General features: G+C 59.8%; 53 protein-coding genes (1 of these 53 only partly in view). 42 read left to right on the top strand and 11 right to left on the bottom strand.

All coding sequences use genetic code 11. The annotated features are described in order from the left end of the window. Positions 1-79: 79 nt before the first annotated feature. From LG327_RS03415 to LG327_RS03405, 3 genes are all read right to left on the bottom strand, one after another. Positions 80-349: an acyl-CoA-binding protein gene (locus LG327_RS03415; RefSeq protein WP_404365770.1), complete on the bottom strand. Its 270-nt coding sequence runs from the start codon at positions 347-349 to the stop codon at positions 80-82. A gap of 140 nt (positions 350-489) precedes the next feature. Next, positions 490-2,460 carry a protein kinase gene (locus LG327_RS03410; RefSeq protein WP_404365767.1) on the bottom strand — a complete coding sequence of 657 codons (1,971 nt, stop codon included), beginning with the start codon at positions 2,458-2,460 and terminating at the stop codon, positions 490-492. Positions 2,461-2,584: 124 nt separating this feature from the next. Beyond that, a complete protein-coding gene (locus LG327_RS03405) occupies positions 2,585-2,875 on the bottom strand; it encodes a PAAR domain-containing protein (RefSeq protein WP_404365764.1) in 291 nt (96 codons plus the stop codon). Between the two features lie 247 nt (positions 2,876-3,122). Between LG327_RS03405 and tagH the strand changes: the two genes are divergently transcribed. From tagH to LG327_RS03270, 27 genes are all read left to right on the top strand, one after another. Continuing rightward, positions 3,123-4,298, top strand: a complete 1,176-nt coding sequence (tagH, locus tag LG327_RS03400) for a type VI secretion system-associated FHA domain protein TagH (RefSeq protein WP_404365761.1) — start codon at positions 3,123-3,125, stop codon at positions 4,296-4,298. A 5-nt stretch (positions 4,299-4,303) separates the two neighbouring features. Further along, positions 4,304-4,771 carry a type VI secretion system lipoprotein TssJ gene (gene tssJ, locus LG327_RS03395; RefSeq protein ID WP_404365758.1) on the top strand — a complete coding sequence of 156 codons (468 nt, stop codon included), beginning with the start codon at positions 4,304-4,306 and terminating at the stop codon, positions 4,769-4,771. A 16-nt stretch (positions 4,772-4,787) separates the two neighbouring features. Further along, the gene (gene tssK, locus LG327_RS03390) at positions 4,788-6,110 is read left to right on the top strand and encodes a type VI secretion system baseplate subunit TssK (protein WP_404365755.1); all 1,323 of its coding nucleotides are present in this window, start codon (positions 4,788-4,790) and stop codon (positions 6,108-6,110) included. A gap of 24 nt (positions 6,111-6,134) precedes the next feature. Beyond that, entirely contained in the window at positions 6,135-7,412 is a 1,278-nt protein-coding gene (gene icmH / locus LG327_RS03385) for a type IVB secretion system protein IcmH/DotU (protein ID WP_404365752.1), read from the top strand. Positions 7,413-7,433: 21 nt separating this feature from the next. Further along, positions 7,434-10,946 (top strand): type VI secretion system membrane subunit TssM, encoded by a 3,513-nt coding sequence (gene tssM, locus LG327_RS03380; protein WP_404365749.1) that lies wholly within the window; start codon positions 7,434-7,436, stop codon positions 10,944-10,946. A 16-nt stretch (positions 10,947-10,962) separates the two neighbouring features. Further along, positions 10,963-11,634: a type VI secretion system-associated protein TagF gene (gene tagF / locus LG327_RS03375; RefSeq protein WP_404365746.1), complete on the top strand. Its 672-nt coding sequence runs from the start codon at positions 10,963-10,965 to the stop codon at positions 11,632-11,634. A 4-nt stretch (positions 11,635-11,638) separates the two neighbouring features. After that, positions 11,639-12,424 carry a PP2C family protein-serine/threonine phosphatase gene (locus LG327_RS03370; protein ID WP_404365744.1) on the top strand — a complete coding sequence of 262 codons (786 nt, stop codon included), beginning with the start codon at positions 11,639-11,641 and terminating at the stop codon, positions 12,422-12,424. Between the two features lie 31 nt (positions 12,425-12,455). Next, positions 12,456-13,586: a type VI secretion system protein TssA gene (gene tssA, locus LG327_RS03365; RefSeq protein WP_404365742.1), complete on the top strand. Its 1,131-nt coding sequence runs from the start codon at positions 12,456-12,458 to the stop codon at positions 13,584-13,586. A 42-nt stretch (positions 13,587-13,628) separates the two neighbouring features. Then, the gene (gene tssB / locus LG327_RS03360; protein ID WP_404365739.1) at positions 13,629-14,138 is read left to right on the top strand and encodes a type VI secretion system contractile sheath small subunit; all 510 of its coding nucleotides are present in this window, start codon (positions 13,629-13,631) and stop codon (positions 14,136-14,138) included. Further along, on the top strand, positions 14,135-15,631 hold the full coding sequence (gene tssC, locus LG327_RS03355) for a type VI secretion system contractile sheath large subunit (protein WP_404365736.1): 1,497 nt from the start codon (positions 14,135-14,137) through the stop codon (positions 15,629-15,631). Before tssB ends, tssC (LG327_RS03355) begins: the two co-directional genes overlap by 4 nt. A 109-nt stretch (positions 15,632-15,740) precedes the next feature. Next, entirely contained in the window at positions 15,741-17,249 is a 1,509-nt protein-coding gene (tssC, locus tag LG327_RS03350) for a type VI secretion system contractile sheath large subunit (protein ID WP_404365733.1), read from the top strand. Between the two features lie 78 nt (positions 17,250-17,327). Then, positions 17,328-18,134, top strand: a complete 807-nt coding sequence (locus LG327_RS03345; RefSeq protein WP_404365730.1) for a type VI secretion system accessory protein TagJ — start codon at positions 17,328-17,330, stop codon at positions 18,132-18,134. Continuing rightward, entirely contained in the window at positions 18,124-18,585 is a 462-nt protein-coding gene (gene tssE, locus LG327_RS03340; RefSeq protein ID WP_404365727.1) for a type VI secretion system baseplate subunit TssE, read from the top strand. Before LG327_RS03345 ends, tssE begins: the two co-directional genes overlap by 11 nt. Further along, entirely contained in the window at positions 18,585-20,399 is a 1,815-nt protein-coding gene (gene tssF / locus LG327_RS03335) for a type VI secretion system baseplate subunit TssF (RefSeq protein WP_404365724.1), read from the top strand. The genes tssE and tssF overlap by 1 nt, the downstream gene beginning before the upstream one ends. After that, entirely contained in the window at positions 20,396-21,397 is a 1,002-nt protein-coding gene (tssG, locus tag LG327_RS03330) for a type VI secretion system baseplate subunit TssG (protein WP_404365721.1), read from the top strand. Before tssF ends, tssG begins: the two co-directional genes overlap by 4 nt. Then, positions 21,394-23,973, top strand: a complete 2,580-nt coding sequence (gene tssH / locus LG327_RS03325) for a type VI secretion system ATPase TssH (RefSeq protein WP_404369188.1) — start codon at positions 21,394-21,396, stop codon at positions 23,971-23,973. The genes tssG and tssH overlap by 4 nt, the downstream gene beginning before the upstream one ends. Before the next feature lie 92 nt (positions 23,974-24,065). Beyond that, positions 24,066-24,545 carry an Hcp family type VI secretion system effector gene (locus LG327_RS03320; protein ID WP_404365719.1) on the top strand — a complete coding sequence of 160 codons (480 nt, stop codon included), beginning with the start codon at positions 24,066-24,068 and terminating at the stop codon, positions 24,543-24,545. 84 nt (positions 24,546-24,629) lie between these two features. Next, on the top strand, positions 24,630-26,453 hold the full coding sequence (locus tag LG327_RS03315; protein WP_404365716.1) for a type VI secretion system Vgr family protein: 1,824 nt from the start codon (positions 24,630-24,632) through the stop codon (positions 26,451-26,453). Positions 26,454-26,471: 18 nt separating this feature from the next. Then, positions 26,472-27,053 carry a hypothetical protein gene (locus tag LG327_RS03310; RefSeq protein WP_404365714.1) on the top strand — a complete coding sequence of 194 codons (582 nt, stop codon included), beginning with the start codon at positions 26,472-26,474 and terminating at the stop codon, positions 27,051-27,053. After that, entirely contained in the window at positions 27,043-27,534 is a 492-nt protein-coding gene (locus LG327_RS03305) for a hypothetical protein (RefSeq protein WP_404365711.1), read from the top strand. Before LG327_RS03310 ends, LG327_RS03305 begins: the two co-directional genes overlap by 11 nt. A 42-nt stretch (positions 27,535-27,576) precedes the next feature. Next, complete coding sequence (locus LG327_RS03300) at positions 27,577-27,891, top strand: hypothetical protein (protein WP_404365708.1); 315 nt, start codon at positions 27,577-27,579, stop codon at positions 27,889-27,891. Between the two features lie 55 nt (positions 27,892-27,946). Next, positions 27,947-28,852: a hypothetical protein gene (locus LG327_RS03295; protein WP_404365706.1), complete on the top strand. Its 906-nt coding sequence runs from the start codon at positions 27,947-27,949 to the stop codon at positions 28,850-28,852. Then, positions 28,834-29,643, top strand: coding sequence for a hypothetical protein (locus LG327_RS03290; protein ID WP_404365703.1), 810 nt, complete (start codon positions 28,834-28,836; stop codon positions 29,641-29,643). Before LG327_RS03295 ends, LG327_RS03290 begins: the two co-directional genes overlap by 19 nt. Positions 29,644-29,724: 81 nt before the next feature. Then, a complete protein-coding gene (locus tag LG327_RS03285) occupies positions 29,725-30,591 on the top strand; it encodes a hypothetical protein (protein WP_404365700.1) in 867 nt (288 codons plus the stop codon). Further along, positions 30,584-31,045 (top strand): hypothetical protein, encoded by a 462-nt coding sequence (locus tag LG327_RS03280; RefSeq protein WP_404365697.1) that lies wholly within the window; start codon positions 30,584-30,586, stop codon positions 31,043-31,045. Before LG327_RS03285 ends, LG327_RS03280 begins: the two co-directional genes overlap by 8 nt. A gap of 145 nt (positions 31,046-31,190) precedes the next feature. After that, complete coding sequence (locus LG327_RS03275) at positions 31,191-35,540, top strand: RHS repeat-associated core domain-containing protein (protein WP_404365694.1); 4,350 nt, start codon at positions 31,191-31,193, stop codon at positions 35,538-35,540. A 17-nt stretch (positions 35,541-35,557) separates the two neighbouring features. Beyond that, positions 35,558-35,764 (top strand): hypothetical protein, encoded by a 207-nt coding sequence (locus LG327_RS03270; RefSeq protein ID WP_404365691.1) that lies wholly within the window; start codon positions 35,558-35,560, stop codon positions 35,762-35,764. Positions 35,765-36,337: 573 nt separating this feature from the next. Here LG327_RS03270 and LG327_RS03265 read toward each other — a convergent pair. After that, a complete protein-coding gene (locus LG327_RS03265; RefSeq protein ID WP_404365688.1) occupies positions 36,338-37,312 on the bottom strand; it encodes a transposase in 975 nt (324 codons plus the stop codon). Positions 37,313-37,525: 213 nt separating this feature from the next. Then, positions 37,526-38,083, bottom strand: a complete 558-nt coding sequence (locus LG327_RS03260; protein ID WP_404365685.1) for a hypothetical protein — start codon at positions 38,081-38,083, stop codon at positions 37,526-37,528. A 295-nt stretch (positions 38,084-38,378) separates the two neighbouring features. Here LG327_RS03260 and LG327_RS03255 point away from each other — a divergent pair, with 295 nt between their 5' ends. The 6 genes from LG327_RS03255 to LG327_RS03230 all read left to right on the top strand — a co-directional run bounded on the left by LG327_RS03255 (position 38,379) and on the right by LG327_RS03230 (position 43,790). After that, entirely contained in the window at positions 38,379-38,978 is a 600-nt protein-coding gene (locus LG327_RS03255; protein ID WP_404365682.1) for a paraquat-inducible protein A, read from the top strand. Continuing rightward, positions 38,975-39,592 carry a paraquat-inducible protein A gene (locus tag LG327_RS03250; RefSeq protein ID WP_404365679.1) on the top strand — a complete coding sequence of 206 codons (618 nt, stop codon included), beginning with the start codon at positions 38,975-38,977 and terminating at the stop codon, positions 39,590-39,592. Before LG327_RS03255 ends, LG327_RS03250 begins: the two co-directional genes overlap by 4 nt. After that, complete coding sequence (locus LG327_RS03245; RefSeq protein WP_404365676.1) at positions 39,585-41,258, top strand: intermembrane transport protein PqiB; 1,674 nt, start codon at positions 39,585-39,587, stop codon at positions 41,256-41,258. Before LG327_RS03250 ends, LG327_RS03245 begins: the two co-directional genes overlap by 8 nt. After that, complete coding sequence (locus LG327_RS03240) at positions 41,255-41,878, top strand: membrane integrity-associated transporter subunit PqiC (RefSeq protein WP_404365674.1); 624 nt, start codon at positions 41,255-41,257, stop codon at positions 41,876-41,878. Before LG327_RS03245 ends, LG327_RS03240 begins: the two co-directional genes overlap by 4 nt. Before the next feature lie 89 nt (positions 41,879-41,967). Further along, on the top strand, positions 41,968-43,302 hold the full coding sequence (locus LG327_RS03235; RefSeq protein WP_404365671.1) for an erythromycin esterase family protein: 1,335 nt from the start codon (positions 41,968-41,970) through the stop codon (positions 43,300-43,302). A gap of 56 nt (positions 43,303-43,358) precedes the next feature. Next, positions 43,359-43,790: a hypothetical protein gene (locus LG327_RS03230; protein WP_404365668.1), complete on the top strand. Its 432-nt coding sequence runs from the start codon at positions 43,359-43,361 to the stop codon at positions 43,788-43,790. A 6-nt stretch (positions 43,791-43,796) separates the two neighbouring features. On the opposite strand, the gene LG327_RS03225 is transcribed toward LG327_RS03230, so the two are convergent. From LG327_RS03225 to trxC, 3 genes are all read right to left on the bottom strand, one after another. Further along, positions 43,797-44,003, bottom strand: coding sequence for a DUF2905 domain-containing protein (locus LG327_RS03225; RefSeq protein WP_404365665.1), 207 nt, complete (start codon positions 44,001-44,003; stop codon positions 43,797-43,799). A gap of 52 nt (positions 44,004-44,055) precedes the next feature. Beyond that, entirely contained in the window at positions 44,056-44,754 is a 699-nt protein-coding gene (locus tag LG327_RS03220; protein ID WP_404365662.1) for an SDR family oxidoreductase, read from the bottom strand. Between the two features lie 64 nt (positions 44,755-44,818). Continuing rightward, complete coding sequence (gene trxC, locus LG327_RS03215) at positions 44,819-45,256, bottom strand: thioredoxin TrxC (protein WP_404365659.1); 438 nt, start codon at positions 45,254-45,256, stop codon at positions 44,819-44,821. A 70-nt stretch (positions 45,257-45,326) separates the two neighbouring features. On the opposite strand from trxC, the gene LG327_RS03210 reads away from it, so the two are divergent. Then, entirely contained in the window at positions 45,327-46,064 is a 738-nt protein-coding gene (locus tag LG327_RS03210; RefSeq protein WP_404365656.1) for a spermidine synthase, read from the top strand. Positions 46,065-46,070: 6 nt separating this feature from the next. On the opposite strand, the gene LG327_RS03205 is transcribed toward LG327_RS03210, so the two are convergent. Beyond that, positions 46,071-46,532: a hypothetical protein gene (locus tag LG327_RS03205; protein WP_404365653.1), complete on the bottom strand. Its 462-nt coding sequence runs from the start codon at positions 46,530-46,532 to the stop codon at positions 46,071-46,073. 151 nt (positions 46,533-46,683) lie between these two features. Between LG327_RS03205 and LG327_RS03200 the strand changes: the two genes are divergently transcribed. After that, positions 46,684-47,592: an alpha/beta fold hydrolase gene (locus LG327_RS03200; RefSeq protein WP_404365650.1), complete on the top strand. Its 909-nt coding sequence runs from the start codon at positions 46,684-46,686 to the stop codon at positions 47,590-47,592. A gap of 6 nt (positions 47,593-47,598) precedes the next feature. Next, positions 47,599-48,396, top strand: a complete 798-nt coding sequence (locus tag LG327_RS03195) for an ATP-binding protein (RefSeq protein WP_404365648.1) — start codon at positions 47,599-47,601, stop codon at positions 48,394-48,396. Here the strand turns inward: LG327_RS03195 and LG327_RS03190 are convergent. Next, on the bottom strand, positions 48,393-50,390 hold the full coding sequence (locus tag LG327_RS03190) for an ATP-binding protein (protein WP_404365645.1): 1,998 nt from the start codon (positions 50,388-50,390) through the stop codon (positions 48,393-48,395). The genes LG327_RS03195 and LG327_RS03190 overlap by 4 nt on opposite strands. 3 nt (positions 50,391-50,393) lie before the next feature. Then, positions 50,394-51,095 (bottom strand): proteobacterial dedicated sortase system response regulator, encoded by a 702-nt coding sequence (pdsR, locus tag LG327_RS03185; protein WP_404365642.1) that lies wholly within the window; start codon positions 51,093-51,095, stop codon positions 50,394-50,396. Positions 51,096-51,299: 204 nt separating this feature from the next. Between pdsR and LG327_RS03180 the strand changes: the two genes are divergently transcribed. The 6 genes from LG327_RS03180 to LG327_RS03155 form a co-directional block, all read left to right on the top strand. Then, positions 51,300-53,489, top strand: a complete 2,190-nt coding sequence (locus LG327_RS03180; RefSeq protein WP_404365639.1) for a marine proteobacterial sortase target protein — start codon at positions 51,300-51,302, stop codon at positions 53,487-53,489. Continuing rightward, positions 53,486-54,088, top strand: a complete 603-nt coding sequence (locus tag LG327_RS03175) for a class GN sortase (protein ID WP_404365637.1) — start codon at positions 53,486-53,488, stop codon at positions 54,086-54,088. The genes LG327_RS03180 and LG327_RS03175 overlap by 4 nt, the downstream gene beginning before the upstream one ends. Before the next feature lie 74 nt (positions 54,089-54,162). Next, positions 54,163-54,867 (top strand): lysophospholipid acyltransferase family protein, encoded by a 705-nt coding sequence (locus LG327_RS03170; protein ID WP_404365634.1) that lies wholly within the window; start codon positions 54,163-54,165, stop codon positions 54,865-54,867. Between the two features lie 131 nt (positions 54,868-54,998). Beyond that, complete coding sequence (locus tag LG327_RS03165) at positions 54,999-55,241, top strand: GlsB/YeaQ/YmgE family stress response membrane protein (RefSeq protein ID WP_404365631.1); 243 nt, start codon at positions 54,999-55,001, stop codon at positions 55,239-55,241. A gap of 154 nt (positions 55,242-55,395) precedes the next feature. Beyond that, positions 55,396-55,797, top strand: a complete 402-nt coding sequence (locus LG327_RS03160) for an MAPEG family protein (RefSeq protein ID WP_404365628.1) — start codon at positions 55,396-55,398, stop codon at positions 55,795-55,797. 418 nt (positions 55,798-56,215) lie between these two features. After that, positions 56,216-57,139 carry the 5' portion of a restriction endonuclease gene (locus tag LG327_RS03155; protein ID WP_404365625.1) on the top strand. The gene runs 267 nt beyond the window's last position, so the window shows 924 of its 1,191 coding nt (coding positions 1-924); the start codon lies at positions 56,216-56,218; the stop codon falls past the right edge of the window.

Genomic DNA, 57,139 nt, shown 5'->3' with positions numbered 1-57,139 from the left:
GCGCGCATCTTATGACAATCTGTTGAACCCGGCAAAGCATTAATGCTCTGCCGGGAGCCAGCCCCGCCAAACTACGGATTCACTGGGATTTTTTCATTTCTTCGAGGCGGTCGATGTATTTCTGCATCGCTTCTTCCTGGGACATACCCTTGTTTTTTGCCCATGCGTCATATTTTGCGCGGGCCACAAAGTCCATCATTCCCGGGCGCTTGCCGCTGACATCTCCTTCCGTCGCCTGCTTGTAGAGGCCGTAGAATTCAAGCTTGAGTTCGTTGGACGGCTTGAAGTCCCCTTCCGCATTCTGGATATAGTTTACTGCTTCATCAAAACGGCTTTTCAGGTCACTCATGACTGGATCCTTCTGGGGTTCCCTGGTTAGGTTTTCTTGCAATAGCAATCGCAGCCAGAGTATATCGGGGCCCGAGTGCAGCGTCATTGACCGATCGTTCCTTCTCCGCAGCCCCGGCATCCTCCGCTCGCAGGTTCTGTTCAGGAGTTTCCGGCACTGCGAATCAGGGAGGTGGCACGCTTGAGCAGTGGCTGGGCCTGGGCTGTCCGGTTCTGTTTCAGGAGAGAATCCGCTCTGGCAAGATAGGCGTCAGCAAGGGCCTCCCGAAGACTGCTGAACGGCTTGTAGTCAGAAGGAATCTGGCCCTGGTAGCGAACCATATCCTGATATACGCCATTGAGCTCCCGACTGTTTTTTGCGTTTTCTATCGTGTCGCGCCATTGCTGGAAGCGGCCTCCGTAAAGCTGCTCCGCCGCTGTTACTGGAAACAGCGCCTGCTGCCCGGCCAGAACGGCGGCCTGATACTGTCCGAGCGCCTTGATGGCGGATTCGAGGTTCCGGGCCTCGGTCAGGCTTGCGTTCAGTGCCGGAGTCTTCGCAAGAAACTGGTCTGCCATTTCCAGCAACTGGGCCAGAGTGGCTCCATCGTCACTGGCAAGGGCACTGGCCAGGCGCTGCTGGTAAAGGTTGCCGGCCTTTTCTGACAGCTCAAGGGGCTGGCCGCTGAGGAACATGTAATCCATCGCCAGCTCTCTGAGATCCCCCCAGGCCGCTGGCTCCTGATAGTCCCCCTGGTCCAGGCGCGCCCTGAGTTCATTCGACAGGGCAGACTCCAGAGAGAGCTTGCGCTGATTCAGTTGATCATGCCGGTGCATCAACTGTTCGTCCCGTGGATAGAGGCTTCGCGCTTCACTCAGTACTTCCAGGGCGGCGGGAACATTAGGCAGATTCGGCCGTCCTTCCGACTTCAGGGCGTCATCAATGCGAGACTCAAAGAACCGCAGGAGCCGGTCTTCCTGCAGTTTGAGAAGGCCAGCCCTTTCCATCGGCTCAAGGTTATCGAGGGCTTCAACGAGCTCCGCCGGGGGCTGCTCCCCCAGTGTCATGACCATTTCGGAGCGCTGCTCATGAGCCGTCAGCCTGGCTTCTGCCGCTTCGCTACGTTCTGTGCCGAGGTGCCAGAAGGCAGTGGCCATGAGCGTGCTGGCTGCAATGCCGGCGGGATAGAGGTAGCGCCCCCAGAAAACGGGTTCCAGCGCCCCCTGGAAGGCTGCCAGGTCAACGGGCGTAGCGTCCTCCTTAAGCAGCTTCCGCACGACACGCCACAGGCCATGGGGCATGTTTCCGGGTCTGTTGACCCTGAAGGCAACTTTTTCTTCGGGGGTCAGCTTCCGTCGATCGAATGGATGCCGGGAAGATAGCAGTTCATAGCTGATGCAGGCCAGCGCGTAGAGGTCGTCAGGAACCGTTGGCTCTCCACCATCGATAAGTGAGGGGGTCGCGTAGGCAGGGGTGTAACCGTAAATCGTGGTTTCGTCTTCGCTGCGAGGATTCAGGAAATCCACGTGCTGGTGGGGTTTGAGCGCCTGGGCGACGCCAAAGTCCAGCAGCTTGACCTCGCCATCCCGGGTGAAAAAGATATTGGATGGCTTCAGGTCTGCATGCACTATGCCCTTGCGGTGAGACGCGGCCAGAGCTGAGGCAACCTGCTCAAGAACGGCTTTGCCTCCTTTCCATTTGAGGCCCTGGGGCTTGGCCCTCTGAATGATTCTGGAGAGGGGTTCGCCATCGAGAAGTTCCATGATCATGAACCAGGTGTCGCCATCATGGCCCAGATCGTGAACACGGATAATATTGGGGTGGGACAGCCTCTTGGATTTTGCGGCTTCCCGGCCGAGCAGATTGAGAGCGCCGGCATCCTGGGTCAATTCGCTGCGCAGGATTTTAAGGGCAACGAAACAGTCTTTTGTCCCAGCCTGCTCAAGATGCAGGTCGACAGCCCGGTAGACGTCGCTCATGCCACCGGATGCGATCAGGGATTCAATCCGGTATCTCTGGCTGAGGACCAGACCAAGGCGCCTGTGTCTGCCGGGTGGCGTGGCCGCGCCTTCGGGTTGCGGGCTCTCCGCCGCGGGCGCGCGATCCGATGTCGCTTTCCTGTTACCTTCCATGGTGGTGGCTCCTCATCCGTTAGGAAGCATTCCGTTACTGCGACGGACAGGTCCGGTCCCGAACCTTTTTCAGCGCGGCGATCATAGCGGACTGCTCAAAAGCTGTCCATTTCGAATTCCGGCTTCAGCCGCCGACGAGCACGGTGGGATTTCCCGCCACAATTTTGCCACCGTGGGCGGTGCCGTCTCCGAGTCTGGCGATCGGTTTGCCATTGGCTGTCACCGTGGCTGAACCCGCGACGACGGTATCCGGTGGCCCCACGCAGACCAGTTTGTCGCCGACGCAGCATACTGGCAGCCCGCCGACCGTCACATTGGGGGAGGTTGCAAGCACCGGGCCACCAACATGGGGCACCTTGCCGGTTTTGGCAGGACAGGCGTGATAGGAGCCGAGTACAGCGGCGGGTTTGCCCATAGAACATATCCTTGTCGCAGGAGCAGATGAGGCCGATATACTATGAAGTTGACCTTCCGCGGTCAACGCACAAATCTGAAAATTGCGCGTTGACAAGCCCCTGTCAAGTACATATTCTGCCGCTGCCTGATTCAGGCTCTATTGCAGTAAAGATCGCTCGGACGCGATTTTGGAGTGCCATTGCCCCGGAAACAAATTTTCCCTGGAGGCCGGTACGAAGGAAACAGGTCAAAGGAAGGACACGGCCATGGAACTGGAGCTTGCCATTACAAGCTACCAACGGCTTTCGCCCACGGTTACATCAAGCCGGACTTTCAATTCTTCCCGCCAGTACAGCCTCGGTCGCTCCAGGGAATGTGACTGGTGTCTACCAGATCCGGACAGGGTCATTTCTTCCCGTCACGCCGATGTTTTCTTTGATGGTCAGCAGTTCGTCATCCGTGATACTTCCACCAATGGCGTTTTTATCAATGGTGCGAAAGACCCGCTTGGAAAAGGCGTTGAGGAAACACTCAGGGACGGTGACTGCCTGAGGTTCGGAGACTACGAGTTCCGGCTCCGGGCGGTTGTGCCCGCGGCTCCGGTGCGGCCTGTGGCAACTGACCTGAATTCAGGTCAGTTGGGCATCAGCGAAACTCCCCATGGCAGGCCCACCGTGCCACAGAGCATGCCTTCGTCGTCCCCCGGAGTGGGTGACCTCCCGGTCACGGAAAGCATGGGGGGCAACCCGATGCTGGCATCCGGGCTTGTTGATCAGGCCCTCAGCGACAGCCATGTCGACATCCCGGATATTGCCATTCCCACCGTGTGGAAGTGGGGGGAGGCCGATGGCAGGCCGGAGGATGAGCCCTTGTCAACGGCTCCAGCGGGTAGCTCACTGCAAGCGGCGCTGTTCAATGGGCTGGGAATGCCACAGCTGGCTGACCAGCTGGCTTCACCGGATCAGATGCACGCTCTGGGTGACCTTACCCGCATTCTTCTCGACCGTCTTCTGGAACTTCTTCATGCCCGCGCAGAGCAGAAGCAGAAGCTTCGGGTCCAGCAGACCCTGTTCCAGCGGACGGAAAACAACCCGCTGAAATTCTCCGCCACGGCACAGGATGCCATCGAGGCTCTGCTGGTTCGGCGTCACGGTTCGTTTCTTGGCCCCCAGGACGCCGTGGTTTCCGCCTTTTCCGACATCATGAGTCATGAGCGGGCTCTTATGGTGGGGGTTGAACGGGTCATCAGTGAGATCCTTCAGGAGCCCGGGGATTCCCCGTCAGGTCGAATGCCTCTCCTGAGGAAAGCCAGAATGTATGACAGCTGGCGCAGGAATCGCGCCCAGCAGCGGGAAGAATTCGGGGATGGTGCCCGTATGCTTCGCAGTGATCTATTTATTGAGGCCTATGAATCGGCCATCCGTGAAGGCGAACAGGAGTAACAGGGATGAGATCCAGCTGGATGCGCGTGGCGCTGCTCGGGATGGTAGTAATGCTGCTGGGAGGCTGCGCGGTAGCGAATGTCGTTGTCGATCCCTGGACGAGGCTTCATTTCAAGCCGACAAATATGATAAATCCTGATATCGGCGGGCGGGCATCACCCCTTGTGGTCAGGGTGTACGAGCTCTCTTCATGGTATGGCTTTCACAACACCGATTTCTTCAACCTCTATGACAATGGTGAGAGCGTCCTTGGAGACGAGCTGATCTCGACAGATGAAATCGTGATTCGCCCGGGTGAAGACCACGAATATTCCCTGACCCTCGATCCCGCTACCCGCTACGTCGGCATTGTGGCCGCCTTCCGCGATATCCAGAACGCCCGCTGGCGGCTGATATCGGAAGTCGAGCCCAGAGGCTATGAAACAATTACCGTCGCAATCGACAGGCTCACCCTGGAACAGTCAGGGAACTGAACACTGGAGTTTTTTCATGGAGAGATTGGCCAAGGTTGCCTGGTCGGAAGGGATGCTGCTTCGGCCCCAGCATTTTCAGCAGCAGGACCGTTTCCTTTATCACATTGCCCGGCTTCGCCATGCACGACTCGCTCCCCATGGCTATGGTGTGACGGATTTTGCGCTGGATGATCAGGCGCTCGCTCTGGGCCAGGTCTGCCTCGTGCGGGCCAGCGGACTATTCCCCGATGGCATGCCCTTCAGCTTTGATCAGAAAGACAGCCTTGCTCTCGAGGTGCCGCCAGACGCCCGGGATGAACTGATCTACCTTGCCTTGCCGATGGAAAAGCAGGCCGGTATCAACATTGCTGCAGCAGATGGGGGGCAGGTGGCGCGTTTTGTACTGCGCAATGTGCCCATGCTGGATGACTCGCTTGACGATGGCGATGAGGAGTCTCTTGGCCTTGCCTATCTCAGCCCCTGCCTGCGACTCGGGCGTGAGGACATGGCAGGCTATGTAGCGCTACCGGTCGCCCGTATCATCGAGGTGATCAACGAAAAGGAAATCAGACTGGACCGCACTTTCATTGCGCCCTGTCTGGACGTCAGCAGGGTCCCGCCGCTGGCATCACTGCTCAGTGAGGCTCTGGCGATGGTCAAACAGCGGGCCGGGGCACTGTCGGTCCGCATGCAAAAAGGGGCAGAGCAGTCCACCACACTGTTTGATGTCCTGATGCTGCAGTCCCTCAATCGCTGGCAACCGGTTCTTGCTCACTTCAAATCCAGTGCCCGGGTTCACCCGGAGCGTTTTTACGAAGCTCTGGTCGGCCTGATTGGTGAGCTGGCCACTTTCACCCGTGCCGAGAAGCGTCCACCGGACCTTCCCGGCTATCGCCATGAAAAGCTGACAGAAACCTTCGGCGATCTGGCAGCAGTGCTGAGCCAGTCTCTGAGTACGGTTCTGGAGCAGACGGCCGTGGCCCTGAAGCTGGAAGAGGCCCAGTTCGGCATCCGAGTTGCACCCATGTCCGACAAGTCGCTGCTGGAATCCTCCCAGCTGGTCCTTGCCGTGCATGCCGACCTGACGACCGAGGATATCCGCAGGCGGTTGCCCGCCCAGATAAAGCTGGGGCCGGTGGAGCACATCCGGGATCTGGTCAACAACCACCTGCCAGGTATCTCCATAAGCGCCCTTCCGGTTGCGCCAAGACAGATTCCCTATCATGCGGGCTATCACTACTTCCTGCTGGACAGTCAGAGTGATCGCTGGCAGCAACTGAAGCAGAGCGGGGGCCTGGCCCTCCATGTTTCCGGAAATTATCCAGGCCTTGCCATAGAGCTGTGGGCCATTCGAGCATAACACTGGGTCAACAGGGACGTTCCCATGAGTGAGAATACAGTCATCAAACCCCGGCCTGGCGCCCGCCAGGCGTCGCCCCGCCGTGAACGGCCATCTGCTGGAGAAGACAGCACAGAGTTCGCACCGGTGGCAGCCAGCCGTCCCCGGGAGCGTTTTCGTCTGCCAGCGACCAATCTTGGCCCCGTCTGTGATCAGGCAAGCAGGCTGCTATCCCTGGCCGATCGCCTGGCCGAGTCGGAATCCGTCGCGGATATTGCCAGCCTCAAGCGCCAGTGCATGGATCTCATCCGGGAATACCGTCAGGCGCTGGGGGCCGCCAATCTGCTTCCGGACACCGTTGAAACGGCTTCCTACTGCGTCTGTGCTCTTCTGGATGAAATTGTACTGAACAGTGAGTGGGGGCAGGCTGGACGGTGGGCGGCGAGCTCATTGCTGTCCGAGTTTCACTCGCAGACCTGGGCTGGTACCCACTTTTTCGAGCTGGTTGACAAGGCGGTGCGGTCTTCCGGCATTCAGCTTCTGACACTGCAGTACCTGTGTCTCTCTCTGGGGTTCAAGGGCAAATTCCGCGTAGAGGAGCATGGTCAGGAACAGCTTGATACCCTCCGGGACAGCCTTTACCAGCAGATCTGTGCTGAGCGCGGGCGCTATGCCACTCCCTTTGATCGCAGCTGGGAACCCCGTGTTGTCACCGGCAATGCGCTGGGCCACAGCATCCCGGTCTGGGTTGTGGGCTCAGTCTGCGGCGTGGTCCTGCTGCTGGTTTACCTTGGCCTGACTCACAGGCTCGGCAACACCTCCGAGCCCCTAAGGGCGCAGATTGCCGGCCTGGGTGTGCCCGAGACCCTGAGCGCGGATCTGGTAACCGGCGAGCCTGCAGATGCACGTTACCTGAGGCAGATACTTCAGACCGAAATGGACCGGGGCTTTCTCGAAGTCACCATGGACGGCAACCGGGTGAAGCTTCTTATTGGTAACGAGGCCCTGTTTTCTTCCGGGCAAGCCGCCGTCCGGGAGGATATGGCACCGGTGCTGAGCAAGATTGCCAGGGCCCTCGAGTCGACCAGCGGCTCCATCATGGTGGCGGGGCACAGCGACAACCGGCCCATCGCAACCGATCGTTATCCTTCGAACTGGCATCTTTCGCTCGCCCGTGCCACAGCCGTATCCGACATGATGTCAGCGACGGTGGACTTCAACGGGCGGCTGTGGCCCGAAGGCCGCGGTGCAACAGAACCGCGTTTCGGAACTGATGCGCCACAGGACCGCAACCGGCGGGTCGAGATCACCCTTATTCCCTGAGTGACAGACAAGAGAGAGATTATGAGTGGCATTGCATGGATGCGCCGTCTGGGCAGTTTTTTAACCCTTCGGGTACTGTTTATGGGTCTTGGCGCTATCGCAGTAGCGCTGATTGTCTGGTTCGGCGGCCCCCTGATTGCCATTGCCGGATGGACACCCCTGTCTTCGGCCGCCGCCCGGATCATTTTTCTTTTGCTGATCGTAGTGTCAGTGCTGGCCAGATACCTGTGGCACGCCAGACGTCAGCGCCGTGACAATGAAATGGTTGTCAGCGAAATGATGGCCAGCAGCGAAAAGGACGATCTGCTCAGGGAAGAAGCCGACACCCAGCGGGACCGCCTCCGGCAGGCCCTGGCCATGGTCAGGAAATGGAAACCGGGCCGTTTCCGTTCCATCTACGAGTTGCCCTGGTACATGATTATCGGAGCGCCAGGTTCAGGCAAGTCGACGGCACTGCTCAACTCCGGGCTAGAGTTTCCCCTCAAGGATGAAATGGGTATTGATTCAGTCAGAGGTGTTGGCGGTACACGCTATTGCGACTGGTGGTTTACCAATCGCGCGGTCATCATCGATACCGCAGGCCGTTATACCACCCAGGAGAGTGCTGATCGACGCGATTCCCGGGGCTGGAACTCTTTTCTTGGCCTTCTGAAAAAATACCGTTCACGACAGCCCATCAATGGCGTCATTCTCTCCATCAGTGTTGCCGATCTTCTCGAGCAGACCCCCACTGAACAGATGCTGCATGCCCGGGCCCTCAAGCAGAGGGTCCAGGAGCTGAAAAACCGCCTTGGCGTGGTCTTCCCGGTCTATGTAGTGCTGACCAAGTTCGACCTGCTTGAGGGCTTCTCCGACACCTTTGGAATGCTCTCGGAGCGTGAGCGGGAAGAGGTCTTTGGCATGACCTTCGACCTGCACAGTGTCACTGATTCCGGAACTCTGCCGGCAACCTTCGACGGGGAGTTTGACCAGCTGCTTGAGCGTCTCAGCCAGTTCCTTCTGCACCGTTTGCAGCAGGAGCGGACGCCGGCAACCCGTCGCCGGATCTATCAGTTCCCCAAACAGACTGCATTGCTGCGCGCTCCGCTGTGGAATCTGATCAAGGAAGTCTTTTCTCCCTCAGCCTATGAGGAAGTCCCTCTTCTGCGGGGTATTTATCTGGTGTCATCAGAGCAGGGCGGACGGACCCTTGACAAGGTTTCCCGGCTCGTGGACGACCAGTTCCGGCTGCAGGTGCCGGAGACCAGAAATCCGGCCAGACCTGCCACCCAGGATGGATTCTTCCTGCGGCACCTGTTTGAGAACATCGTTTTTTCAGAGTCCGGTCTTGCCAGTGCCGATGGCCGTAAGGAACAACAGTTTATCTGGCTTCGCCGTGCCGTATTTGCCGGACTGGGTCTGGTCACGCTTGGCCTGGGGTCAGCATGGGCGATGAGCTACCAGTGGAATACGGATCTGATTGCCCTCTATGAAAGCGAGGTGGAAGAGCTTGGCCAGGCGTTGGCTGAACCGCACCAGGACTGGGTAAAACTTGATGGGATCCTGTCAAAGGCCGCCGGCATTCCTGGGGTGCAGGGCTCGCCAATGCCGGCAGGGAAAGTGACACAGATGGGTCTTTACCAGGGCGACACCCTCGCAGACGATGCGGGGCAGGCCTACGGACGGCTGCTGGCCCTGCACTTTGGCAGCAGGCTGAAAGAAACCCAGGAAGCAGCCATTAACGGGAACCTGGCGAATCTTGAGTATCTTTATGAAACCCTCAAGACCTACCTCATGCTTAACCAGCTCCGTCATCTGGACCGGGATCAGGTTTATGCCTGGTTTGATCTGATGCTTTCCCGGCAGCTGCCGGGGGAGGTCAACCGGCAAAGCCGTGAATCCCTGCTGGCGCACCTCGGGCACTATCTGAACCTTGAAGTCAGTTTTCCACTGGATGAAGAACTGGTCGCGCGTGCCCGCGCTGAACTGACGTCCATGCCGCTGGCTGAACGTGCCTATCAACGGATAAAGATGGATGCCTCCCTGTCGTCACTGCCATCCTTCCGTCTGCCTATGGTGCTTGGCTCGGTGGCCGACCGCGTATTTGAGCGACGGTCCGGAAGGAGTCTTAAGGAAGGTGTTCCCGGGTTCTACACCATTAATGGCTATCAGGGCATTTTTGAACCGGAGAAGAACAAGATCGTCAGCCGTCTTCTGGAAGACTCCTGGGTTTACGGTGAGGAGTCACAGGATTTCCGCAATCTCGACGAGGCGGCCATCAGAACCCAGGTGGCGGATCGTTATTTCCGCGACTACGTCCATGTCTGGGAGGAGTTCCTGGGAGACCTTCGTGTAAGATCTTTTGCCAGCCAGACCGATGGCATGCGTGTTGCGGGAGCTCTGGCCGGTCCGGAAGCACCGATTGGCCGGCTGATGAAAGCGGTCAGGCTCAATACCGAACTGAGCAGGCCAGACGAAACCAGCGCCGGTGCTGACGCCGCCGGAGACGCCGCCAGCAGCCGGCTGGCCCAGCGCAGTCGGGCCCTGAGCGGGCTGATGCAGGCCATGCCTGGGGAGGCGGAAGAGCAGACGACCCTGGTGGATCGGGCATTCAAGCCCATGCACCAGATCGAGGATGAGACCTTCGACCGCCTCCAGGCAGAAGCAAAACTGATTGCCAGGTATTTTGAAGAACAGAGCGGTGGCCGGCCAGCTGCCCTGGCTACCGTCAGCCGCGACCAGTTTGATGAGGCCGTCAGGGGCTTTTTCAGTACCGCCGGCGATAACGGATCTGCACTGTTCACGAACATGTTTCAGGGTTTTGTCAGTGACTCGAGGCGGCAGGTGAAAGTTTCGGTAACCCGCAAGATCAACGAGATCTGGCGAAGCATGGTGTATTCCGACTACCAGCAGGCGATTGCCGGCAATTACCCCTTCACTCGTGAATCGGTTACTGATGTGGCGCTTACGGATTTTGCCAACTTTTTCGGCTACGGAGGCACCCTTGACCAGTTTTTCGAGCGTTATCTGGCCATCCATGTGGATACCAGCCAGTCGCCCTGGCGCCTGAAAAATGACATAGGCATCAGTCGCCGAAGCCTTCAGCTGTTTGAGAATGCTCGCAAAATCCGGGAGGCATTTTTTGAGCGGGGAAGCCGGACACCAGCTGTGGCGTTTGCCCTGAAGCCGGTTTACCTGGATAGTCGCATCACCCAGTTCATGCTGGATATAGACGGCCAGACCCTGGTTTATCGCCACGGGCCCGCCAGAACCGTGGGCTTTAGCTGGCCCGAGCAGGCAGGCGCCCGGCAGACGCGGATATCTTTAACTCCTGGCCGCAGTGAGCAGGAGTCCGCCCAGCAGACCTGGCAGGGTACCTGGGCTGTATTCCGGATGCTACAGGCCGCCGGAGCCATGAACACTTCAAGCCGGACACAGGGGCTGAACATACTCCTTGACGAGTACCTGGCGCGCCTGGAGTTGACCACCGGGTCCGTAAAACACCCATTTGATGCGGCGATGCTGGAAAGCTTCCGTCTGCCATCATCACTCTGAAAGGGGAAAGACAGCCATGACCTGGGGTTATCTGGGTAAGGTCCCGAACCGGGGCGATTTCCTCACTCACAATGTCCAGCCAGCCATGCGGGACCTGTTTTTCGAATGGTGCCAGGCAACCATGGCGGTAAGCCGGGAACAGCTGGGGGACGAGTGGCTTGACGCTTGGCTGACGTCGCCAATCTGGCACTTTGCCGCTGGCCCCGGAGTGCTTGCCGAACACGGCGTGCTGGGAACCATGATTCCCTCGGTGGACCGTGTGGGGCGGCATTTTCCATTTCTTGTGCTGGCGGATTTCGCGGGATCGACTCTTGAGGCATGGCGCCAGCCGGAATGGTCGTCCCAGCTGGAGGACTGCATTCTGGGTGTTCTGGACGACGAATGGGATGAGGCCAGCTGGCAGCATAGGCTGGCTCTGGTGGAACTGCCCCCGGTGTGTCCCGCTCGGCTCAGGTGGCCCAGGGAGGAAGGCAACCTGATGATTCCTGCCGGAGCAGAAGAGGCCGAGTGGTTACGGGCGCTTCTTGAGCGCAATCCGGAACTTGTCATGTGGTGGACCCAGGGGTCGGCCTATGTGGAAGCAACGACACTGATGACCAGCGGCCTACCGAAGGTTGGCCAGTTTGCATCCATGATGGTTGGCCAGTGGCGCAAGCACGGCTGGCAGCAAGCTGCCCTGACGGAGTGAGCGGATGTCCTTCAGAACAGCCAGTTTTACCCATCGTGGGGGGGTGAGAAAACACAACGAAGATGCCCTGCTGGACGCGACGGAGGCAGGTGTCTGGGTGGTGGCTGATGGCATGGGGGGCTATCAGGCCGGCGATGTAGCCAGCCAGCTTGCCTGTGACACGGTTGCCGGGGAGTTGCGGCGAGCCGGCAACCTGATTTCTCCCGCAGACCTGGAGCGCGCACTCTGCGAAGCCAATAGCCGTATCCGGCAGTATGGCCGGGAATCCCTTGATAACCAGACCCTCGGCTCAACCGTTGTGGCGTTGTTTATTGAAGGCGACCGCTATCATCTTTTCTGGGCGGGCGACAGTCGCTGCTATGTCATCAGAAAGCGGGAGGTTGAGCAGATTTCGCGGGATCACAGCCAGGTTGCGGAGATGGTTGACCGGGGGATTCTGCAGGCTTCTGAAGCGGAGCGGCATCCCCTCGCTCACGTGATAACCCGCGCTCTCGGCGTGGATGATACGGTAGCACTTGACTATCGCACCGGACCCGTTGCGCGGGGAGACACTTTTCTTTTGTGCAGTGACGGGGTCAGCAAGGAATTCAGTCATGCGAACCTGGCAGGCTTTCTCAGGGATGGCGAGATAGAAGAAGCGGGCCAGGCGATCATGCATTCGGCACTGGTTAACAAATGCAATGATAATATCAGCTGCATTATTGTTAACGTTGGGGGCCACTGTTATAGTTCGCCCGCTCTGGACAATACCGAGGACATGACGGTCCCAATCCGGTCCCAGACAGTGTGATGGATCACAATCAAGTTGCGCAGGATGCCGCATGTACACCGACGTTGCCCCCATTTTTGACATCGATTCCCTGCTGGCTGATATCTCACCCGACCTTCCCTGTGGTGACGATACCCGTGAGGACGCATCGCCTCACTCTCCCTATTTCAATCTCAAAGATCTGAGAAACCAGGCCCGGGCCCTTGAGCGTCAGATACTTGCCGAAGACGATCTGCCCCAGATCCAGCACTGGAAACAGCTGGCCATGGACATACCACCGGTTCTTGCGGAGCGCAGCAAGGATCTTGAGTTTGTCGCCTGGTATATCGAATCCCTGTGCCGTGAGTACGGTTTTTCCGGCTTGGCGCAGGGTTTTGAGCTTGCCCGCTGCATCATCGAAAACCACTGGGAAAACCTGCATCCGCAGCCGGACGAGGAAGGTCTCTCTACACGGATCGCGCCTCTGGTGGGGCTGAACGGCGTAGATGGTGAAGGCACATTGATTCAGCCGATCCTTTCAATACCCCTCTTCAGCTGCCCATCCCTGGGTTCCTTTGCCACCTGGCACGCCGAGCAGGTCGCAGAAATCAACCGGATGGGCGAGGACAAGGCAAAGCAGCGGATCAGGGCCGGTGCCGCATCGCCGGATGATCTCGTCCAGGCCGTCCGGGAAACCCCCATGGAAAGCCTGCTGGAAATTCACCGTGGTATCACGGGTGCCCAGGCTTCCTTTGTGGCGCTCTCGGATGCCATGGACAGGGTGATGGGCGGCGAGCCGCAGCCCACCACGAATATCCGCAAGGCCCTGGAACGCTGCAAAAGCACACTGATGCACCAGGCCGGTGAGCAGATCGAGCGGGCGCTGGCCAGAAAACCGATTCAGGCGTCAGCGGGCGCAGCTGTTCCGGATGGCCAGGAGTCTTCAGCGAGCGCGTCCGTCTCTGTCCTTGATGCAGTTCAGGTTGCCATCGAGAGTCGCAGCCAGGCCCTTGATCAGTTACGGCAGCTGTCGGATTTTTTCCGCCAGACCGAACCCCATTCGCCGGTTTCCTATGCCATCAGTCAGGCCATTCGCTGGAGCGAATTGTCCCTGCCCGAGTTGATGCAGGAGCTAATTTCCGACAGCGGAGCCAGAGAAGGGTTCTGTCGTGTTACCGGTGTGCCCGCCCCCGAGAAGGGGTAGGTGGTAGCTATCAACCAGTGAAGCGCTAAAGGAGACAGAGACATGGAAAGCATTCACGATAAACTCTCCCGGGTCAGAAAGCCCAGGGTTCATATTACCTATGACGTCGAAACCGAAGGTGCGATGGTCAAGAAAGAGTTGCCCTTTGTTGTCGGAGTCATGGGCGACTTTTCCGGAAACAACGATGACAACCTCAAGCCGCTCAAGGACCGCCGGTTTATCCAGATAGACCGGGACAGCTTTGACGACGTTCTGCGGCGCATGAGCCCAAAGCTCAAGCTCAAGGTGGACAACCGTCTGACGGATGACGGCTCCCAGATGGCAGTGGAGCTGGCCTTCAACTCAATGGACGACTTCCAGCCAGCCTCGATCGTCAATCAGGTGGACCCACTGCGTCAGCTCATGGAAACACGTAACAAGCTGCGGGACCTGATGACCAAGGTAGACCGTTCCGAGGAGCTCGAGGAGCTGCTCGAGCGTGTGCTGAACAACTCTGATGATCTGCAGAAACTCGCCAATGATCTGGGCGACAGGGAAGGAGCCGAACAATGAGCGCTGAAAATCAGGCAGCAGAAGCCCTCGTAGCTGAAGAGATCCAGACCCTCAGTCTGCTGGAGCAGGCTATTGGAGCCACCAAACAGACCGAGAGCGACCGTGCCACGGATTTGATCCGCACGCTGGCAGAAGAAGCCATGAAAGGCACGGTTACCTGGAACAGGAACCTCACGGTGACTTTCACCCAGGCGATTTCGGCACTGGACGGAATGATTTCCCGCCAGCTTTCCGAAATCATGCATCAGGAAGAATTCCAGAAGCTGGAAGGCTCCTGGCGCGGGATGCATCATCTGGTGATGAACTCGGAGACCAGCGCGACCCTGAAGATCCGCGTGCTCAACCTGAGCAAGAAGGATCTGCACAAGGATCTTTCCAAGGCGGTCGAGTTCGACCAGAGCCAGATCTTCAAGAAAATCTACGAGTCCGAATTTGGCACCCCCGGTGGCGAGCCATACGGTGTCATGATTGGTGATTACGAGTTCAGCAATCATCCGTCCGACGTGGAAACCCTTGGCCTCATGTCCAATGTCGCCGCTGCCGGCTTCTGCCCGTTTGTCTCTGCCGCCGGCTCCGGCCTGTTTGGCTTTGACGACTGGACGGAGCTTTCCAAACCCCGCGACCTGGAAAAGGTTTTTGAGTCCCTTGAGTACACCAAGTGGCGTTCCTTCCGGGAAAGCGAAGATTCCCGCTTCGTGACCCTCGCCATGCCCCGTGTGCTGGCCCGTCTGCCCTATGGCGCCAGCACCCGGCCGGTGGAAGAGTTTGGCTTTGAAGAGTTCAGGCTTGATCCGGAGACCGGCATGTCGGTGAACACGGATCACGATGAATACTGCTGGATGAATGCCTCCTATGTTCTGGGCACCAGAATGACCCAGGCCTTCGCCAAATACGGTTTCTGCACGGCTATCCGCGGTGCCGAAGGTGGCGGCAAGGTGGAAGGTCTGCCCACGCACATCTTCAAGAGCGATGACGGCGACCCGGACCTGAAGTGCCCAACCGAGATAGGGATCACTGACCGTCGCGAAGCAGAGCTGAGCAAGCTGGGCTTCCTGCCCCTGTCCCACTACAAGAACACGGATTATGCGGTGTTTTTCGGTGCCCAGAGCTGCCAGAAGCCGAAGATCTATGACAATCCCGATGCCACCGCGAACGCAGCTATCTCTGCGCGTCTGCCCTACATGATGGCCACTTCCCGCTTTGCCCATTACCTCAAGGTCATGGCACGGGACAAGATCGGCTCCTTCATGGAAGCAGAAGACGTCGAAAGCTGGCTGAACCGCTGGATTCTGGGCTACGTCAATGCCTCCGAAGGTGGTGGGCAGGAGATCCGTGCCAAGTTCCCGCTGGCAGATGCCAAGGTTCAGGTACGTGAAATCCCCGGGCGTCCTGGCTCCTACAATGCCATTGCATGGCTGCGCCCCTGGCTGCAGATGGAAGAGCTGACCACGTCCCTGCGACTGGTCGCAAAGATTCCGGAGATGGGCAACTAGGCTTCCATCGAAAGAATGCAAGCGCAATAAGCCGGAAGTTCACGGATGAACCCGACCGGTCAGGTCATGACTCCATGTACATGACCGGTCCTGATTCCAGGGAAGCGATATGAGTGCCGCCATGCAGTTCGTTGGCAGAGACTATCTGGATACGCTGGAAGTGTCCGTCGGGGCGCCAGTCCTGGAGGCGGGTTTTGCGTCCCGTCTGGTGGCCGAAGCCGACGATCTTCAGGCCCTGCTGATGCTGCTTGGGCGGGCAGATCCCGAGAAAGCCTGGACCAGGGGGAGTGTGACAGCCCTGCTCGCCAGGATGCTGACCGAGCTGGACAGGACCATCAACAGCCAGCTGAACGGGATTCTGCATCATCGGGAGTTCCAGGCGCTCGAGGCCAACTGGCGCGGGGTCTGGCTTTTGACGGAGCAGGCAGCCCACAACGACAGCGAAGGTCTGGTAAGGGTAAAGGTGCTGGATCTGGGCTGGCGGGAGCTGGCCCGAGATCTCTCCCGGTCCATCGAATTTGACCAGTCGCGGCTGTTTGCCAAGATCTACTCCCATGAATTTGGCAGCCCGGGCGGCGAGCCCTTTGGCCTGCTGCTGGGTGCCTACAGCGTCAGCCACAGGGCCAATGGTGGGCAGGCAAACCTGGACACCCTGAAGGGCCTGACGCAGATCGCCGCTGCGGCATTTGCGCCGATGATTCTGAACGCAGAACCGGGTTTTTTCGGTGTCGACCGGTTCTCCGAGCTCACCGGTGTGACCGAGCTGAGCAGCCATTTCGCCCAGCCTGAAATGGCCAAGTGGCGCTCCCTTCGCGCCATGGACGACGCGCGCTTTCTGGGACTGGCAGTACCGAGAATGCTCATGCGCCAGCCCTGGCGGGACCTGGGCCAGGGGCCGGAGGGATTTGGTTTCCGGGAGGAGAGGAACAGACCTGATCGCGATTTCCTCTGGGGTCATGCCTGCTTTTCGGTGGGTGTGGTGGCGATTCGGGCGTTCTGCGAATCGGGCTGGTTTGCCCAGATCCGGGGTTTCCGGTCCGGGCGGGTGGCCCATGGCACGGTTGATAATCTGCCGGCCATCCAGGCAATAACGCCTACCGGCGGCTTCTTTTCGACACGAAGCCCGGTGGACTGGCAGGTCACAGACAGGATGGAACGGATTCTGGCAGCAGAAGGCTTCCTGCCACTGATGCCGCTGGCCAATACGGAGATGCTGGTGATCCACGCCGTGCCCTCGGTGCAGGAGCCGGAAGATTTTGATCAGCAGGATGCCCGGGTCAGTGCCCGGCTGGCGGCCATGCTCCATTACACGCTGTGCGTGTCCCGTTTCGCCCACTATCTGAAAGTCATGGGACGGGACCGGGTGGGTGATTACCGCTCACCGGAAGAATGTGAAGCGCAGTTACAGCGCTGGTTACATGGTTACACCATGGCCACGGAAGGCGCCTCGGACGAGCTCCGGGCCAGATTTCCGCTGCGCAACGCCAGTGTGTCAGTGCGGGCCAGGGTGGGAGAGCCGGGTCGCTACTACTCGGTGATCCGGCTGCAGCCGCATTTCCAGCTCGATCAGCTGGTTACGGGAATGAGGCTGATCACGGAGCTGACTCCGGTGCAATAACGGAAGCAGTTCAGCAGAGCCTGAAAAATGGAACCGCCAGGCCCACCAGGGTCTGGCTCAAAGGAAAGGATGCCAGTAATGGACGCAGTCAGGGACTATCTCGCAGCAGGCGAGCTTCAGAAAGCCATCGAACAGGTGCAGAGCCAGGTGCGAAAGAATCCTGCCGCGGCGGATCTGCGGGCCTGCCTGGTGGAGCTGCTATGCCTCGCCGGGGATCTTGAGCGTGCAGACGACGTGCTGAGCGCCCTGGCCAGACATAACCCGGACTGGATACCCGGCGCCGCCAACCTGCGCCAGTTACTGCGTGCCCAGCAGGCACGGCTGGCCCTGCGGAAGGGCAGGCTGGCGGACGATGTGGTGGCAACACCTGGTCCTGCCCTGGAAGCCCTGCTGACCCTGAACCTGCACCTGACCCAGGGTGACCTGGCCCAGGCCGCCGAAGCAGCAGCTCAGCTCGAAGCCAGCCGGGAGCCCTGCCGGGTTCAGGTTGGATACGCCACGGGTGATATCCGGGACTGCGATGACAGCCTCGGTGGCTATGTCGACGGACTGGGCACCGACGGACGTTATTACCTGTGGCAGTGGAGCGAAATCCAGTCGGTGCGCCTCCACCCCCCTTCCTCACCGGTTGAGCTGATCTGGCGCAGGGCAGATTTCGAGCTGGCGGATGGACGCCAGGGCGAGGTGTTTCTGCCTCTGACCTACGCTGGCAGTAGCACGGACTCTCAGCGTCTGGGTCGCGAAACTGACTGGGTGGAACACACAGCGGGACTGGTTACCGGGGTTGGAACCAAAACCTGGCTGGTAGGCGACGTCGCAGTGGTTCTTGATGGCTCCAGTGTCGTGGAGCGCCAGCAGGTGGCAGAGACCAGCGATGCAGTCTGATATTCATGGCCGCCTTCAGCTGAGCCTGCTGGACCGCCTGATGGACGATGGTGTCAGCCGGCCAACGGTTGCGCACATACGACAGTCTGTGCGGCGGGATCTGGAGGCGCTGCTCAATGCCCGACGCTCATGGATTCCCTGCCCGGCTGCCTTTAAAGAGTTGGCCAAATCGGTGCTGGGCTACGGGCTGCCGGATTTTACGGTGATGGAGCTGAGCACCCAGGAAGGCCGTCAGTGGCTCTGCGATGAAGTCGAGCGGACCATTATCCGGTTTGAGCCACGGCTGGCCCGGGTCAGGGTGGAAATGAAGGATACCGCCGTACCGGTGGACCGGATGCTTCGGCTGCGTATCAACGCGGTTCTGCTGATTGATCCTGTGCCACAGCCGGTCGCCTTCGATTCGGAACTGGAGCCGGTCAGTCTGGCGGTTACCCTGCAGGAGTGTGCCTGATGAGTGATGAGCTGCTGCAGTATTACAACCGGGAGCTTGCCTACCTCAGGCGCCAGGGCGCCGAGTTTGCCCAGGCCTACCCCAAGGTTGCCGGCCGCCTGCGAATCAGCGAGGAATCCGTTGAGGATCCCCACGTGTCGCGTCTGCTGGAAGGGGTTGCTTTCATGACAGCCCAGATCCGCCAGCGTCTTGATGGTCATTTCCCGGAACTCACCGACATCCTGATGGGCACCCTGTACCCGGACTATCAGGCGCCGATTCCGTCCATGACGGTATTGCAGCTCGAACCCTCGGCGTCCCAGACCCATTCGGCCCGCCTGAAGGACAACCAGGGCTTCGATACTTCTGTTGAGCGCATGCCCAACTGTGAGTTTCACGCCTCGGGCGAGCACCATCTGGCTCCGATATCCGTCACCGGAGCCAGGTTCGAGAACAGTCCCTTTGACGCACCACGGCCACCAGGAGCAGAGGCTGCCCAGAGTGTTATCCGTATCCGGCTGGAGGGCGCAATCTCCCTGCAGGAAATGGATGTCCCCAATCTCCGTTTCTATCTTCACGGCCAGACCCATCACAGCCACGAGCTCTACGACCTGATTCTGCGCACGGGGCTGGGTTTTGCCGTGGTTCCGGTTGATGACCGAGACCAGTTGCGGTTCTTCCCGGCTGATCAGATCCAGCCGGTCGGGTTCGACTCCGCGGAAGCCCTCGTACCCTACGGTCAGCGCAGCTTTGATGGCTTCCGCCTGCTGGTTGAGCATTTCCTGTTTCCGGAAAAGTTTCTTTTCGCCCAACTGAACGGACTGGAAGGCCAGTGGCCAGATACCAGTCAGGTGGATCTCTACATTTATCTCGGAGAAAGCTCCGCGGAGCAGGAAAAGAGCTTCATCGCTGACCACATGCGGCTCTGGTGTCTGCCGGTGGTTAACCTGTTTGAAACCACCCTGGAACCCATGATCCGGGACGATTCGGAACACGAATATCGCCTGGTGTCCCGATACCAGCGTGCGGATGCCTTTGAGGTGGTGGGGATCCAGAATGTCAGCCTGGTGAATGGCGACAGGATCCGTGAGCTGGCTCCTTTCTATGGACTGGCTCATCCCCGCTGGCAGAATGATCTCGGCGTCTACTGGCATGCTCGCAGGCGGGATGCAGACTGGGCAGGTGGTCAGTACGAACCCGGCTCGGAAACCTGGCTGAGTCTGGTGGACAAACGGTTTGCGGAGCCGGGCGCCAGTGCTCTTCCGGCAGATGAAACCCTGGTGGTGAAGGCCCGCTGTTGCAATCGCAATGTGCCTGAGCGACTTCCTTTCGGCGGCGGCGCTCCGAAGTTTCGACCAATTGCCGAGCCGCTGATCGAACAGGCAACTGCTCTGCTTGCCCCTACCGCCACCGTGCGGCCGCAGCTCGCTGAAGCCAGTCGCTGGCAGTTCATCCGCAACCTCAATCTCGAGCACTTTGCCGGTGACGATGCCTGTGAAAGGCTCAAGGCGGTGCTGCAACTCCATGACTTCCGCCAGACTCCGGAGTCCCAGACACTGATCGAAGGCATAGACTCAGTCACCATCAAGCGGGCAGTGGCGCGTGTGGGTTCCGGGGTGCATCGCGGAGCCTGTCAGGGCAGCGAGATCATTGTCCGGTTTTCCAGGCCCCGCTACGCGGGCACCAGTATCTATCTGTTCTCAGCCATCCTTGATCGCTTCTTTGCCCAGTTCGCCCAGCTCAACAGCTTCACCCGGGTCCGGATCCGGCTCAGCGGCCACAACGAGGACTATCATGTGTGGCCTGCCCGCGCGGGGGAGAGGGAACTGCTGTGAGTCCGGTAACCGGTTCAAAACCTGGCGGCAGCTTTTTCCGGGAAGTCTGGCGCATCGAACGGCAGATTCGAGGCGGACGCTCTCTGTACCAGAGGGTTGGCCACGACGGCTGGCCGGCACAGGAACTGGTGAAGTTCCGCACCAGTCAGCACCTCGGTTTTGCCAGCCAGGATATCGTGGAAAACAGGACCGGTCGCAAACCCGAGGGCACACTGACGGCGGAGCTGTCGGTGGATTTCCTCGGCCTCACCGGCGCCAGGGGAGCGCTGCCCGTGAGCTATACGGAGCAGGTGCTGACACAGCTTAAAGCGAAGGATCCCGCTCTGAGGGACTTCCTGGATCTGTTCAACCACCGGCTGCTGTCTCTCTTTTACCGGAGCTGGGAAAAAACCCAGCCTGCCGTTGCCCAGGAGCGTGGAGAAGAAGACCCATTCACTCGCATTTTGCGGGCGCTGACCGGCAGTGAGGCGGACTGGGAAATCTATTACGGGGCTGCGCTTTCACGTGGCGCCCGTTCGGCCTCGACCCTCGCGTCCGTCCTCGCCGATCTCACCGGCATGCGGGTTGAAGTGCGGTCATTTCAGGGAGGCTGGGAGAGTCTGGCTGAGAGCGACCAGAGCCGGCTACCCAGTCGCCAGAGGCCAAAAGGGCAGTATGCACGGCTGGGCGAAGCCATGCTGGGCAGCCGGGTCTGGCTTGCGGACAAGGGCGCAGAAATTGTCTTCCACCCTGACGACCGTGCCGGGCTGGCAGGACTGCTGCCCCAGGGCATATTCAGTGAGGCTGTCGCCCGGATCAGCCAGCGTCTGGCCAGCGGTGCCTGTCAGTTGCGCTACCGGGTTATCTCTGCTGCCAGCGACCTGCCGGATGTGCGCCTGGGGCAGCAGGGCCGCCTCGGGGCGGACAGTTTCATCAGTGCTCGACGGTCACCTGATCACAGGGTCGAGGTCAGCTTCAAGCCAAGCCAGGGAAGGGAAAAAGCATCATGTCATCAATGACTTTGAAATCGCTCGTGGAAAAAATGAATGACAGCGGCCGGCAGGCCCTGGAGCGGGCAGTAGGTCTGTGTCATCAGCGCAGCCATCACACGGTGGAGGTTGAACACTTCCTGAAAGCCATGATGGCAGAACAGGACGCTGACCTGGCAGCTGTGCTGGCACATTTCGATCTGGACGGCTCGCGGCTGGAAGCCCAGCTGGACACGGCAATTGAGTCTTTCAGAACCGGCAGTGGCGCGACTCCCAGTCTTTCACCACGGCTCGTTGATCTGCTTCGCCAGTGCTGGCTCGATACCTCCATTGAGTTCGGCGAGCCGCTCATGCGCGGTGCAACCTTCCTGTTCAGCCTGCTCAATGATCCAGCCATGGCAGCACTCACCACCCGCTACGCCAGGGAGCTTGAGGGCCTTGACCCCAGCCGTCTGCTGACCGACTGGCCCATATTGAAGGAGAGCCTGGGTTCCGGCCAGGGCAGCCAGCCGGCTACCCGTGCCCGCAGGGAAGAGTGTCTCGACCAGTTCACCATAGATCTTACCACTCAGGCACGGGACGGCCTGCTGGATCCGGTGCTGGGGCGTGACGATGAAATCCGCCAGATGATCGACATTCTGACCCGTCGCCGCCAGAACAACCCGATCCTGACCGGCGAGGCGGGAGTGGGTAAGACCGCCGTAGTCGAGGGTCTGGCCCAGCGCATTGTCGAAGGCACCGTACCTGACTCCCTGAAAAACGCCCGCCTGCTTACCCTGGACCTGGCTCTGTTGCAGGCTGGAGCCGGAGTCAAAGGGGAATTCGAGAACCGGCTGAAAGGGGTCATAGAAGAAGTACACAGTGCTACCCATCCGGTGCTGCTATTTATCGATGAAGCCCACAACATGGTGGGCGCCGGCGGCCAGACCGGACAGAACGACGCAGCCAACCTGCTCAAGCCGGCGCTGGCGCGTGGCGAACTGCGCACCATCGCAGCCACAACCTGGTCAGAGTACAAAAAGTACTTCGAAAAAGACGCTGCCCTGACCCGCCGCTTCCAGGTGGTCAAGGTGGATGAGCCGGACGAGGCCACCGCCGTTCAGATTCTGCGTGGCCTTGCACCAACCCTCGAGAAGCACCATGGGGTGACCATTACGGATGCCGCGGCCCGGGCGGCCGTAAGCCTGTCAATGCGCTATCTGGCTGGCCGGCAGCTGCCTGACAAGGCTGTAGCCCTGCTGGATACCGCCTGCGCCCGTGTCGCCATGAGCCAGGCCAGCCTGCCGTCAGCACTGGAGCGCGCCCGGGCCAGACTGAGTGCACTGCAGACAGAGGCGGACATTCTTGCCCGGGAAAGCCGGATCGGTGCTGATCACGGAGCCCGTCTGGACGACCTGGCGACTCAGGTCCACCTGGCCCGTGGATCAGCCGAGGCTCTGGAACAGGTGTTCGAGGAAGAGAAGTCCCGGGTGGGAGCTGCCCGGGAACTGGGCCGCAAACTCACCGAAGCGGAAGACGCGGAACTGCTGGCGGAGCTCAACGAGCTGCGCAGCCAGCTCGCCGAGCGGGTTGAGCCCATGGTGCACTGGCAGGTGGACGACCAGCTGGTAGCAGAAGTTCTGGCAGACTGGACCGGGATTCCCATGGGTCGCATGCAGGCAGATGAAGTCGCCGGAATCCTGACGCTGGAGACCAGTCTGCAGGCCAGGGTCAAGGGCCAGAACCATGCCCTGGATGACATCGCCCGTACCATCCGCATCGCCCGTGCCGACCTGGCCGATGAGAAAAAACCGCTGGGGGTATTCCTGCTGGTGGGGCCGAGCGGCGTGGGCAAGACCGAGACTGCGCTGGCGCTGGCGGAGCAGGTATATGGCAGTGAAGCCAACATGACCGTCATCAACATGTCGGAATTCAAGGAAGAGCACAAGGTGTCCCAGCTGGTGGGCTCGCCCCCGGGATACGTTGGTTATGGCGAAGGCGGCGTACTGACGGAAGCCGTCCGCCGCAAGCCCTACGGCGTCATCCTTCTGGACGAAATGGAAAAGGCTCATCCCGGCGTTCAGGACATCTTCTATCAGGTGTTTGACAAGGGCATGTTGCGGGACGGCGAAGGCCAGGATGTGGACTTCAAGAATACCGTCATTCTCATGACCTCCAATGCCGGCTCGGAGCTTATCTCCGATCTCTATGCCGACGAGCTCACGGCACCGGAAGATCCTTCCGTGCTGAAAGAGGCGATCTGGGACGAATTACTCAAGATCTTCAAACCTGCCTTCCTGGGGCGGACCACCGTGCTGCCCTATCAGCCGCTGGGCAGGGACCAGCTGATGGAAATCACCCGTCTGCAACTTGAACGTGTGGCCGGTCGGGCCATGCGGCATCACAGGGTGCCTCTGGAGTACACGGATGAGGTGGTCGCCGCCATTGTCGAGCGTTGCACCGAGGCCAGCTCAGGGGCAAGAAACATACAGCAGATCCTGCAGCGTGAAGTGCTGCCGGTGATGTCGCAGCAGGTGCTGGAGTACCTGGCTGCGGAACAGGAATTCAAGCGGATAACTCTGTCGGTATCCGATGGTGCATTGACAGTGGATGTCGACAGGGCTTGAGCACCAGATCCTCGGATCGCCGTGATCAGCGGTGGTCAGGATGACTATGTCCTCGTTACAGGACGTAACTAAAACCAAAGGAGAAGTTGAAAATGCAAGCGAACACCTATCTGGATTACCAGGGCATCAAGGGCGAAACCACGGCTGAGCAGTACAAGGACATGGTCACGGTGCTGTCCATGGATTTCAACGTACACCGCGAGATTTCCTCGTACACCGGTACTTCCATGGACCGTGAAGCATCTGCTACACGCCTGGGCGACATCACCATCACCAAGCTGCAGGACAACTCCTCTCCCGAGTTCTTCAAGGAAGCCACCATTGGTAAGGGCAAGAAGGCCACCTTCTACATCACCAAGCAGGGCGAGAAGATTGAAGAAATCATGAAGATCGAGCTGACCGACGCCATGATCTCCAACTACTCCGTTTCTGTTGCCGGCGATCGTCCGACTGAAAGCCTGACCATCTCCTACACCGAAATGACCATGACCGTGACCCCGACTGATGACAAGAACTCTGTCACAGCTCCGCTGGTTTACGGCTACAGCGGTGCCAAGGGCCAGAAGCTTTAAAAAGCCCAGGGTCTCTGTCTCCGGGAGAGGGCTTCGGCCCTCTCCTTCCCCTTTTGTCTACGTATCAGGATGGCGCAGAAGTTCATGGGCAAGGAACAGCAGCATCACTATCTGAAGATTCACAGCTCTCTCGGTGAAGACGCTCTCGTTCTGGAGCGTGTCAACGTTGAGGAAGGCATGTCCCGGCTGTTCACCATGGAGGTGGTATTCGTTGCAAACCAGCGCATCGCCGACATGAAGGGACAGGTTGGGGAGGAGGTCGCGGTGAGTCTGGCATTGGGTGATAAAGCAGCAGCCAGGGAGCGCTTTTACCATGGCCATATTCTCAGCATCTGCGAGCTCGGGAAGCCTCTTCACAACAGTGAGGGCCAGCGCTACAAAGCCACCGTGGTGCCCAGAGCCTGGTCAGCGGCCAATCGCACCAACTGCAGGATTTTCCAGGACCAGACAGCGCTTGAGATTGTCGAGAAAGTACTGGGAGAACACCAGGTCAGCGTCACCAGGAAGCTGAACAGGTCCCTCTACAGCTATGGCTACTGCGTGCAATACAACGAGACTGACTGGCAGTTTGTCTGCCGCCTGCTGGCGCAGGAAGGCCTTTCATTCTTTTTTGTTCATTCACTGTCCGGCCATGACCTGGTCATCACCGACAATGTAAAAGCCTATGGGAAGGCGGCCGAGAGCGAGGTCATTTTCTGCTCACGTCCACCCGGCGAAGCCTATATCTCCAGCTGGTATACGGATTTTCGAGCCACGGCCAACGCGGCTGTGGAACAGGGGTTTGATTTCACCCGCCCGAACGAAAGGGTAGACGATGCGGTCCGGGACAGCGTGCCCGGGGAAGCTTTTGGCAGCAGAGAGCTTTTCAGTTATCTGGGCGAAGACTCTGCGCTTAACGACGCAAAAAAGCTGGCGGAGCTGCATCTCCAGGGCGTCACGCAGGAAGCCAGGGGTTTCAGTGGTATCTCCGACTACCGGTCCTTTGGTGTCGGACTCGTCTTCTCATTCCAGGAACATGAGGATGAACTGCCCGAGCATAATGAGTTCGTGATTACCCACCTGCGGATGGAAGCCTCGATACCCCTGAATACCGAAGGGGAAGCCGGCGGTGGCGGCCTCAATTACATCAATACCTTCCAGTGTCTGCCAACTTCTACTGTATTCACCCTGGCCCGCCTGCCAAAGCCGGTCATTTCGGGCCTGCAGACCGCGACGGTCACCTGTGCGTCAGGTGAAGAAATCCATGTGGACGAACACGGCCGCATAAAAGTGAAGTTTCACTGGGACCGCGAGGGCAGTAATGATCAGGCCAGCTCCTGCTGGGTAAGGGTTGCCCAGAGCTGGGCAGGGTCCGGTTTCGGCGCCCAGTTTCTGCCCCGCAAGGGTCAGGAAGTGGTGGTCGAGTTCATCAATGGCGACCCGGACCAGCCGCTGATTACCGGCTCGGTCTACAACGGCCGAAACAGAATGCCCTATCCGCCGCTGGACGAGCGTCAGTCTTCCGGCTTCCGCTCCCGTTCTACCACCAAGGGCGGCGCGGCGAATTACAGTGAAGTGCGTTTCGACGACGAGAAGGGCAAAGAGCTGCTGGTCATTCACGCCGAACGGGATCACGAGCTGACGGTCGAAAATGACCAGACCGGCGATGTGGGCAACGACCGCAAGGCCCAGGTGGGCAATGACGATCAGCTGACGGTTGGCAACAACCAGACCGTGGACATTACCGGTGACCAGAAGATCAGCAGCGGCAAGACCATCACCGTGAATGCAGGCCAGAGCATTACCCTGAAAACCGGCGCCGCCAGCATCACCCTGGAGAGCTCCGGTGCCATCTCCATCAAGGGCACCGACATCAGTCTTCAGGGCACTGCCATCAGTCTCAAGGGCGCGGCGATCAGCCTGAACTAAGTGAATGGAAGCACAGGGATGCATACGGACAGGGAACACAGGCTAAGAGACAATCTGGGGCAGACCTTTCTGTACAGCCGCTGGCCCCAGTATGAGGATGACCGCCAGCTCCGCGAGGAAGCCGTTATCCGTCACAGGGTGTTCGCGCGACAACACCTGGATGCCATCAGTGAGTCTGGCACAGACCCTTTTCATTACGGCCTGCTGGATCTCTGGCTGGATGTATACCAGCAGCCCTGGGCCAGACCCCGCACACTGGCGAAGTTCCTCGACGACCTGGCAGAAAAGATCGCGACTGGAGAACTGAGGGTCTATCTGGAGGACAGCCTGATGTGGCGTCACAGGTCTTCAGGAGGTTCTGGGAAGAGGGCAATGGAGGCAGAGGCAGCACCGGAATCGGGTGAGTCACCAAGGGCTCAAACTGTGGCAAATAAAGCGAATGGAGCCGCTCCACCAGCGTTTGTTTGGCCCCTGTCGTCTGCCTCTGGTGGTGACAAAGAAAACTCGGAGGCATCAACTAAGTCAGCTTCTAGTCTGGAGGGTGATGGCAAGCATTATTCAGTTGTGCCAATGAAAGATAGGTACCTGAATGAAAAATAATGAGGCGTCGTTTCTTCGTTGGAATCAACCAAAGGTGGTCACGTACCTGAGCGAGAAAGAAAAGAGTTCATTGGAACTCGATGTGAAAGGTAATCTGATTGTAGTGAAAGAGACTGGCCAGCCGTTCGACACCGGAGAGGCATTGATGGGTCCAGGTGCCATATTTATCATGGAACCCTCTGGCAGGATACTGGCCTCAAACTACAGCAAACCCAGGGAGTTCCATCACTCCAGTTTGAGCGGAGGGCTGCCAGTGGCCTCTGCAGGACATATGGAGGTTGCCGATGGTCATCTGCTGGAGGTCAACAGTTACAGTGGTCACTATGAACCGACTCAGAGGCAGAATAACCTGATATTTCAGGAGCTGGAATCCCGGGGGCTACCGGCCAGCATCACTGACAATGTTATGCAGGGTGGCTGGACTGAAGATGGTGTTTCAACCAAATTTAAGCCGCACAAAAATTTCCGAAATATCCAGTGATGCTGATTTCGAGAAAGCTTTTGATAAATCAGGTAGAAAATAATGAGCATAAATAAGCGTACAGCGCCTCCTTCAGAACTTTCGGGAGTTCTTTATCTTCTACACAGTATGCCCGATGTTTACGATGCCGATAGGTATCAGAAGATCAAGCGTGGATTCGAGGAATTGTATGACTCAAAGGAGCTGCTTGAACTGAAAAACGCTACCGAGTGGGCTTTGGAGAATCCCGAATTTGATTTTAGAGGTTACGCGGATGTCCGGCAAAACCAGGAACAAATAGTGCACTTTCTGGGAGAAATGGATCAGCTCCTCAGAGCGGTTAATCAACTGAAAATGGAAAAAGACAACACGGATTAATGGTTGTTGTTACAGCTTTAGTACTGGGTCCTGAGAATAAGTGCAAAAACCAAAGATGAATGATGACCTAAAGCTGCACCTGGCCCAGCGTGCCATCCTGCTGGCCAGTGATGATGCCACTCTGGCCCAGCTCAGAAGCCATGACCGCAAGCTTCTTGCTGCCATGGAGCAGGGCCTGCTGGATTCTCCCCTGGCCGGCAAAACGCTGGCGGACGAGGATCTGTTCCGGGCGCTGGATAAGGACTTTGCGGGCACCCTGCTGATGCTGGAAGCCCGTGCCCGTCTCTGGCCAGGTGAATTGCTGCGGGTACAGCACAGGCTGGTTGCCTGTACGGAAGACAGCAGCGCAGCCTGGTGGCTGGCGGCTCATTACCCGTCGCTGCCGTGTCCCTATGTGTTTCCGGAGCGTCACGATGCGCAGGTATGGGCAGCCCGGGCACTCCAGAGGCGCGGCCGGACCTCGATGCTGGAGGAGCCCTGGCGTTCGTGGGTCTCGGCCCTTGCTGGCGAGGCCGCCCTGCTGCCCGTTGTACAGGCACTGTGGGACCTGTCGCAGGGGCAGGACTGGGAGCCGTGGCTGGCGCCGCTGATGGTCATTGCTGATCAGAAACAGTCTGCGGCGGTATTGAACTGGCTGTCGATCCAGGGCGATGACAGGCTGGTCATCCAGCTTATGGGATTGAGCTGCCAGAGCCGGTTTTTGCCCTGGCTGGCCAATATGCGCAGGGACGAAGCCCTGTCGGAGACGGTCATGCGGGAGCTCCGTTGGCTTACCGGTGGCCAGACCAGTCGGCATGAGGGCCATCAATGCTGGGGCGAGCCACTCTCTGAGGAGTCACGGGCTGGCCTTTTTCAGCGTCTGCCTCTCGGTTTCAGGGGCCGGCTCTGGCACTGGTTCGGTGACGGAGTGCAGGGCGCAGCGAACTCACTGCAGGGAGGCGAATGGTGCGCTGGCAGCTGAGCCGGGTCGATGGCGCTCTGGGGGCGTGCAGCATCCCTGAGGCGCTGGCGGGAGCGCCGGTTGGAGTGAATGAGAACGGCCAGGCCTGGATGGCGTCATCTGCCGAAAATGAAGGTGTGGATGAGCGGGATCTGATCTGGGCGCGACTTGAGCCGCTTCTGGTAGCGGATCTTCCGAACTGGCTCATACTGCCCCATACCGAGACGACCAGTCGGCAGTGGTGGCAGGACCGCGCCGGGGCGGTAGCGGAGATTGGTTTTGGCCGGGCCTCCATCCCCCTGGCCCTGGGTCAGATGGCCCGGTTGGGGGTTCCCGGGCGTCTCATCGCGGTACACAGGCCACCGGTCGGAAAGCCGGGAATTGAAGCTCTGGTGGTGCTGGAATGGACTCCGGCGGAGGAAGGCATGGAGTTCGAATTCACCTGCATGGATGGCCGGCTGGACGGAAAAACCGATGTGGGCGCTCTGTTGCTGGCCGGCCAGGAAGTGGTGTCTGCTCCCGAAGTGATGGTGTGTCCGGGGACGGGTGGCAATGATCTGGAGCGCCTTCTGCCGTTCATGTCCCAGCTGGGGAGCTGGTCGGGCCCCGACGTCCGCTGGGAGTTCCCTGAGGCAGCAATCGGCAGACTTGGGGTGGCAGGGGGCCTTTACAGCCTTGCCTGGCTGGAGAGCGGGTATCGCCTGGGAGACTTTTCCGGCCCTGCCATACTTCTGGAACTTGATGACAGCCCTCTGGCGGGGCTTGCTGTGGTGAGCTGGCGTGCGTCCCGAATGCCGAATCGGCTTACCTGATAATTAAAAGGGCGAGAAGGGAAGCGGTCAGGCCTTCCCGGCCCACAAACCGGTACCTCCGGGCCCTGAAGGAGCAGACCTATGGAATGGAGACTGCACAGAGACGTCGGCCCCAGCGGCCAGAATCAGCCCGACGACGTCAGGCTGGTGAGAGCATTACTCAATATCGATCGCCGGGCCGTGGGCGATGCGGCCTTGCCCGTTGTCCCCCGCACCGACCCGGAGCTCTTTGCGGCCATTGCGCGCTTCCAGGTGAAACACGGGGTTGCCGTTGCAAGCGGCTCGGTCTCCCCTGGCAGCAGCTCATGGCAGTGGCTGCTGGATGCCCTCGCCGCCTCGCGAACGGTCCAGCCAGTCATTGCGCCATCGGAAGGGCGCCTGACCTGGGATGCAGAAGGTCAGGAAGGCGGCCGCTACCACAGCCGGATTCTGCACGTGCCGACAGCCTCTTCCGGCCTTACTCTCGGGCGTGGTTATGACCTCCGGGACCGAAGTCGGGTGAATGCACAGCAGCAGCTCTCCCATGCCGGCATCAAGGCTTCAACAGCAGGGTTGCTGGCCGGTGCTGTCCGGCTCAGAGGCTCGGCCGCCAAGGCATTCATAGTGAATAGCGACCTGATGGACTTTGAGATAACGCCAGTGGTACAGCGGCGTCTGTTCGATGCGGTTTACGGTGAACTGACCGACGATGTCCGCCGCATCTGCGGCAAACCGGATGTGGTGCAGGCATACGGTGCCACAGACTGGAACGGACTGGATTCACGAATCCGGGATGTGCTGGTGGATCTCCGCTTCCGCGGTGATTACACTGGGCGCTCCCGAAGGCTCATACAGGGAAGTGTCGTCAGGAATGACCTCAAAGCGTTTTCCCGGGCTCTGGCAGATCAGTCGACCTGGCCGGGTGTCCCCGCGGACCGGTTCCAGCGCCGGAACAACTACCTTGTTTAGGCATCTTCGCTCCCTGTTGCTGATTCTGGCGGGCTACAGCTTGCTGTCTGCCTGCGCGACCGTCAGCCATGCGTCACCCGAAGTGGCTCCAAACGCGGTGGAAATCGGGGTGAGCAGAATCGGAGATTCGCTGCTGCGCTATGTGAGGTTCAACACCGAGTCCGATTATCCCTGCCTGCGGTTCGAGACCATCCAGCCAGAGCAGGACTGGCGAGTGGTGCAGCAGCGGGACCTGTGCGGCATCCGGCCTGGCAGGGGCGAAAGAATCAGCTTCCGGACGGATGTGGCGTTTGTTGAGTTTGTCGATATTACACTTGAAGAGACGGGCGCCTCCTTTAGGGTGGTCTATATGCCAGCCGTTGGCCAGGGGGAGCATCAGAGCCTTTGCCGGATTGACATGGACAGAGCTGGGTCTCTTGGCGAGGCGGTGTGCGGTGAAACCGGCCCTCTCTGATGACCGCCGACCCCAGTATCCAGCCGGCGCGGCCAGAGCAACACAGACATTGATGAATTGAAAATGAAGTAAGGCCCGGAGCGGGCCTGGACAGTTCAGCGTGGTATGGAAATACGCTGCCGGATGACAGTTTGCAAGGGATCGCATGAGCCACACTCGACTTGTTGAAATCGTATCTGTGACCGGTGAAGGTTTCGGATTCGGCCCCTCTGGCGCTGAAGGCCCCGGTGAGCCGGTGCGCATGTCTTCCGCCAGTGAGTGGAAGGCCTGGCTGCTGTCCTCATTCAGCCGCCGTTTCCAGGAACAGGCCCAGCACTGGGAAATAGTTCTGGGCAGTGCCGGTTCGCGACAGAGCGCCAGCTCTCCCCGAATTACCTTCCGGCGCATCGCCGAGATGATGGAAGCGGGCACCCTTGAGGCCCGACGACTTCCTCCCCATGTTATCCCCAAAAAAGTCTCCGCGGCCGACAGTGACCCGGCCGAATCCATGCGCTCCCAGCAGAGCGGCAATGGGCCGGTAACCAGTCCCGCCAGCGGTTCGCCAGACCTGAAGGGCGCCGCCACCGATGACCCGGGGCCGGATCCCGACGCCATGCAGTGCAAGGGCGACCCGGTAGCGCCTGCCACGGGGGAAGAAATCCTTTCACTGGATGATTTCACCGTTCCCGCGCCCATGCCCCTCCACTGGCGGCGCCTCTACCGGTCCCGTTTCTGTGACCGTCAGTTTGGTCTCGGGGCAGGCTGGTTCGCCGATGTCCTGAGGATTATCTGGCAGGACGATGAAGCCACCTGGCTGGTTGACCACGAGGCACGGCCAGTCCGCCTGCCTCTACTGGGAAAGGGCGAGCTTGCCTGGCAGGCGGTCAGCGGCCAGCGTCTGGAACGCAAGGCTGACGACCGGATGATGCTTACTGAGAGCGACGGACGGGTCTGGATCTTTGCCCCGGACGGTCTCGGTCAGTGGCGTCCGGTAAGTGTTCAGAACTCCCTGGGCCATCAGTGGCTGTTTTCGTACGACGGCGAGAGGCGCCTGTCGCGGCTGGATCTGGCGCCCGACCGGTGGCTGGAGTTCGGCTATGGCAAAGGGCCCGAACTGCGCCAGATTGATCTGCTGCAGGGCGAGGCCCGAACAACTCTTGCCTTCTACGGCCATGATGCTGACGGTAACCTGACCACTGCCACCACCGCCCGCGGCACCGAACACTATGGCTACCTGGGCCATCTGCTGACCAGCCGGCAACTGGCAACCGGTTACAGCTTTCTCTTTCACTGGGACGGTCACGGGCCGGAAGCCCGCTGTGTGCGCACTCACGGTGAAGATGGCCACTTCGATTTCCGGTTCGACTACGAGCCGGACAGGTTCCTCACGCGGGTGACCGATGCCTTTGGCCAGGTCGAAACCTTCCATTATGACGAAAAGAGCCGGATCACCGCCCGGGAAGACGCGGACGGCGGAGTCCATCAGTGGGCCTGGGATGACCAGGGCCGTCTTGCGGCCAGGCGGCTGCCGGATGGGCGCACCACCCGTTACGGTTACGATGCCCGGGGCCGCCAGGTACTGGAGCAGCTGCCAGATGGCCGGGAACATCGCCGCCGCTACAACGCGCTCGGGTTCTGTATCGCTGAACGCTGGCCCGATGGACGCGCCGCCGCAAGACGCTTTGATCCTCTGGGCCGTGTGCTGGAAGAGCGCCGCCCCGATGGCAGCGAATGGCAGTATCAGTACGACAGCCACGGCTGGCTGAGCGAAGCGGTCAGCAATACCGGAGAGGTACGCCGCACCGGCTTTGGCACCAGGGGGGAACTGCTGGCGGATGAGCAGAAGGGTGCTCTGGCACGTTATGCCTTCGACGCTCAGGGCCGGGTAAAAGGCCGGCTGGTCCAGGACCTGGTCACCGAATACGACTACCTGGGCGAGCAGATAAGCGCCATTCACCAGTACCCGGAACAGGCACCGGACCAGCGCCGGAGCCGGTTCTATCAGTATGACGGCGCCGGCCGGCTGACCCGCTTCACCGCCGCCAGCGGCGAACATCACGGCTTCGACTACGATGGGCTGGCCAGGCCTGTCCGCTACCAGCGGCCAGATGGCCACGCCGTCCATTACCAGTACGACAAGGCCCAGCGCCTCACCCGCGTTATCCGGCCCGATGGTCAGAAGTGGTCTCTGGGATACGACAGCAAAGGTCAGATTAACACCTGCCAGGCACCGGACGGCCGCCGAATCGAATTCCGCTACGATGCCGCCGGTGACATCATCCACCGGGAGCAGGAAGGTGACTGGGTTCAGCACCTGAAGCGGGACGCCGGCGGCCGGGTGCTGCAGCAGACCAGCCAGGGCCGGGGCCGCAGCCCGGTCAGCAGACAGTTTCATTACGACAGGCTGGGCCGGCGCGCCGGCGCCGCCTGTGCCGACCGCCGCCTCGCCTGGGATTATGACTGCCAGGGCCGGGTCACCGAACACCGGCAGGACCAGCACAGCATCCGTTACGGTTATGGCCCAGGGAAGCAGCTGCACAGCATCCAGCTGCCGGATGGCACGGAAATCCAGTACATCCATGATCGCCAGGGCCGCTGGCAGGGCGTCACCGTTAACGGCCAGACCGTCCTGCAGCGCAGCTTCGACGAACAGGGTCGGGAGCAGTCCCGCCAGGCCGGCGAGCATAACCGCCAGACCGAGGTATGGGACCGCCACGACTGCCTGATCAACCGGCGCTGGCAGGGCACCCAGTCCGCCGTCCGCCGCTACACCTGGGATGCCGAATCCCGCCTGGAAGAGCTGACCGACAGCCTGGAAGGCGCCCGCACGTTCAAACGGGACCCCCAGGGCCAGCTGATCGCCGACAACGAACAGACCTTCGACTACGATCATGGCGGCAACCGCAAACCCGCGGACGCCACCCTGCAGCAGGACCGGCTGCTGAAAACCGGTACAGCTATCCGCAAGTACGATGCCCTGGGCGCGGAAACCGAGGTGCGCGCTGGGTACACCGAACACCGTCGCTTCGACGCCGAAGGCCAGCTCACCGAAGTCCGCCGGGACGGCCTGCACGTCCGATACGGCTATGATGCGCTGGGCCGCCGCGCATGGCGCAAGAGCGAAAACGGCACCACCACCTACCTCTGGCACAACGATGTGCTGCTGGGTGAACAGCCCCCCAATGGTCAGTGGCAATGGTACATCCGTGACCCGGAAACCGACGGATCGCTCTTTACCCTCATCAACGGCACGCCCTACCACTACGAACTGGACTGGCGCGGCATGCCCATCCGCCTCTGGGCCGAAGACGGCAGCCTCGCCTGGCAGGCCAACGCCGATGCCTGGGGCAAGTGCCAGCCCGAGGGTGAAGTGCACCAGCCGATTCGTCTTCCGGGGCAGTTTGAGGATGAGCTGACGGGGTTATATAACAACCGGTTTCGGGATTATGATCCGGAGACGGGGCGGTATCTGACGCCGGATCCTTTGGGGGTCAAAGGGGGGCTGAACACTTACCGATATACCAGAAATCCGGTGGATTACGTGGATCCATTGGGGCTGGAGAATGAGCCAGTTGTTACTGCGGCTAATGCCAATCTCGGCGAAGAGGCGGCAGTGCCTGACAACGTGCCACCAGTGAGTGAAGTATCTGCGGTTGACTACGCCGTGGGTGCCACAGAGTTAGTTGTCAAAGGCGCCTGGAACGGTCTGGTGGAAGTAACTGCAGGGCTGGGAGGCTTGGGCACATTATTATTTACCCGAGACGGTGCTGCCGGAGCGGGGGTGGTTGACGGAATTCAGGAGCAATACACTTGGGCACCCACCACCGAGGGTGCTGAGGCCATTGGCGAAGCTGTTGCGCCGGTATTTGAAAAGTATGAGGCGGGCAAGGAACGCCTGGGCGAAGTTGGCACGGAACGGGGCTCGCCAAGCTTGGCGACCGCTTTGTACACTGCTCCCGATGCGGCTATGGCGGTTGCGGGTGGCTTCCTGGGCCGTGGGGTAATCAATTCAGGAAGATCTAAGTCTAGTAATACTAATTCAACTGCAAGAGATCGCATTCAAGGTAATATTGAGCAAAGTCGGGCAGCTAGAGAGTCATCAGGTTTTTCGGCGCAGTCACACAGAGAAAAGGCGCTGAAGATTGAACTGAAAGGCCGTCATGAAGCGCTGAGTAATGCTGAAGTTCGAACATGGTATAATGAAATGGTGGCACCGATTCCCGAGCTTGACAAACAGTGGATTAGGCATGGTATGGGGCCAGAGGCGCGTGCAAGAAACGCTCATGGGATTCGTCATGATGCGCGTGTTAAAGCGCGCACTTTAATGGAGGATCCGGCAGAAGTTGAGATGCTAAGAGCTCGCGATATGGAAGTATATCAAAATCCTGATGGGCCAACTTTTGATTACCTGGTTGAAAAAAATCGTTCAAAAGGGATCTCTGGAGATGATATATATGAAGAGATTGTTGGTAGCTCAAATAGGACCAGTAAAGAGTATAATGAGAAGTTTAAATAAAATAATAGAGGCTTGCTATGAGCTCTGATCTGGAGCGTTTAAAGAAGCAGAAAGTGGCGTGGAGCCTCACTGACAGCGCCGAGTATCCCTTTAAGACTAATATCGGTGGGGTTGAATATAAGATAAGAATTAATGACTTTCCTGATGAGGCCATGTATACCATGCTCGGGGATGGGGAGCCGCTCGGTGATTTTGATGATTGGCCAACTTCGTGGAAGCGATGACAGTAGTTCATCAGTATATATAGCGGCTAAATGGCTACTCATTTCAGTCTCGATAATTTGCATGAGTATGCACTTTAAGTGACAAGTGTAGCACCGCTCATAAAGCAGGGACATGCACTCACGTTTCAAACATAAAGCAGGGACATGCACTCACGTTTTATTCTTACGATTTACGGGGCAGCTAGAACCGACGATAGTTCTGAAAATAAAACTCCCGGGGCAGATTAATGGACACATTTGGGTTGATTGTGTTTCTTGTCGCGACGCGTTTTATTTAGAGCAATTAAGAGAGCAATTAAGAGAGCAATTAAGGACAGGCACTCAAGAAGAGAGCAATTAAGGACAGGCACTCAAGAAGAGCAATTAACAAGAGCAATTAAGGACAGGCACTCAAGAAAGAGATAGCGGTCGAGCGAGTGTTGGGTTCCTGGCCAGTTGGGGAATCCGCCGCAACTCGGAGCTTTTGGTGGCTGATTAATCCGAATCTCGACCAAAATGTCCTTATTGGCTGAATTCCAGGCAGGGGTGATCCCTGGCGATGTATTAGCCAGTCGGTTTATTCGCGTGAAGGGGTTAAGCGGCTTTGGGCGGTGCCCGGTGCGCGCGCCGGGAATGCCTGCGGTGGTATTGCGCCTCAAACTGGTGTGCTTGATTAAGCCAGTCGGCTTCCGTAAAGCCGAGTCGGTCCAGGATCGGCTGGGCTTCTTTGGGTATGGCGCCGCCTTTTCTGGGATCGAGGGCGCGGCCGGTGTAGTCGACGAGTGTCAGGTATTCGGCGTGGTGGAAGGGCAGACCGGTCTGGATGTTATTGGTGATGCTGCCTTCGAAGTGGAGTAGGGGCTTCAGGGCCAGATCAAAGTGGTTCAGGGCCTGGTGTTCGATTTGGCCCTGGATCGCATCCGCTAAGTTGAAGCCCGGCTTGATACGCGCCTGGATGCTGGTGTGGTTGGAGGCTTCCGGTGTCTCCGCTATGCGTGCTCGGATGGGATTCAGGTCCACGTAAGCCATGCAGGACAAGAGAGCCTCTTCAGTCAGTAGAGGTTGGCTCTTAAACCGGGATTCCCAGAAATGGCCGGTAACCTTGTCTTCTTTATTGGCTTGCCGTGCGATGGGCTCGTTCAGGCATTTCATAAACCAGCTCAGGTTGGTCAGGTGTTTGCGGTAGAGGTTGGCGAGATCAGTGACAGCAGTCCGTTCAGCGGAGGAAAGCGTTTCCCCAGCCCGATATTTCTGGATGAGTAAGGGGCCTTTGAACAGAGCCGTCCAGCGGTTGAGTGCCTCATCAACGGACCAGTCTGTGGCCTGTTCCGGACTCAGCTTCACTACTAGATGGTAGTGGTTGGACATGACCGCGTAAGCGCAGACATCGACCGTAAAGATGGACGCCAGCAGTCGGATTCGGTCTTCGATCCACTGCCGTCTATGCTCATAGTTTTTGCCGGTGCGGTGATCCTGGCCGCAGAGGAAGGTGCGGCGGACGCAGCGGCAAATGAGATGATAGTAGGGGGTGTCAGACAGGGATACCTGCTGCCGACGGGGTTGTGTCATGGCAATGTCCTTATTGCGATGGTTTAAGATCGGAAATTAACCAATTTCGCAACTACTGTCAATTTATACAGCACTGACGGGATGGCTGGGTGATGTGCCTGTCCTTGTGGGTGTTTCTGTCCTTGTGGGTGTTCTTGTGGGTGTTCGCGGTGCCACGACCCGGTCATAAAAGCAAAAGGGTTCAATCCTGTTCCCCGACCTTGCCCGTTGTCCCTATCCTTGCCTCCTCTCCCTCAGCATATTGCAGAACCAGGCCCCCTGCTCAATGGCGTCGTCCAGGGCGATATGGGTGTGGGGCAGGTCTTCCAGCCACCGCTCGGGGAGCTTCGCCTTTTTGCAGTCTCTGAAGTCTCTTCCCAGCAATGCCATGGCGTAGCTTTCTATGTCCAGAGCTGACTGGGCGAAAGGGCTCTCGCCGGTAAAGCGGATCAGATACCAGTATACGAACATGAAATCGAAAGCGGCGGGGTAGGCCACGAAAACCGGTTTTCCGGGCAGGGCTCTGAGCCAGTTCAGGTAATCCCGCATCGCCTGCTCCGGAGGCTGGCATTCCTGCCGGCAGGCGTCCCAGGCTTTCGGGTGCTGCCGCCACCAGGCGTCAGTTTTGGGATCCGTGGTGGCGCCGGGCAGGGTCTCGAGATTGACGGAGAATGTCTCGTTCAGTACGCCGTCGGCGGTGTACACGGCCGAGGCGAGGCTGAGCATGGAGTTCGGCCCGGGGATGGGGCCGTCCGCTTCAATATCAGTGCTGACGTAGAGTTCTTCTGTCATGGATCCCTCCGCAATCTAAGCTGGCCCCTTTTGGCTTAGTGTTCCACTTCATCGGCCGGGGCTCAATGGTGGATACCTCACCGCCGAAGCCGGGCCTCCGCCCCCGTTGTCCCATTCCCATGCTCGGGAAATTCAGGCCCGGCGAGATACGAAGTACCAGATGACCGCGAGTTATTTCTGCCAGTGGCCTGCGCAGGGGTAGATCAATGTCCGGAACCTGGCCAGAATCAGGGTCTCAATCCGTCGTCTTTACGGCTTTCAGGGCCCGACTTGAAGGACAGGGAAACCAGACCGGATGAACGAATCCGCCCAACTGATCATCTGTGAATACTGCGATTCGGTGTATGAGCGCCAGGCACTCGGAGCGCATGAGCGGGCTCACTGCCAGCGTTGCGGAGCCCTGCTGGACCGTCGCCCATGGCTTGGAGTTGAGGAACTGCTGGCACTCAGCACCGCAGCGGGCATGCTGCTGGTGTTTATCTGTTTTTATCCCATTCTTCACATCTACACGCGCGAGCAGAGAGGTTCCGCCACCCTGATCGAAGCTGTTCTGGCTCTATTTGACGGGCCTATCAGCCTGATGGGCATGGCATCAGCCTTCGCGCTCATACTGGTGCCTGCCACCCAGGTTGGGCTGCTGGTGTGGCTGCTCGCCTTTGCCCGAAAGCAGCGCCACGCGCCAGGTTTTCGGCCCTGCATGAGGCTGCTCGAGATCCTGCGGCCCTGGAGCATGCTGGAGGTGTTTCTGCTCGGTGCTCTGGTGTCGGTGGTGAAACTGACAGGGCGTATTGATACGGCGCCGGCGGCGGGACTGTTTGCGCTGGGGGTGCTCAGCCTTTTGATGGTGGGCGTGGCGGGGCGGGATGTCCGGATGCTCTGGGACCAGGTGTCATGACGCCATCATCTGCACAACAGCTCAATCTGCGGCTCTGTCACCGCTGCAAATACGCCTCTTCGGTGACAGGCGACCCCCAGCACTGTGACCGCTGCGGGGCTCGCATTCATTACCGCAAGCCGAATGCCATCATCCGCACCTGGGCTCTCACGCTGGCCGCCATGATTCTTTACATTCCTGCCAATGTGCTGCCCATCATGCGGACCAGCGCTATACATCATGACTCCACAACCACAATACTGGGGAGCGTGGTGGATCTCTGGCAGCAGGGGTCCTGGGACATTGCGGTAATCATCTTCACTGCCAGCGTGGGCGTGCCGGTCACCAAGTTTCTGGCGCTGGGCTATCTTCTGGTGAGCGTGCAATGGGGCAGCACCCGCTCCCGGAAGGAGCGTACCCAGCTTTATCGACTCCTTGAGCTAATCGGCTACTGGTCCATGCTGGATGTATTCGTGGCCGGGCTGCTCACGGCTCTGGTCCAGTTTGGGCCACTCGGGGGTATCGAGCCCCGACCCGGTATTCTTTATTTTGGCCTGGTCGTGATACTGACGATGATGGCCACACTGAGTTTTGACCCCCGACTGATCTGGGACACAGGAAACGCCAATGAATGACGAGCAGGCAAAAAAACCGGCCCCCCCTGAAATCCAGCGGCGGCGATGGCATGTGTCGCTGGTGTGGCTGGTGCCACTGGTGGCTGCTCTGGTGGGTCTGTCGATGCTGATCAGGGCCTGGCAGGAGACAGGACCGTCCATTGAGATCCGGTTTGAAACCGCAGACGGACTTTCCGCAGGCAAAACCCCCGTGCAGTACCGGGATGTGACCATAGGCAGGCTCACCGAGGTGCAACTGAGTGAAGATAATTCGAGTGTGATTGCCACCGTTGAGCTTAACCGGGGTGGAGAGGCTTTCACGCGCGAAGACTCGCGGTTCTGGGTGGTTCGGCCCCGGATTGGAGCCTCGGGGATCTCCGGACTTGAGACACTTTTTAGCGGCGGGTATATCGCGGCGGATCCAGGGGTTTCTTCCACTATGGCGGAAAGCTTTGAGGGACTTGAATCGCCCCCGCAGATTATCTATGACCAGGCGGGCAGCCGCTTCCGGGTGGAGGCCGATGACCTCGGCTCCCTGAGTGTGGGTTCGCCGGTTTACTATCGCAAGGTGCCCGTGGGAGAGGTCGTGTCCTATGAGCTGGCGGATTCAGGTGAGAGCGTCAATATCGAGGTGTTCGTTTCCGCTCCCCATGATCATCTGGTTACGGAAAACACCCGCTTCTGGAATGCCAGTGGTATAGAACTTGATCTCGGTGCCGGTGGGGTCAACGTTGATATGCAGTCCCTCGTTGCCCTTGTCACCGGCGGCCTCGCCTTTGGTGATCCACCCGAGGAGCAGCGGAAGCACGCCCCGGCGGCCGCGGACTCGCGCTTTTCCCTGTTCAGCGACAGTGAGGAAGCCCTCGCTCCCAATAAAGGGCCTTCCCGCAAGATCCGCATGCGGTTCAGTCAGTCGCTGCGAGGGCTTGATGACGGGGCTGCGGTCTTTTTCATGGGCAAGAAGATCGGTGAGGTGAGCAGGATTACCCTGGATTACGACGCCCGTGACAACACTTTTCCGGTCATCGTTGAGGCCAACATATACCCCCGCCTGATGGGCAATGTTTACCAGAAGCTGCTCCAGTCTTCCGGTCGGGAGGAAGGGGATGCTGCAGCCCGGGAGCTGTTTTCAAGGCTCGTAACCCAGGGGCTTCGTGCTGAGGCCCGCACCAGCAATCTATTGACGGGACAGCTGTTTGTTGCGCTGGAAGTCTACCCGGATGCCAAACCGGCAGTCATGGACTCCCGGGAGCGGGTCATCATGATCCCGACCCGGCCTACCGGCCTTGACCGGGCCCAGTCCCAGCTCATCAACCTTGTGGACCGCCTGAACGACGTTCCCTTCAAAAGCATCGCTGACAACCTGGATGGCAGCCTCGCGGAACTGAAACAGACCCTGACACAGGTTAACCAGGACGTGCTGCCAGCCACCCTCACCACTCTGGGCGGAATTGACGAAGTGACGGGCAGATTGAACAAGGCTATTGCGACAGCTTCCGAAGCCCTGGGATCCGCTGCTGACGCCTTTGGCGAAGATTCCCCTGAAAGAGAGCAGCTTGACCGTGCGCTGAGCGAGGTTGAGCAAATGTCAAAATCGGTGCGCCAGCTTTCCGATTATCTGCGCCGCCATCCGGAATCCCTGCTGCGGGGACGGGACCAACAGGACAGGAGGGATCTCAGACCATGAAACAGCCGAAAGGGAACATCATGATTTCAGCCAGGGTTCTGCTCGTGCTGACAGCAGTACTGGCTCTGGGAGCCTGCAGCAGTCCCCAGGTCCGGTTTCACACCCTCATGCCCCAGCCGGGCCAGCAGATGGAGGACGAAAGCGCCGTCGATCTGGTTATTAGCAGTGTCATGGTGCCGGCCCAGGTGGACCGCAGTGAACTGGTGGTAAGAAAAGATGCGTCCGGGCTGGTGGTGCTGTCCTCGGACTGGTGGGGGGCGAGTCTGGCGGAGGAGCTTCGCAGCGCCCTGGTCGCCGGCTTTGGTCCGGGAGGTCAGGAAGCGCCCCGGGTGAATCTTCGGCTCCAGGTGACACGCTTTGATTCCGTCCCGGGCAAACACGCCTGGCTGGAGGCCAGATACCAGCTAACCGGCTCCGGAAATAACGGCAAGCAACAGCTTTCCTGCAGCGCACGGCTGCGAACCGGCGTTTCAGGGGAGCAAAGCCAGGTGGTGGAGGCCCTGGTGCTCGCCCAGCAGGAGAATGTCCGTATGTTGGCGGCGCAGATACTGGCTGCCGCTCGAGGGCTTGGCTCCGGCCAGGGGTGTCCGGCGGAGTCTCCGGTGGGGAGCACCCTTTAATAACCGTTTCCTGATCTCCATCTAATATTCAGTACATGTGAAATGCGGCTTTTGACCAGTCACGGCAATCAGGATCGCAGGAGGCTCTCATGGCACTGTCGGAGACAACCAGACAAATGGAAGAATTGCGGGCGGCGGTGACACCGCTTACTGGAAGCAAAGGGGATTATGACGAGCTGTTGAAGCTCTGTGCCGACAGGTCTTTCATCCTGATGGGTGAGGCGACACACGGCACCCACGAGTTCTACCGGGCCAGGGCCGACATCACCAAGCGGCTCATTCTCGAGCAGGGTCTCAACGCCATAGCGGTGGAAGCCGACTGGCCTTCGGCCTACCGGATCAACCGTTATGTGAGAGGGCTGGGGCAGGACCAGTCCGCCGAGGAGGCACTGGGTGATTTTCACCGGTTTCCCCTCTGGATGTGGCGCAACACGGTGATGGTGGAATTTGTCGAATGGCTGCGGGATTACAACAGAGGCTGCAGCCCGGAAACCCAGGTCGGGTTCTACGGCCTGGACATGTACAGCCTTTACGAGTCCATTCACAGCGTGCTCGAATATCTGGACAAGGTTGACCCCGAGGCCGCAAAGGCCGCCAGGGAAAGCTACAACTGCCTGGATCACACCTCCGATGAACAGGAGTATGGCTATGGCGTGATGCTGGGCCGCCGGCCCTCCTGTGAAAACGAAGTGGTCAAGCAGTTGATGAACATCCGCGGCAGTGCCATGGAATACGTCCGCAAGGGCGGCATGATGTCCGAGGACGAACACTTCCAGGCCGAGCAGAACGCCCGCCTGATCCGCAATGCAGAGCGTTACTATCGCACCATGTTCACTGGCCGGATCAGCACCTGGAATCTCCGGGACAAACACATGAGCGATACCCTTGAAGCCCTTTCGAACCACCTCAACCAGGTTCACGGTCTGGAAGCCCGCATTGCGGTATGGGAACACAACTCCCATCTGGGTGATGCCCGGGCCACGGACATGGGCAGCAGGGGCGAATTCAATGTTGGCCAGCTGACCCGGGAGCGCTATGGCAGCCGCTCGCTGCTGGTCGGTTTTACCACCTACACAGGTACAGTTTCCGCCGCATCTTCCTGGGGCGGCATCGTAGAGCACAAGGAGGTCAGGCCCGGCATGCCTGGCAGTTACGAAGCGCTCTTCCATGAAGTCGGCGAACCGGCATTTTTCCTGAAACTGGACGAAAGCCTGCCCGAATTTGTCCGGGAACCCCGGCTGGAGCGGGCCATCGGCGTGCTGTATCTGCCTGCTTCAGAACGGCGAAGCCATTATTTCAACTGCTACCTGGCCGACCAGTTTGATGCGGTGCTGCATTTCGATACCAGCCATGCCCTTGAACCCCTGGATCATGTTTCCGAATGGACCTCGGGGGCGCCTGATACTTATCCCTTTGGTCTGTAACCCGGCCTGGCGCCAGAACTGACCCTAACCCACGGAATGGCAATGGAGGAAAATTCATGACAAAAAAACTGCTACCGCTCATGGCTGGCCTGGTGCTTGTTGCAGGCTGCCAGAGCACACCACCGGCGCTGGATGGCATCCGGGGTTACGAGGCAGACGTGAGGGAGGACACCGTTGTCCTGACCTTCACGGATACGGCCCGCAGGTCCTGGCCCGAAATGCGTCATCAGGCGCTGGATGCCTGTGCCGAGGTAACGGAAAAGGACCGGGATACCCTGAGGTTTGTCGAGACAGACCGTTCCGAATTTACCCGCCAGGTGCCCACGGTCATCAGCGTGCCGGTGCGCAGCTTTCCGCCGTCAGGAGCCCAGTCCCCCAGACAGAACCCAATGCCTCCACCGGCAGAACCAACGACCCTGATGCAGTATGAGTCCATGAACAGGCTGGTGTCCCTGAAACAGATTCAGGGGAGGTGTGAAGAGCGCTGAGGCTACTTACCGCTGAAAAAGATTAATCACAATGGTCAGCAGCAGACTGACCAGAATCATGGACGTGATCGGGATAAATACCCGGGTGTTCTCCGAGCTGATCCGGATATCACCCGGCAGCCGCCCAAACCAGTTGAGCAGCCAGGGAGCAAACTGCAGAATCACCCCCAGTGCAACGAGCACCAGGCCGGCGATGATCAGCCACTTTGGCATGGCTGATCTCCGGACGGTTCTGGAAAGACCTGTCCGCCTGCTTCGTTGATCATCAGTCCTTTCCTTCACCAATCGGAGGCGTAGGCCGCACCAGTATCTCATTTACGTCGACGTGGGCCGGCTGGGCCAGGGCGTAGACAACCGCATTGGCAACGTCCTCCGGTTTCAGCGCCGTTTCAGGCGGCTGATCGAAAAAGGCCGTGTCCACCATTCCAGGCTCAATCAGGGTCACCCGCACGCCAGTGCCCCGAAGCTCTTCCCGAACGCCATAACCTATTGCCGAAACCGCCCACTTGGTGGCGCTGTACATGGAGCCGGGAATGGTCGTGCGGCCAGCGGCAGAACCGGTGATCAGCAGGTGGCCCCGGCTCTCCTTCAGGGCCGGCAGACAGTGCTGCAGGGTGAGGCCAACGCCGTAAACATTGGTCAGGATCATGTCCCGCCAGGTGTCTGCGTCGGCACCGCTGAAGCCGCCAGGTGAGCCTCCGCGACCGGCATTGGCAAACACCGCATCAATCCGGCCAAAAGCCTCCAGCGCTTTTTCAACCATCGCTTTCTGGTCATCGCTGCTCTGCACGTCACAGCGGACACTGATCGCCCGGTCGCTGCCAAGCTCCTCTTTCAGGCCTTCAAGTTTGTCTTCCGAACGGGCTGCCAGCACTACGCGGTAGCCCTCTTTCGCAGCAGCCCGGGCGGTGGCTGCGCCAATGCCCGAGGATGCGCCGGTGATCAAAAGAACGGGGTCTGCCATGGCAATCTCCTTTTTCAGTGACCTGTCTTCGAAATGTCAGAGGCTTCCTGGATCAAGGCTAACATCACTGAACCTGCTGTTGCAGCCAGGTGTTCAGCTGGGCCGCTGACATGGCGCCGCTCTGGCGACCCACCTCCCGGCCACCCCGGAACAGGATCAGAGTGGGGATGCTGCGTATGCCAAAGCGGGCGGATGACTGCTGGGCCTGCTCAGTGTTGACCTTGGCAAAGGCCACCTTGCCCCGCCACTGCACGGCGGCCTTGCGGAACTCCGGTGCCATGGCCTTGCAGGGGCCGCACCAGGTGGCCCAGAAATCCACCAGCACCGGCAGATCTGACTTGGCGGTGAAGTGTTCCAGGGCCGTATCGCCCAGTTCCGCCACATCACCGTCCACCAGGCCTTTTTTACAGGCCCCGCATCTGGGCCCTTCCGGCAGACGGGCGGCGGGCACCCGGTTGGTCTTGTGGCAATGAGGGCAGAGAACGTGCAGGGGCTCGGACATGGTCAGTCTCCGGATTGTGAGTTCGAATCTGGTAGGATACGACGACTTTCAGCTACCGATCAGGTGTTCTATGGGGCTTTTGTTCGAGGAAATCGATACCCAGCCGTCTCCACTGGGGGAAATTTCCCTTCGCCGCCGACGCATTCCCGCCCTTGGCGACAGGGATATCTATGAAGTGAAGCTGGGGGAAGAGTTTCTCATGTCCAGCATGTTCGTTGATGCCGAGGTGGCGCTGGCGGATCTGGGGCTGGCGGCGGTGGCCGGCGACAACCTCAGAGTGGTGGTCGGCGGCCTGGGTCTTGGCTATACCGCCGAGGCCGCACTTAAGCATGATCGGGTGAGCGAGCTTCTGGTGGTGGACGCCCTGAGCACGGTTATCCAGTGGCATGAGCAGGAAAAGGTCCCACTGGGCCGGGTTCTCAACCAGGACCCCCGCTGCCGCTTTGTACATGGCAGCTTCTTCGACCTGGCGGTGGAAGAGTCTGCCGGCTTTGACCAGCGCAACCCCGGCCGCCTGTTTGATGCCATCCTGCTGGATATAGACCACTCGCCCCGGGCGCTGCTGCACGAATCCAACGCCAGTTTCTATACCGCTGAAAACCTGGGGCTTATGGCGCGCCAGCTGAAATCGGGCGGTGTCTTTGCCATGTGGTCGAATGATCCACCGGATGAAGACTTCATGGACGTTCTGGGAGACCTGTTCGAAGATGTGAGCGCCCATGTGGTGTCCTTCTTCAATCCCTTCCAGAACCGGGAATCGTCCAACACCGTCTACGTTGCCCGTCAGCCGGGGGGCGCTGTGGCCTGAGGCAACTCAGCGCCAGCGTTCAAGGCAGCCGGAACGGATCAGGTAGCGCCCGGTTTCCTCGCCCCGGCGCTCGTAAACCCACCACTGGCCGGCGCGACGCTCCGGCGCCCCCAGAATGTAACGCACCTGGTCGGCACTCATGCCGGGTCTTACCCGCTGTTTTACCCGCAGATGGCGCAGTTCGGTGGACTGGATATAGCCGGCATCGCAGCCACTGGATGAAGAGGAACGGGGTGAACGGGAACGGGCCTTGCTGGAAGGGGCGGCCTTGTGACGAAAGCCGGTGCCAGTGTCCAGGCGGCCACCGGTTCGCACCGGATCGACAGAAACGGCGGTGGCGTTTTCGCCACAGGGGCTGTCGGAAAAGACTGTCTGATGTTCCGCCTCGCAGCGGTAGATGGTGCTCCAGGCCTGGCCGGCCACCAGTACACCTGCTAAAACCATGAAAATCCGTGTAATGGGCCGCATCCTGCGCCTCCTGATCCTTTGAGAGATTGACGTCCTGTCGAGGCGGGAAAGCTTATCAGATGGTACTTTTAAGAAACACCGGAACGATCAGGGACATCACAACACCCGGAACTCAACATCTGTAAAACCGGAAAAGGATTTCGACAGCCCCATGCGCCCTTTTTTCAACCGTTACCTGGATCTCGCCAGTGGTCGCCGGATCGCCTGGGCCGACTGCGGCGCCCCTGACGGTTACCCGGTGATGTTTGCCCACGGCATGCCAGGGTCCCGGCTGGAGGCAGGGTTCTTCCACCAGCAGGCCGCCCGGGCGGGTTTTCGCATCATCACCATGGACAGGCCTGGCATCGGCTTCTCGACCCGCCAGAAGCGGCGAACCCTGCTGGATCACGCGGCGGATGCCCAGGCCCTGGCGGATCAGCTGGGCCTTGACGGTTTTGTGGCCATGGGCTGGTCCAGCGGCGGTGCCCGCAGCCTTGCCTGCGCCCACAGGATGCCGGAGCGGGTAAAGCGGGTGGTGCTGTTATCCAGCTACACCCATCTGAACGAGTACTCCGCCCCTGATCGCTGGTTTCTGGACACAGGCTGGCCAGGTCCCCGGATGCTGGCCCTGGGCATGCCGGTGTTCCGCCTTGTGGTGGGCTGTGTTGCCCGGCTGGCCAGATGGCGCTCCGGGGCCTATCTCACCCAGGTGAAAAAGCTCATCAGCCACCACGACCGCGCCCTGCTGCAGGACCCCGCCCACTGGAAACTGTTTCACCGGGACCAGCTGACCTGCCTGCACAGCTCCGGCAGGGCCATCGCCCGGGACCTTGAGAACGAACTCACCCGCTGGGGTTTCGAGCTGGCTGACGTCACAGTGCCGGTGGACATCTATCAGGGCACCGACGACCCCTTCACGCCCCTGACCTTTGGCGAACACCTGGCCCGCAACCTGCCACGGGCGACCTTGCACCGGCTGGCGGATCGTGGTCATTTCTATTTTCTGGATGAGGACTTTCAGGCCGGCCTGTTCCGGCAACTCCGCTCCAGCCTTTCCACACTTTCCACAACAGGGACTTGACCCACCATGACAGCGGTATCACCCATTGACTGGTCAACCACCACAGCGGCCGCCTGGCGCAGGCACCGGCAGGGCCTGAGGCCCATCCGCCGTCTTGATCCGGTGCAGTGGCAGGATCTCCAGGGCATCGAACGCCAGCAGGCGGCCCTGGCAGACAACACCGAGCGTTTTCTCTCCGGCCTGCCAGCCAACAACACCCTGCTATGGGGTGCCAGGGGCACGGGCAAGTCCTCGCTGGTCAAGGCCCTGCTCAACCGCTATTCCGCCGCGGGGCTGCGCATGATCGAAGTGGACCGGGACGACCTGGTGAACCTGCCCGAGATTGTCGATGAGATCGAAGAGGAGCCCTACCGCTTTGTCATCTACTGCGATGACCTGTCCTTTGAGGCTGGTGAGTCGTCCTGGAAGGGTCTGAAGAGCGTGCTGGAGGGCTCACTGGAACTGCCCCCGGAGAATGTCCGGGTCTACGCCACCTCCAACCGCCGCCACCTGATGCCGGAGTCCATGGCGGACAATCTGAAAATGGAAACCCATGGAGGCGAAGTGCATCCGGGGGAGGCCATCGAGGAGCAGGTATCGCTGGCGGACCGGTTCGGCCTGCAGCTGTCCTTTTACGCCTTTTCCCAGCCGCTTTACCTGCAGACCATTGATGCGCTGTTTCCGGAAGTTGCCGGCGGAAAAGCACAGCACAGAGAGCGGCTGCATCGGGAAGCGATCCGCTTCGCGACGGCCCGGGGCATCCGAAACGGCCGAACCGCCCAGCAGTTTTACCGGCAGAACGCCGGGCGCGATTTTACAGGCTAATCAGGAGCAACCCGTGGCAGCCGAACCCGGAAAATAACGCCGTTTTCGGCGGCCAGGTTTTCCGCCTGCACCGACCCCTGGTGGTGCTCGGCAATCAGCCGCACGATCAGCAGGCCCTGGCCCAGGTGGCCCTGGTCCGTGCCGCCGCGCAGGGAGACAAAGGGGCTGAATATCTCACTGGTGAGATGGGATGGCAGGCTGGAACCTTCATTGAACACCGCCAGCTCCACCTGCTCCCCCAGGGGTTTGACCCGCAGTTCAATCCGGCCGCCTTTCGGGGTGAAATCCCGGGCATTGTCCACCAGCTTGTCCAGCAGCTGCACGATCAGCTCCGGCGAACCATGGACGGTAATACCCGATTCCGGTCCCAGGTAGTGGATCCGGTGGTCCGGTGACAGGGCCTGGTAGGCCTCGGTTGTCTGGCTGACCACCACCGCCAGGTCGAAGGCTTCCTTTTCGGCATTGTCGAAGCTCTGCTCCAGCCGCGCCGCCTCGCTCATGCCCTGGAGAATCTGGCTGAGCCGGTCGGTGGCCTGGTGGGCGCGCTGGATGTAGGCCTCCCGGCTGGCCGGGTCCACGCCCTGGGACAGATTCTCCAGGGAGGAGCGGACCACCGCCACGGGGGTCTTGAGTTCATGGGACAGCCGTCGCGAAAAGCTTTCCAGATAGCGGGTATAACCCTGCAGATTGTCCACCATCTGGCTGAACTGCCGGGACAGCTCCCCCAGCTCGTCACGGGCCCATCCCGGCGCCATGGGCCCCAGCACCCGGCCATCTTCATCGATACTTGCCCGCACCGCCTGCCGCAGCCGGGTAATGCGCCACGACAGCCAGCTGGCATAACCCAGCAGGGCGAGAATCAGAGCCAGGATCAGCAGACTGGTGCGGCTGATTACCGTGCCCAGGGCGTCGCCGGAGAGCGCCAGTATCTGCTCCAGGGACTGCTCAAGCACCAGATGACGCCCGTCATCCAGCTGCTGCCAGGTCATCAGGTGGGCCGGCCCGCCGCCGTGGCGGACAATGGCGCCGCCTGCCAGTGCCGCCGGGTCCAGCCTGTCGGTCACCTCCGGCAGACGCAGGGGGCTGGGCTGGAAATGGCTCACCAGCGCCCGCAGGCCGTTCAGGCTGATCTGTTCAATGATCTCCATGGGCCCGAGGGTTTCAAAGGCGGGCCGCCTGTCTTCTGCCGGTACCGCCGGTTTTGCCAGTACCCAGCCCTGCCGGTTGAGCACCAGGGCCTGCTGCCCCGGCACCATGGCTTGGGCCAGCTGGCTTTCCAGCTCCGGTATGCGGGCGATCAGCCGGGGCAGTTCTGCGGGCGAGCCGATGCCAGCCACGGGAATGGTGCCTGTGGCGGTGTTTCCGGGCTGGGGCTGTGGCCGATGCACCTGGAAACCAAACCCTTCGCCCTCATCTGGCCGTGGCAGTTGAATCTCCAGCTGGTAGCCCCGGCCCGTCGCCTGCCATACCCCGCGGATACCGTAATCCGCTTCCGGCCTGCGACCCGGGCGCCAGCCCACCACCGGGCCGGGCGCCGGGGTGCGGATGTCGCGTTCACGAATGGAATCGCCTTCGCTCCAGTAAAGCCGTACGTGCTCGTGGGGTTTCGCTGGCTCGCCTGGATCAAAATACTCGGGGGAGGGGCTGACAACCCTCAGCAACAGGTAGAGGTTGAACCGGTCGGCGGCCAGCTGCCAGCTGGCATTCTCCGGTTCCGGGTTTAGTGATTCGTCATCGTAGTCAGGCCAGTCGTCGCCGTAGCCGTCCAGGTTGAGAGGGCGGGCGAGGGTGCTGGCGTAGATCACCTCCCGGTTGTCCGCGGCTGGCGGCAGGCTGGTTGCTAGGGTTTCGCTCATGCGGTTGGCCTGGGCCCGCAGCTGCTCCAGCGCTTGGGTGCGCAGGGCTTCGTCCAGCTCCAGCACGAACTGCAGGCCGGCCCAGGGAATGAGCAGCATCAGCAGGCTGGCCAGCAGCAGCTGGCGTTTCAGGCTCAAGAATCAGGCCTCATGGGCGTTCCAGCGGTAGCCGAAACCGTAGGCGGTCTGGATACCATCGAACTCCGGGTCCAGCTGCTGGAACTTGCGGCGGATGCGCTTGATGTGGGAGGTCACCGTATTGTCGTCCAGCACCGTGTTGGCCGCTTCCATCAGCTGGGTGCGGTTGCGCACATGGCCCGGGTGATGAACCAGGGAGTGCAGCATCCAGAACTCGGTCACCGTCAGGTCGATGGGCTTGGCATCCCATTCCACCGTCATGCGGTCCACATTCAGCTGCAGGCGACCCCGCTGCAATACCTCATCCGGCTGGCGGCTGGACTCCGCCCAGGCATCGGCCCGTCGCAGCAGGGCGGTGATCCGGGCGAACAGATGATCCATGCTCATATCCTTGGTGACATAGTCATCCGCCCCCAGGCGCAGGCCCAGCACTGAGTCTGCATCGCTGTCCCGCGCAGTCAGGAAAATCATCGGCAGGGTGGCGGAGAGCTGGCGCAGGTCCCGGCACAGGTCAAAACCGCCGTCCATTTCATCCCCCAGCCCCACATCAATAATCGCCAGGTCCGGCAGGCCGGTTTTCAGGGCGGCGAAGGCGGATTGCCGGTCGCCCCAGGCGGACACCCGGTAACCCCGGCGCTCAAAGGCATCCCGGTAGTTCTCCCGGATCGCCGGTTCGTCTTCAATCAGTGCAATGTGCCGTTTCATAGCTGATTCCGCTGGGTCTATTCGACCGCTATTTAACCACGGCTGGCCGCTATCGCAAGGAACCGGGAGCCGTTTGCCACAATTCATCATTTTCTGTCGCCAGTCTGCCGGATTCCGTCACCGGATGGTCGTTTCCCTTCGCTGTAATGACCTTCATCAACTGACCGCCGTCACAGTTATCACAGTCATCAGGAGGGAGGCCCCATGGCCAGCACGTTTTCCGACACAGCAAAGCCAGCCAGCCGCAGAACCGGAAGCCAGAGCAGCAGCCGGCCCAGGCTTGTGGCCTTCATGGAAGGCGTCAGCCTCTGGCTGCTGGTCATCCTGTTTCTCGCGCTGCATTCCGTCTACGCCGAAGCCCGGCAGGCCGACACCGGGTATGCCGAAACAGCCGGTCGCCTGCATTTTGTATCCGACAGCAGCGACGACGCGGCCCGCCCCGGCAACAGGGAAACCCCGGCCAACCTGCTGAGCACCGGTTACCTGGTAACCGTCAGTGGCCTGATCGCCGACACCCGGCTGCGCCAGACCTTCGAGAACACCAGCCAGCAGTGGCAGGAGGCCATCTATGTATTTCCCCTGCCGGAGAAGGCCAGTGTCTACGGCCTGAAAATGATTGCCGGTGAGCGGGTGATAGAAGGGGAGATCCGCACCCGCGCCCAGGCGGACCGTGAATACAAACAGGCGAAGACCGAAGGCCGCCAGACGGCGAAGGTGGACCAGCAGCGCCCGAACCTGTTCACCACCCGGCTGGCCAACATCCCGCCCGGGGAGGCGGTAACCGTGGAGCTGCGCTACCAGCAGGCGGTGGACTACCAGTCCGGCGAGTTCCAGCTGCGCCTGCCCACCACCCTCACGCCCCGCTACATGCCCGGCCGGCAGCTGGATACCCCTACCCAGTGGCAGGGCGGCTGGGCAGCGCCCACCGACCAGGTGCCGGACGCCGATGCCATCAGCCCTTTCACCGTGAAGCCGGAAGGCCTGGCAGACGGCAGCCACCAGGCCCGTGTGCGGCTGGAAATCAACGCCGGCCTGCCCATCGCCTCGGTGATCAGCCCCAGCCACACCCTGCAGAGCACCTGGAACGGCGACAGCGTGACCGTCGAACCCCAGGCCGGTGCCATCACAATGGACCGGGACCTGGTGATCCGCTGGTCGCCGGTGCTGGGCCAGGCGCCCTCCGCCGCGGTGTTCCATGAGCAGTGGCAGGGCGAAGATTACCTGTTCACCCTGCTGGTGCCCGGGCTGGACAAGGCCGCCAGTCATCCAAGGGAGCTGATCTTCGTGATCGATACCTCCGGTTCCATGGCGGGGGCTTCCATCCGCCAAGCCAGGGAAGCCCTGTTAAGGGGGCTGGACACCCTGGGGCCGGACGACAGGTTCAACGTCATACAGTTCAGCCATGCCACCCACAGCCTGTTCGAAGCCCCCGTCTTTGCCAACAGTACCAACCTGGGCCGGGCCCGTTACCATGTCCGCCATCTGGTGGCCGAGGGCGGCACGGAAATGGCTCCGGCTCTGGATGCCGCCCTGGGAAATCAGCCTGACGATGAGAGTGGGGCAGGGGAAAGAGTGCGCCAAGTGGTGTTCATCACCGACGGCGCCGTGGGCAATGAGGCGGCGCTGTTCGACAGTATCCGCCGGCAGCTGGGCGAGAGCCGGCTGTTCACCGTGGGCATAGGCTCTGCCCCCAACATGCACTTCATGCGTGAAGCCGCCAGATTCGGCCGGGGCACCCACACCGCCGTCCGCGACCTCGCCACCCTTGCCAGACCCCTGGAAGAACTGTTCGCCAAAATGCAGGCACCCGTGCTTACAGCTCTGACCGCGGACTGGTCACACCAGGCCGGCCAGCCGGAAACCTTCCCGGAACGGCCCGGCGACCTGTTCATGGGGGAGCCGCTGGTGCAGGTAAGCCGGGGCAGGCCGCCGGTAGGCGAGGTAACTTTGGCTGGCCGGCTGCCGGACGGCCAGCCCTGGCAGCAGACCCTGGCGCTGGACAAAGCTGCCGCTGGCACAGGCCTTCACCGGCACTGGGCCAGCGAGAAAATCAGCAGCCTCATGGACCAGGACCTTGCCGGCACTCCAGGTGAAGACGTGCAAAAAGAAGTGACTGCACTGGGGCTGGAGCACCAGCTGGTCACCCGTTACACCAGCTTTGTCGCCGTGGATACAACCCCCGTGCGTGCCGGGGATGAAACCCTGGAATCCGAATCCACCCCCAGCCTTCTGCCGGATGGCAGCACCCCGGGCATGCTGCGCTACCCCCAGACAGCCACACCGGCACCGCTGTTCATGGTCACCGGCCTCATGGGGTTTCTGGTCAGCCTTGCCCTGCTACTTCGGCGGAGGCTGGCGGGGTCGAGGATCACAGCAGGGAGCAAAGCCCAATGAACCGCCTGCTGCTCACCCTCACCATGGCCTTCGGTATTCTATTCACGGTAGGGCTGTGGATGCCCCTCAAGGCCTGGATGGCGCAGGAACTCCTAACCCTGGCCTGGGCTGAAAGCCAGGCCCGCCAGCAGCCGGCCCGTCCCTGGCCCTGGGCAGACACCTGGCCGGTGGCACAGCTGGAACTCCCCGGCCTGAACGAGCCACTGATCGTGCTGGATGGCGTGCACGGGGAAAGCCTGGCCTTTGGCCCGGGCCTGGTGCCCGGCTCCGGCGGCTTTCGCGCCACCGTGATCGCCGGCCACCGGGACACCCACTTCCGCGCGCTGGCGGACCTGAAAACCGGTGACCCGCTGCGCCTGCAGGATCGCCGGGGCGACTGGATAGGCTATGAGGTGGTCCGCACCCGCATAGTGGACAGCCGCAGCGCATTTCTGGACATGGATGCCCTGGCCCCCAACAGCCTGCTGCTGGTCACCTGCTACCCCTTTGACAGCCTCGACGCCAGCGGCCCTCTGCGCTATCTGGTTGAAGCCAGGCCACAGACCGAACTACCCTTGGTAGGAACACCCGGGGCAAATGTGGCGGACGCCGGCTTTTAGCTTACAATTGCGCGCTGTTTCCCAGCCCCACCTCCATCAAGCCCATTTGCACTAAAAAAAGAGGGAGCGCTGTCATGGGTAGGTTAAGAACGGTGCTGGCCTGGCTGCTGGTTCCCCTGGTGTCCATGGTTGCCCTGATCGGTTACCTGCTGCGGCCCTTCAACCCGGAAAACAACCGCATCCTGGCGCGCAGCCTGGCAAAGCCCGGCCGGTTCATTCTGGGCATGGAGCGCCCGCTGCAGGGCGCCGAAAACATGCCCCATAATCGCCCCTGCGTCATCATTGCCAACCACCAGCACAACGACGACCTGTTTGTGTTTGGTGACCTGCTGCCGCCCCGCACCGTCACCGTGGGCAAATCCGCTCTGGCCTGGGTGCCCTTCTTCGGCCAGGTGTTCTGGCTCGGCGGCAACGTGATGATCGACCGCTCCCGCTCCCACAAGGCCATAGCGGTGATGCAGCAGACCTCCGACGCCATCACCAAAGACCACAAAAGCGTCTGGGTATTTCCGGAAGGCACCCGAGGTCGCGGCCGGGGCCTGCAGAGCTTCAAAAAGGGCGCCTTCTATTCCGCCATTGCCTCCGGCGCTCCCATCGTCATGGTGTGCGCCAGCCCCTATGGCCATGAAACCACCGGCCCCTGGGGTCGCCGCAAGCCTGTCACCGTGCAGATACTGCCCGCGGTTGAGACCGAAGGCATGACCAACGGCGACATTCCCGACCTGATCGCAAAATGCCACGGCCAGATGCACGAAGCCATCGAAGCCATGGCCACCTGAGCTATTTCCCCAGGCTTTTCAGGCTGCTTGCAGGCCCCCACAAAACAGGGCAGTCTCATTGCCATCGCAAGGGCGGGAAGTTACCCGACTGCCGCCCATAACTGTTTTAAAACCTGCAAGGAGAAGCTGCAATGAACCTGATTCTGTTCCTGATTATCGGTGGTGTTGCCGGCTGGCTGGCCGGCCTGATCATGAAAGGCCGCGGCTTCGGCGTACTGGCCAACATAGGTATCGGTATTGTGGGCTCCATCCTCGGCGGCTTTGTTTTCCGGTTGCTTGGGCTTGCCGCCCAGGGCGCGGTGGGGGAACTGGTGACGGCCACGGTGGGGGCTGTTTTATTACTTGCGATAGTCGGCGCAATCAAAAAGAACTGAGAAGTTCCTGCTGCGGCGAATGGCTGCGTTGCCCGGTGCTCGCAAACTCGCCTACCAGCAGGTATGTCTCCTTTGCTGCGCGCCGGGCGCCTTGCCCTTCATCCACAGCAGAAACTTCTCAAGCGACTATTTTCTATCAACAGGAAGTCAGTAAATGATCACTCCCGTTTCAGCAGTCTTCGCCAGCGTACTCGCCGTTCTGTTTATCGTGCTGGGCTACCGGGTATCCCTCTTTCGCCTGAAGCACCAAAAGGGCTTCGGCCATAACAACGACAGGGACTTCGAGGCAGCCGTAAGAGCCCACGCCAACCTCGCCGAATACGCCCCCATCGCCCTCATCCTGCTGGTGGTGGGCGAACTGAACGGCGTCAGCACCCAGCTCGTCTACTGGACAGGCCTCACCTTCGTCGCCAGCCGCCTGCTCCACGCCTGGGGCATGTACAAGGGCCGTGGTGGGCCGCACAAGGCACGGCTGGTGGGGATACTGCTTAGCTGGATTTCTATTCTGGTTATGGCTGGGTTGGTGGTCTGGAATGTGGTTCGGGTTAATGTTTGAGGGGGTTCTTATGTGTCGCAGCGACGCGTTAGGCCTCAACGCCCATGGCAAAAACCCAGTATTGCACTGAATGAGTGACCTGAAACCCCCGCTTTGGCGGGGTTTTCTGTTTGTTGGTGAAGGGCGTTTTCTGGATTTGAAAACGGTCGTGGCGACCATGATATGGGGATTGCTCTGGATTTCGCTGGTTATCCAATCAAAATCAGTTATTTGAGAAATCCTGCCTTTTCGGGGATATCAGTCCTGGTGACCGGTTTGCGCTCTGGACAAGCAAGCAGGAAATACCCGAAGTGATTGACCAGAGGGGATTTTCTGACTAGTTTGGATAATCTTTTGTCGGAAATATGAGTCGCGTGGAAAGCGGCCGTGGCGACTCATATACAAAGGTTATTTTGCTTTTATCATCCTCGGAGGATGAATGTCTGATAGTCCATTAAATGCAGCCCTTCGGCAATTTGAGGCCGTTGAGGCTAATCTCATTAAGGCCGAGAAACTGCTGGCTGAGATTGAGGCTGGAATTCCTAGCGGAATATCGTTCGGCGATAATCCGGACTATGAAACGAACTGCAGAAACATTGACGCTTTGCTTACAGCACTGCCAAAGATTGATGGGTGGAAGCCGGAAATAGTCCTCATGGATTTAGATGAGATAGCACAGAACCGGCTAGATGCGCATGAGCTAGGTGAAATTGGTTGCATTGTCTCTGTTGAGCGGCAAATTGGGGAGCCATCACGAAACTTAAGGGAATATCGCTATCGATTTAACCAAAAACGGCGAGAGCTAATTCGGGAGGCTCTGAATGAACTAATTGATGCTATCGATGCGAACCTACGCAGTTTAGCGAAACTGCTTACCGATGAGGTTCCGTCGCACGAGGAAGTTGCCGACCCAGAGTTCGATGCGCTGAAGGCGAATGTTGCCCAGGTTGCGACATTATTAGGCAGCAGCGTAACCAAGCCAGCGCGCTGGCAAGACCTCCACAGACACATGCAATTTGGAATGTTGGGAGACCTCCATGACATTATCGAGCACGACTGGCCAAGCGTAAAAGCGGGCCTACGGAAATCGATGTATGGCGAGTCAGAGCCAGTTCCAGTAGAAGTCGAAGATTTGGGTGATTTGGTAAGCGCAAAGCCGAGAGGCCCGGTCGCAACCAAGCTTAAATGGGAAATTCTTACTGATGAAGAATTCGAGCGTCTAATTTTTGCGCTAATTTCATCTGAGAGTGGTTACGAAAACCCTGAATGGTTGATGAAAACCAATGCCCCAGATCGTGGGCGAGACCTCTCAGTACATCGCGTCCATTCAGACGCACTCGGTGGCACATTAAGGCAAAGAGTC

It is taken from the genome of Marinobacter sp. (genome assembly GCF_044799475.1).
GTDB lineage: Bacteria > Pseudomonadota > Gammaproteobacteria > Pseudomonadales > Oleiphilaceae > Marinobacter.
Note: the sequence above shows the minus strand (reverse complement) of the source record. Positions and strands in the feature narration are given on the sequence as shown.

Bases quoted from the DNA above. Each gene is read 5' to 3' on its own strand.
- LG327_RS03415 (WP_404365770.1), bottom strand. From the start codon at position 349: ATGAGTGACCTGAAAAGCCGTTTTGATGAAGCAGTAAACTATATCCAG.
- LG327_RS03410 (WP_404365767.1), bottom strand. From the start codon at position 2,460: ATGGAAGGTAACAGGAAAGCGACATCGGATCGCGCGCCCGCGGCGGAG.
- LG327_RS03405 (WP_404365764.1), bottom strand. From the start codon at position 2,875: ATGGGCAAACCCGCCGCTGTACTCGGCTCCTATCACGCCTGTCCTGCC.
- tagH (WP_404365761.1), top strand. From the start codon at position 3,123: ATGGAACTGGAGCTTGCCATTACAAGCTACCAACGGCTTTCGCCCACG.
- tssJ (WP_404365758.1), top strand. From the start codon at position 4,304: ATGAGATCCAGCTGGATGCGCGTGGCGCTGCTCGGGATGGTAGTAATG.
- tssK (WP_404365755.1), top strand. From the start codon at position 4,788: ATGGAGAGATTGGCCAAGGTTGCCTGGTCGGAAGGGATGCTGCTTCGG.
- icmH (WP_404365752.1), top strand. From the start codon at position 6,135: ATGAGTGAGAATACAGTCATCAAACCCCGGCCTGGCGCCCGCCAGGCG.
- tssM (WP_404365749.1), top strand. From the start codon at position 7,434: ATGAGTGGCATTGCATGGATGCGCCGTCTGGGCAGTTTTTTAACCCTT.
- tagF (WP_404365746.1), top strand. From the start codon at position 10,963: ATGACCTGGGGTTATCTGGGTAAGGTCCCGAACCGGGGCGATTTCCTC.
- LG327_RS03370 (WP_404365744.1), top strand. From the start codon at position 11,639: ATGTCCTTCAGAACAGCCAGTTTTACCCATCGTGGGGGGGTGAGAAAA.
- tssA (WP_404365742.1), top strand. From the start codon at position 12,456: ATGTACACCGACGTTGCCCCCATTTTTGACATCGATTCCCTGCTGGCT.
- tssB (WP_404365739.1), top strand. From the start codon at position 13,629: ATGGAAAGCATTCACGATAAACTCTCCCGGGTCAGAAAGCCCAGGGTT.
- tssC (WP_404365736.1), top strand. From the start codon at position 14,135: ATGAGCGCTGAAAATCAGGCAGCAGAAGCCCTCGTAGCTGAAGAGATC.
- tssC (WP_404365733.1), top strand. From the start codon at position 15,741: ATGAGTGCCGCCATGCAGTTCGTTGGCAGAGACTATCTGGATACGCTG.
- LG327_RS03345 (WP_404365730.1), top strand. From the start codon at position 17,328: ATGGACGCAGTCAGGGACTATCTCGCAGCAGGCGAGCTTCAGAAAGCC.
- tssE (WP_404365727.1), top strand. From the start codon at position 18,124: ATGCAGTCTGATATTCATGGCCGCCTTCAGCTGAGCCTGCTGGACCGC.
- tssF (WP_404365724.1), top strand. From the start codon at position 18,585: ATGAGTGATGAGCTGCTGCAGTATTACAACCGGGAGCTTGCCTACCTC.
- tssH (WP_404369188.1), top strand. From the start codon at position 21,394: ATGACTTTGAAATCGCTCGTGGAAAAAATGAATGACAGCGGCCGGCAG.
- LG327_RS03320 (WP_404365719.1), top strand. From the start codon at position 24,066: ATGCAAGCGAACACCTATCTGGATTACCAGGGCATCAAGGGCGAAACC.
- LG327_RS03315 (WP_404365716.1), top strand. From the start codon at position 24,630: ATGGGCAAGGAACAGCAGCATCACTATCTGAAGATTCACAGCTCTCTC.
- LG327_RS03310 (WP_404365714.1), top strand. From the start codon at position 26,472: ATGCATACGGACAGGGAACACAGGCTAAGAGACAATCTGGGGCAGACC.
- LG327_RS03305 (WP_404365711.1), top strand. From the start codon at position 27,043: ATGAAAAATAATGAGGCGTCGTTTCTTCGTTGGAATCAACCAAAGGTG.
- LG327_RS03300 (WP_404365708.1), top strand. From the start codon at position 27,577: ATGAGCATAAATAAGCGTACAGCGCCTCCTTCAGAACTTTCGGGAGTT.
- LG327_RS03295 (WP_404365706.1), top strand. From the start codon at position 27,947: ATGAATGATGACCTAAAGCTGCACCTGGCCCAGCGTGCCATCCTGCTG.
- LG327_RS03290 (WP_404365703.1), top strand. From the start codon at position 28,834: ATGGTGCGCTGGCAGCTGAGCCGGGTCGATGGCGCTCTGGGGGCGTGC.
- LG327_RS03285 (WP_404365700.1), top strand. From the start codon at position 29,725: ATGGAATGGAGACTGCACAGAGACGTCGGCCCCAGCGGCCAGAATCAG.
- LG327_RS03275 (WP_404365694.1), top strand. From the start codon at position 31,191: ATGAGCCACACTCGACTTGTTGAAATCGTATCTGTGACCGGTGAAGGT.
- LG327_RS03270 (WP_404365691.1), top strand. From the start codon at position 35,558: ATGAGCTCTGATCTGGAGCGTTTAAAGAAGCAGAAAGTGGCGTGGAGC.
- LG327_RS03265 (WP_404365688.1), bottom strand. From the start codon at position 37,312: ATGACACAACCCCGTCGGCAGCAGGTATCCCTGTCTGACACCCCCTAC.
- LG327_RS03260 (WP_404365685.1), bottom strand. From the start codon at position 38,083: ATGACAGAAGAACTCTACGTCAGCACTGATATTGAAGCGGACGGCCCC.
- LG327_RS03255 (WP_404365682.1), top strand. From the start codon at position 38,379: ATGAACGAATCCGCCCAACTGATCATCTGTGAATACTGCGATTCGGTG.
- LG327_RS03250 (WP_404365679.1), top strand. From the start codon at position 38,975: ATGACGCCATCATCTGCACAACAGCTCAATCTGCGGCTCTGTCACCGC.
- LG327_RS03245 (WP_404365676.1), top strand. From the start codon at position 39,585: ATGAATGACGAGCAGGCAAAAAAACCGGCCCCCCCTGAAATCCAGCGG.
- LG327_RS03240 (WP_404365674.1), top strand. From the start codon at position 41,255: ATGAAACAGCCGAAAGGGAACATCATGATTTCAGCCAGGGTTCTGCTC.
- LG327_RS03235 (WP_404365671.1), top strand. From the start codon at position 41,968: ATGGCACTGTCGGAGACAACCAGACAAATGGAAGAATTGCGGGCGGCG.
- LG327_RS03230 (WP_404365668.1), top strand. From the start codon at position 43,359: ATGACAAAAAAACTGCTACCGCTCATGGCTGGCCTGGTGCTTGTTGCA.
- LG327_RS03225 (WP_404365665.1), bottom strand. From the start codon at position 44,003: ATGCCAAAGTGGCTGATCATCGCCGGCCTGGTGCTCGTTGCACTGGGG.
- LG327_RS03220 (WP_404365662.1), bottom strand. From the start codon at position 44,754: ATGGCAGACCCCGTTCTTTTGATCACCGGCGCATCCTCGGGCATTGGC.
- trxC (WP_404365659.1), bottom strand. From the start codon at position 45,256: ATGTCCGAGCCCCTGCACGTTCTCTGCCCTCATTGCCACAAGACCAAC.
- LG327_RS03210 (WP_404365656.1), top strand. From the start codon at position 45,327: ATGGGGCTTTTGTTCGAGGAAATCGATACCCAGCCGTCTCCACTGGGG.
- LG327_RS03205 (WP_404365653.1), bottom strand. From the start codon at position 46,532: ATGCGGCCCATTACACGGATTTTCATGGTTTTAGCAGGTGTACTGGTG.
- LG327_RS03200 (WP_404365650.1), top strand. From the start codon at position 46,684: ATGCGCCCTTTTTTCAACCGTTACCTGGATCTCGCCAGTGGTCGCCGG.
- LG327_RS03195 (WP_404365648.1), top strand. From the start codon at position 47,599: ATGACAGCGGTATCACCCATTGACTGGTCAACCACCACAGCGGCCGCC.
- pdsR (WP_404365642.1), bottom strand. From the start codon at position 51,095: ATGAAACGGCACATTGCACTGATTGAAGACGAACCGGCGATCCGGGAG.
- LG327_RS03180 (WP_404365639.1), top strand. From the start codon at position 51,300: ATGGCCAGCACGTTTTCCGACACAGCAAAGCCAGCCAGCCGCAGAACC.
- LG327_RS03175 (WP_404365637.1), top strand. From the start codon at position 53,486: ATGAACCGCCTGCTGCTCACCCTCACCATGGCCTTCGGTATTCTATTC.
- LG327_RS03170 (WP_404365634.1), top strand. From the start codon at position 54,163: ATGGGTAGGTTAAGAACGGTGCTGGCCTGGCTGCTGGTTCCCCTGGTG.
- LG327_RS03165 (WP_404365631.1), top strand. From the start codon at position 54,999: ATGAACCTGATTCTGTTCCTGATTATCGGTGGTGTTGCCGGCTGGCTG.
- LG327_RS03160 (WP_404365628.1), top strand. From the start codon at position 55,396: ATGATCACTCCCGTTTCAGCAGTCTTCGCCAGCGTACTCGCCGTTCTG.